We start from the raw sequence: 57,671 nt of genomic DNA, 5'->3' as shown, positions 1-57,671 counted from the left end.
TATCCTCTGCCGGCGGCGGCAACGCCAAAGGCGGAAACCCTGCCAAGGGCGGCAACAACAAAGGCCAAGGCAACAAAGGAAACGCGGGAAAAGGCAAAAAGGGGGCCAAAAAGTCTAAATGAGCAAAGTCGTCGTATCAGGAAAAACCGTTGAAGAAGCTGTAAGACAAGGGCTCACCCAGCTCGGGGTAAGCCGCGACCGCGTATCGGTCCAGATCCTAACGCAGCCGTCAAAAGGATTCCTGGGACTGATTGGTGTCAAGGATGCGAAGGTGGAGCTGGCGCTGCTGCCCGAGCCTGAATCCGAACCCATGCCAGTCGAGACGGCAACTTCATTGCCATTAGAGCCGGCTGTGCCGGAGGCCGAACCAACAAACGCCGATCCAGATCCTTATGAAGAAGCCGTGCGATTCATTCAGGATGTCGGCAAAAGCATGGGCTTGGACGTCAACGTCGACGTGCAGCATGCGAAGGATGCCACGACGCTTCATATATTCGGGCCCGATTTGGGCCTGATCATCGGCAGAAGGGGACAAACCCTCGACGCTTTGCAGTATTTGGTCAACATCGTGGCCAACCGCTATTCGGGAAGTTACATCCGCATTGTGCTCGATGCCGAAAATTTCCGCGAACGGCGCAAAAAAACGCTGGAGGAATTGGCTGACCGGCTTGCGGGCCGCGTCATCCGTTCTGGCAAGGAAGTCGTCCTGGAGCCGATGTCTCCGCAGGAGCGGAAAGTGATCCACGCCAAACTGCAGGATCATCCGCAGGTGAAGACATTCAGCAAAGGGGAAGAACCGAACCGGCGTATCGTCATCACATTAAAGTAACGGGAGTTTCAAGGAATCCCGGGGACTTATAGATTGTCCTAAGACGTGCATGATGTGCAATGACTTTATTCAGCTGATGCAGCTGATGAAGTCATTGCTTTTTTCGTAGATAAGGAGCTCTATCCAGGGTCTTTATGACTCGCGATTCGGGTAGAGTAGAGGTAAGGGCAAACGATCCGTGCGAACAATATAAAGGAAGAGGTGAGTAACGTTGCTAAGCGATACAATTGCAGCGATTTCGACGGCGGTAGGGGAAGCGGGCATCGCGGTCATTCGCGTAAGCGGTCCTGATTCCATTGCCGAGGTAGACAACATTTTTCGCAGCAAAACGAAGCTGACGGAGGCGGAAAGCCATACCGTCCATTATGGGCATATTGTGGATCCGGAACACGGAGAACGGGTGGAAGAGGTGCTTGTTACGGTCATGCGGGCTCCGCGTTCTTTTACGACGGAAGACGTGGTGGAGATCAGCACGCATGGCGGCGTCATTTCGGTGAAAAGGGTGATGGATCTGCTGCTACAGCAGGACATTCGTTTGGCCGAACCGGGCGAATTCACCAAACGCGCCTTCCTTAACGGACGCATCGACCTGTCGCAAGCGGAGGCGGTTATTGACCTGATCCGTTCGAAATCGGACCGGGCGTTTTCCGTGGCGCTGAAGCAAGTGGAGGGGCAACTTTCGGACCAAATCCAGAAGCTCCGCCATACGCTAGTGGAGACGCTGGCCCATATCGAGGTCAACATCGATTATCCGGAGCATGACGTCGAGTCGTTGACGGCTGAATTCATCAAGGAAAAGAGCACGGAGGTCATGCAGGGCATTACGAAGCTGCTGAAGACAGCCGAACAAGGGAAAATCCTCCGCGAAGGGATCACGACGGCGATCGTCGGACGCCCGAACGTGGGGAAATCTTCGCTGCTGAATGCGTTGGCCCATACGAATCGCGCCATTGTGACGGATATTCCGGGGACAACGCGGGACGTCATCGAGGAGTTTGTCACGATCAACAACATTCCGCTGAAGCTATTGGACACGGCCGGCATTCGCGAAACGATGGACGTCGTCGAACGGATCGGGGTGGAGCGCTCCAAACATGCCGTTACCGAAGCCGATCTCATTTTGCTGGTCCTGAACGGCAGCGAGCCGCTGCATGAGGACGAACTGGAATTAATGGAACAAATCCGCGGTAGACAATCCATCGTCATTATGAATAAAATGGACTTACCTCAACAGCTGGATAAAGACGTGCTTTTGCGTTATTATCCGGAGGATTTGATCGTTCCGATGTCCGTCAAAACCCAGGAAGGCGTCGATGCGCTGGAAGCGGCCATTTCGCAGCTCTTTTTCAGCGGCAGCATCGAAACCGCGGACCTCACGTATGTTAGCAATGTACGCCATATCGCCCTGCTGAAAAAAGCCTATAAATCGCTTCAGGACGCATACGATGCGGCCGAGCAGCTGATCCCGATCGACATGATCCAGATCGATGTCCGGCTGGCATGGGAGCAGCTTGGCGAAATTATCGGGGATACGGCGTCCGAATCGCTTTTGGATCAAATTTTCTCGCAATTCTGCTTAGGCAAATAAGGATGAATAACATCCTGAACATATATCGGATTTTTCTCACTCTGCATTTTCAAATTTAAAGGAGGTTTTCATATGAGTTTTGATGGTGGCAGCTTTGATGTCATTGTCATCGGCGCCGGCCATGCCGGCTGCGAAGCGGCTCTCGCCGCGGCCCGTATGGGTTGCAGCACGCTGATGATCACGATCAATCTGGACATGGTTGCGTTCATGCCGTGCAATCCGTCGATCGGCGGACCGGCCAAAGGCCATGTCGTTCGCGAAATCGATGCCCTTGGCGGCGAAATGGGCCGCAACATCGACAAAACATTCATTCAAATGCGCATGCTGAATACAGGGAAAGGACCGGCCGTGCACGCGCTGCGCGCTCAGGCGGATAAATTCCTGTATCAACACACGATGAAAGAAACGATGGAAAAGGAACCGAATTTGACGATGCGCCAAGGCATGGTCGAAGAGCTGATTGTGGAGAACGGCGTATGCGTTGGCGTCATTACGAAAACCGGTACCGCTTATCGCGCCAAATCGGTCGTATTGACGACCGGCACGTACCTGCGCGGAAAAGTCATTATGGGTGAAATGACGTACGAAAGCGGCCCGAACAACCAACAGCCTTCGATCAAATTGGCCGAAAACCTGCGCGATCTTGGCTTTGAGCTTGTCCGCTTTAAAACAGGCACGCCTCCGCGCGTGCACAAGTCGACGATCGACTTTTCCAAAACGGAAATTCAACCAGGGGACGAAAAACCGAAGTTTTTCTCATATGAAACGGAAAGCTCCGACAACGAACAGCTTCCTTGCTGGTTGACCTACACGTCGCTCGAAACGCATCAGATCATCAATGCCAACCTGCACCGGGCGCCGATGTTCTCCGGCATTATCGAAGGAACGGGACCGCGTTATTGCCCGTCCATCGAGGATAAAATCGTTCGTTTTAGCGACAAGCCGAAACATCAGATTTTCCTTGAGCCGGAAGGCAAGAATACGTCTGAATATTATGTCCAAGGACTGTCCACCAGTATGCCGGAGGATGTGCAGCTCGCGATGCTGCGTTCGATCCCGGGACTGGAAAAAGTGGAAATGATGCGCAATGGTTATGCGATCGAATACGATGCGGTGGTTCCGACCCAACTGTGGCCATCGCTTGAAACGAAATTGATTCCGGGACTGTTTACGGCCGGACAAATCAATGGTACTTCCGGTTATGAAGAAGCTGCGGGGCAAGGAATCATGGCGGGCATCAATGCAGCACGCCGCGTGCAAGGCAAGGATCCTGTCATTTTGGACCGCTCGCAAGGTTACATCGGCGTGTTGATTGACGATCTCGTCACGAAAGGCACCAATGAACCTTACCGTCTGCTCACTTCGCGTGCGGAATACCGCTTGCTTTTGCGCCACGACAACGCGGATTTGCGCTTGACGCCGCTGGGACATGAAATTGGCCTCATCTCCGAAGAAAGATACGCCAAGTTCCTGGATAAGAAACAAAAGGTGGAACAAGAAATCGAACGTTTGAAGGCGACCAAGGTCGGACCTTCGCATGTCAATGCGATGCTCGAACGGGTAGGTTCGGCGCCGATCCAGGATGGAAGCAATTTGCTGACCATTTTGCGCCGTCCGGAAGTCAGCCATGACGATATCGAAGAAATCTCGCCTTCTCCGTTTGGCCTTACGGAAGAAATGAAGGAGCAGGTAGAGATTCAAATCAAATATGCCGGATATATCGAAAAACAATTGATTCATGTGGAACGCCTGAAAAAGATGGATAAGAAGAAAATTCCGGAAACGATCGATTACAACGAAATTGAGGGTATCGCCATCGAAGCGCGGCAGAAGCTGTCCAGCATCCGTCCGCTTTCCATCGGCCAGGCTTCCCGCATATCCGGGGTTACGCCTGCGGACATTTCGATCCTGCTGGTTTATCTGGAGCACTATAACCGGGTAACGGCTGCAAGAGGTTAACTATGGATCCAATACAAGAAGCTTTTACGTTACGCCTTCAGGAAAAAGGGATCGAGGTAACCTCGACCCAACTGGAACAGTTTGAAACTTATTATAGAGAGCTTGTTGAGTGGAACGAAAAAATGAATCTGACCGGTATTACCGATCGGGAACAGGTTTATACGAAGCATTTTTATGATTCGATCTCTCTTGCTTTTTATATCGATATGAACGATGTTCGTACGATGGCCGATATCGGCTCCGGCGCTGGTTTCCCCGGCATTCCGCTCAAAATTTGTTATCCGCATGTGCAGCTGACGATTATCGATTCACTGAACAAACGGATCAACTTTTTGAAACATGTCGTGCAGGAAACGGGCCTTGAGCAGGTGCAGCTTTTGCATGGAAGGGCCGAAGACTGGGCACGCAAACCGGAACATCGGGATCGGTACGACCTCGTCACCGCGCGTGCCGTCGCCAAGCTCGCCGCGCTTAACGAATTCTGCCTTCCTTATACGAAGGTGGGCGGCGTGTTTGCGGCGATGAAGGGGAGCAGCCCGGATGAGGAAATCCGGGAGGCATCGCGCAGTTTCAAGGAGCTTAAAGGCAAGCTGCAGCGGGTAGAGCGTCTTACGCTTCCGATTGAAGAAGCCGAACGGCATATTGTCGTGATCGGTAAAACGGCGGCGACGCCGGGGAAATATCCGCGTAAAGCGGGTACGGCTTTGAAGACTCCTTTGTGAGCCGATAGCATCAAGTATAATGACAACATCATGAATGATTTTCCGAGGAATGTTTCACGTGGAACATTCCTCTTTTTTATGCCGGAATAGGGAAGTTTGGATGACGCCCTTGTCCGGCTGCCTGAAGGCAAAGGCGGTGAACGACAGGTCTCCTCCCGTGATGTGCAGCATGTTTGCATATGCTCACTTCTGTATTTGAGACCTCATTGTTGTTCCACCCCATTGGGGAGTACGGGCAAAGACCAGGAGCCGCTATAATGCCGATTCAGGCCTCCTAGAAGATGTGGCTTTCCAGGGAGGATGTGCATGGCTTGATGAATGCCCCGGGTTTGTCTTAACTTCTTTTCAAGTCCATTTCTGAGGGGGCATCTTGTCCGCAAGAGTGCGTATGAAGTAGAGTTTCCGTCGCGGACACGTATCCTAAAATAGGTGCGCCGTCGCTGAAACATCAAAGGACTTCCAATGATGATTTCATAATATCACCCAATCGAGCGGAGAGGGGCGTACATGTAAAAGGCAATCATTTTGTGTACAGGTTCGGCGTAAAATAGGGTGGCATAGAAAGAGATTCGCGCATTGTTCAAAAGGTAAACCATAAGGGAAGCAAACGATGTTTCCCTAAGTTAATAAGCAATTCGTCAAATGATGTTTGAACAGAGAAAAAGAGAAGATGGTTTGAGGGAGGGAATGCTCGAAATCTCCGAAATCTCCGAATAGCGAGGCGGTTGATTTCGATATCATCATCTTTCTTTTTCCACTCTATCTTGTTCGATAACTGTTTTGTGCGGCTATCAAACCAAACCCAAAATTGTGTTTTTATAAAACCTTTAGACTTCGGATGTTCCCATACTCTCGATTTTGATTGGCAGCCGGGATAGGAATCAAGTTAGCGGTTAGATTTGAGTTGGATCGGGGTTGTAACTAAAGGGAAAGAGAGTGACGTTTGTTGCACAACCCGGGAGGTTCCCCACAGATCAAAGAACTAAGCCAAAGCAAATCGAGGCGGATGGGAGGCGATCCAAGCCGGGAACGCTCGCAAACACTTTGCGTTTTTATCCACGGATTGACAGCATTCAACCGTAAAAAATAACTGATCGGCAGGAAAAAAAGAGGACTTTGGAGAATAGGATTATATGAAAAAAAGTGGTAGAATAGAGAGAGTTACCATAGTTGAAAGTTTGGGTTCAAGCAGCCCATAACATTCCTCGTCTCATACCCGAAATTCGCAGAATCAATCGGTCGTTTCCGACTGCTTCAAGCAGGGGGCAGCCATTGCCCACGATTCCGGCGGAGGCCGGTCGAGGAAAGTTATCCCCGTACCGAAACGGTAGGAAACAGGGTGTACATAACGGGGGTTGCATTCGTACGCCCGGCTCTTGTTTTAATTCTATTTCGTGTGAATGGATCATGCAATCACCGATGCAGCTTGAGAACGGTCCCGTGGCATACGCTGAATGGCTGGGAAATAAACCAAGTTGATTTGTTTTAGTCATGTTGACCAAGCGCTTTGCCAAGTGCTATTACGAAATTAGGTGGTAATATACGGAATGAAAGAACAATTTTCTAAATTGTTTGGTTTGACGGAGCGAAACCATAGTGATGAAGTGAAACAAATTCCGGTCGGGGAGATCGTCAGCAGCCCATACCAGCCCCGTACGATTTTCGACGACGAGAAGATTGACGAGCTGTGCCAAACGATCAAAACCCATGGCGTCATTCAGCCGATCGTTGTTCGTGTCCGCAATTCCAAATATGAGATCATAGCCGGTGAACGGCGTTGGCGTGCTGTAACGAAACTCGGGATGGAAACGATCCCAGCGATTATTCGCGAATTTAATGATTCCCAGGCAGCTTCGATCGCGTTGATCGAGAACCTGCAGCGGGAAGGATTGACGGCTATTGAAGAAGCGGTAGCTTATCAGAAGCTGATCGACATTCATCAATTGACGCAGGAAAGCCTGGCGCAGCGCCTGGGCAAAAGCCAATCAACCATCGCCAACAAAATTCGGCTGCTTCATTTGCCTGAGGAAGTAAAGATGGCTCTGATGGAGCGCAAAATTTCTGAACGGCATGCGCGGGCATTGTTATCCTTGGATACGGAGGAGCTCCAGCTGAAGCTGCTTGCCGAAATTATTGCCAAAGAGTTGAACGTGAAGCAGACGGAAGCCAGGGTGGCTTTTTATAAAGAAGCTTCAAAAGTCAAAAAATCCAAGCGCATTTCCTTCACGAAAGACGTGCGCCTTGCGTTAAATACGATCCGCCAGTCGATCGATATGGTTACCGATTCCGGTCTGGCCATTAAAACAACGGAAAATGACCACGAGGATCATTACGAAATCGTGATACAGATCCCCAAACGTTAATCGGGGCGGGGATGACTGCAAGCGGCTGGTCAGGCCGCTTTTTTGGAGCAATGGGTTGTTTTGGGTCTCAGGCGTAGATCATTATCGTTAGCCGGGACAGGCCGTGGGGAAGGGTTGTTTACAACACGCGTACCCCGTAGGGGAGACATCGTTTCGATTCCAATGAATCTGAACATCCCATGGCCGATTTATCCAGAGCAAACAGGTTCTTATGATTAATCTACATGAGGAAGCTCTAAAGTTGTTGGATTGAGCATCATGCCAATTTAGGTTTGCGGGTTGACTGCCCGGTGTTAGAGCAAACGGCTTCTCGTCCAGAAGCGGTTTGCATTTTGCTGTATTGCCAATCGATTTGGGGGAGTTGGAGGGCCATCTGCCGAAGACTCTTCAGGAAGCGATACGTGACTTGCGTTATAGGGTCCTAATCGAATTTTATAGGCGCATCATCCGTGTTATGCATGCATTGAAGCAGATCAAGTTGAAGAAACCGATACTTGTGGTTCAGGCTCAGGTTTTTCCTTTTTGCAAGAAAATGTACTCGTGCAGGGCGAAGCCGTTTCAGCTAGTACCTGAAAGGGGAGCGGACATTCGAACGTCGGTTCCGAATCGCGTTTTCTTTCAGGAGGTATGCAGCCGATTGTTTTGCTGTGTAACATAATCCCGTGACCTACAAGAAGAGTTTTCATACACAATGAGGTGAAATTGAGTGTCCAAAATCATTGCCATAGCAAATCAAAAGGGCGGGGTAGGGAAAACCACAACCTCCGTCAATCTCGGAGCAGGCTTGGCTTCGCTCGGCAAACGAGTGCTGCTTGTAGACATTGACCCGCAAGGCAATACAACGAGTGGCGTTGGCGTAAATAAAGCCGATGTGGCCAACTGCATCTATGACGTCATTATCAATGAAGTTCATCCTAAGGAAGCGATTCTTGAGACACAGGTTGAAGGGCTGCATATCATTCCGGCGACCATTCAACTGGCAGGCGCGGAAATCGAATTGGTTCCTACCATATCCAGGGAACTTCGTTTGAAAAAATCGCTGCATCTCGTGAAGGCAAACTATGATTACATCCTAATCGATTGCCCTCCGTCGTTGGGGATTTTGACGATTAACTCGCTGACGGCAGCCGACTCCGTCATTATCCCGATTCAATGCGAATATTACGCCCTCGAAGGGTTAAGCCAACTGCTCAACTCCGTTCGGCTTGTTCAAAAGCACTTGAATACGTCGCTGCAGATCGAAGGCGTGCTTCTGACGATGCTGGATGCCCGCACGAATCTCGGCATACAGGTCATAGAAGAAGTGAAGAAGTATTTTCAAGAAAAAGTATATAAAACGATTATTCCTCGAAACGTCCGCTTAAGCGAAGCGCCTTCCCATGGTCAATCGATTATGACTTACGATCCTCGTTCCAAAGGTGCAGAAGTATATTTAGAGTTGGCAAAGGAAGTGATTTCTTATGAGTAAACGGTTAGGCAAAGGACTCGATGCCCTCATTCCTTCCCTTTCGATCAACGACGATGACAAAATTGTGGAGATCCCGCTTAGCCAACTGCGTGCAAACCCTTATCAGCCGCGCAAAGACTTTAACGAAGAGTCGATCCAGGAACTGGCGGAGTCGATCAGGCAGCATGGCGTCATTCAGCCGATCATTGTCCGGAGCGTATTAAAAGGCTATGAAATCATTGCCGGGGAGCGGCGTTTTCGGGCATCGCAAATATGCGGGAAACCAACCATTCCTGCGGTTGTCCGGACGTTTAGCGATCAGCAGGTCATGGAAATCGCGCTCATCGAAAATCTGCAGCGTGAAAACTTGAATGCCATGGAGGTAGCGGTGGCTTATCAAGGATTGATGGATCAGTATTCCTTGACGCAGGAGGAACTCTCGCTGAAGGTGGGGAAATCCAGATCCCATATCGCCAACTTTTTGCGGCTGCTTTCGCTTCCCGAAGAGGTCAAAGATTATGTTTCACGTGGAACATTATCGATGGGGCATGCGCGTGCCATTGTCGGATTGAAAGATTCGGATCTCATCAAACAGCTGGCGAAACAATGCGTGGCCAACGAATGGAGCGTTCGCGATCTGGAGGAAGCCGTTAAAAATCTGGATCGTAAGGCGGCCGATAAAAACAAGGTCAAGGTGAAAAAACGCGATCCTTATATTGATAGCCTGGAAGAAACACTGCGCGAAAGATTCCGGACGACGGTCAAAATCAAGCAAAACAAAGACAAAGGCAAAATCGAGTTGAACTATTACAGCAAGCAGGATCTGGAACGGCTGCTGGAGCTTTTGCAATAAAAGTGAATTTGTGATTGCGCCAAGATGACATGTCCGGCTTTATTCCTGTATAGGGAAATGGATATGTCTTTCTCTTTTTATAAGGATCGGCAAAGCGAATGTTTAAGAAAGACGCTCTGAGTTTCACCGCTAACCGTATTTTCATTATTACCGTGGTAATGGTGGGGATAGAAATTCTCGCAACCTAAAGTCCGCATAAATGAAGGGGAGGTGGATGTAGTATCATGAAACCGTTTATATATTTGGATCATGCAGCCACTTCCTGGCCGAAGCCTCCCGAGGTGTTGCAGGCAATGCAGAAGGCGATGGAGGAGGCGGCGGCCAATCCGGGGCGAGGCAGTCATCAGATGGCGGTAAAAGCGAGCAGGGTCCTGTTCGAAGGCCGCAAGATATTGTCTCAACTGTTTCAGGTTCGTAACCAAAATGACATCATATTTACGTATAATACAACGGAAGCGTTAAATTTGGCGATTAAAGGCTTGCTGAAATCCGGGGACCGGGTCGTGGCGACGATGGTTGAACATAATTCCGTAAGACGCCCGCTCGAATATTTGAAACGGGTGATGGGCATTCAGGTGGAATATATTCCGGTGAACGGTCAAGGACAACTGGATATGGCCAAACTGAAAGCTGCGCTGGAAAGCCGCCCTAAATTGGTCATTAGCACGCATAGTTCCAATTTGCTTGGCAGCATTTTGCCGGTTGCCGAGATCGGGGCGCTTGCCCGTCGTTTTGGAGCGGTCTATTTAGTGGATGCGGCTCAAAGCGCAGGCTGCCTGGATATTGACGTATCCGCCATGAATATCGATCTGCTGGCCTTTCCCGGGCATAAGGGGTTGCTGGGACCGCAAGGAACGGGAGGGTTATACATATCCCCGTCGGTTGATTTGGAGCCGCTTTTACACGGAGGGACCGGAAGCCAATCGGAGGAAAAAGAGCAGCCTGCGGTCCGCCCGGATCGCTATGAGGCAGGGACGCCGAATACGGCCGGCATTGCAGGGCTAAAGGCCGGCGTCGCAGAGGTGATCAAGCAGACGCCGCAGCAGATTTATCGGCATGAATGGGAGCTTGCGCAGCGGATTATCGAAGGGATTCGGGGCATTCGCCATCTTCGGGTATTGGGACCCGAAGCGGGGCAGCCGAGAACCGGAATCGTGTCCTTCGTTTCCTCGGAAAAGGATTCCAGCGAGATCGCCTTCCGATTGGACCGGGAATACGGAATCGCCGTAAGAGCTGGGATGCACTGTACGCCGCTGGCGCATGAGGCCGTCGAGACGCTGCAGACGGGGGCTGTCCGGATCAGCGTTGGCGTCACCACGACGCGGCAGGAGGCCGATGCGGTGATTGATGCCGTTAAGGAAATATGCGGCCAGCGGCCATAGGTTTGGTTCGAAAAATAGGCGCAAGGAACGGTATGGAAAAACGATTGTGATCAAGAATGAGGAAAAGGAATGAAATCAGCAATGTCGGACTTGAATAGTTTAATTTTAGAACAGTTGCAGTGGTTTATCGGCGGAGGCATGCTCCTCATTTTGATCCTGCTCGTAATGGTATTGACGCAAGGCGCGAAGCTTAGAAAAATGCGCCGGAAATACGACCTGATGATGGCAGGCAGCGGTGTGGAAAATTTGGAGACGCTGCTCATCGACCTGAAAGTGCAAATGGATTCGATCGAGGACGAACATGAGCAGCAGCGCAAAACGCTGGAAACCGTCCTGGCCAAACTGCAGCAGGTCAAAGGGAAGATCGGCATCAAACGGTACAATGCATTTAGCGGTCAAGGCAGCGATTTGAGCTTTTCGATTGCAATTGTGGACGAAAAGAAAAATGGAGTTGTCATCTCGGCCCTTTACAGCCGTGACAGCTCCTATGTATATGCCAAACCGCTTGCGGCAGGCGAATCGTCGTATGCCCTGTCTCCCGAAGAGGTAGAGGCCATCAGTCTAGCCTCGCAACAAGCGTAGAACGGGATTTCCATTCCTGGATCGCCGAATGCAGACTGGACGCAATAATTTCCGATAAACGAACGACCAAACTTAATCGCGTGTTTTGCAGCACGAAATATTCCATGAAGCCGCCGACATTAACGATACCCGTCAAATGGATATCGCCAACCGGCGGTAATTCTTTATGTACGCCTGCGCCGGGCTTGAGGGGGCCGCTGGCGACTTGGATGCAGCCGACGCTCGAGGATTGCCCGAGGCAAGCATCGATGCCGATCACGAATGGACGGTCGTGAAGGGCATAGATGGTCGAAAGCGTTTCTTGCAAATTGACGGCATGGACGGGCTCGTCCAGCGTGCCGTAAAGATGGAACCATGGGCTTTTGTAGCGGGCGAGGGCCGTGCCGACCAAAGGGCCCAAGCAATCCCCGGTAGAGCGGTCCGTGCCGATGCAGACGACCACGACAGGTTGTTGCTCTTCGGCCTGGGACAAATAAAACAAAAGACGATGAATGATAGCGGAATGGATTTCAGGATCGGTATGTGGTATTTTTAAGCATGAGAGCTGCTGGTTCTGGGATGGTTTGGGCAGCTGAGTCATAGAATCTTCCTTTCAAATGCGATTGGTAGTATCTAGTATATGGACGGCTGCATGTTTTTATACTTCCTCGGGACAAGCAATTTATTAGAACGAAAAGGCGGGCAATAATGCAATGGAGTCATGGATGTTGATGGCCTTTGATTCGACGCAGCAGGCTCTTCGGGCGGAAATGCTGCTGGAATATGCCGATATTGAAATCGATTTATGCCCAACGCCGAAGACGATTACGGCGGGCTGCGCGTTATCAATCCAATTTCCGAAGGAGGAGCTGGCTTCGGTACAGCAGATCATTGTACAGGAGCAAGTGGAGATCAGAGGAATCTACTATAAAGACAATCATGATAGATATATAAGCATCGAGGGATAGGAGATCGATCAAGATGATGAATCCACAATGGCTCGAAACGGCAAACAGCGAAATGGAAGGAGCTGTGGATAAAACGTTGAAGTTCAGCGATAAGTTTTTGGACTGGATTACGAATGTGGATATGTGGACAAATGTGATGTTTTCAAGCATCCGCATTGTCGTGTTATTTATCGTGACCCGGATCGCCATCCGAGTCGTTTCCAAAATTATCGACCGGTCGCTGGAACGCCACCAGCAGAGCCGGATCAATGTCAATCCGCGCCGTTTTGCCACGGTCGGGGAGCTTCTGAAAAATATAACGGCCGTCACCTGCAATTTCGTCATGGTGCTGCTCATCTTGTCCGAGTTCAATTTCAAGCTTGGTCCGTTGTTGGCGGGAGCAGGGGTGCTGGGCCTTGCCATCGGTTTCGGCGCCCAGAGCTTGGTGAAGGACGTCATTACGGGCTTTTTCATTATATTGGAGGATCAGTTTGCGGTGGGGGACGTCATTCAGACGGGAACCTACAAAGGCACGGTTGAAGTCATCGGCCTGCGTTCCACCCGCCTTGTGAGCATGAACGGGGAAACTCATATTTTGCCTAACGGGATGATTACGAGCGTGACGAATTTTTCCTTGTCCAATGCGCTCGCGATGGTCGATTTGCCGGTCAAAAACGAACGTTCGCTGGAGGACACCGTGGGCTTGATTAAGCAAGCGCTGACGGGCGTTCAGGAGGAAAACCCGAATCTTATGGCGGTGCCCGACGTTCTCGGCATTCAGTCCTTGAGCACCAGCGAGTACGTGATTCGCATTGTGGCGCAGTGCCTGCCTAATACAAGGGCGGAAGTGGAGCGGGCCATTTTGGAGCATATCAAGCAAGCGTTGGAAGCCGAAGAGCAGCAAAAGCAAGCGTTAAGCGAGATGGCGGCTTCGGAAGAATAAAAAGGGGAGGCATGGTCAAATGGAACGGAAAGTGTTTCAACTCGGCGATATCGTGCAAATGAAAAAAAATCACCCTTGCGGCAGCAACGAAATGGAAATCATTCGCATGGGGATGGACATTCGGATCAAGTGCGTCGGATGCCAGCACAGCGTTCTGATTCCCCGCGCCAAGTTCGAAAAAAACATGAAAAAAGTGCTCCGCTCCAAAAATGCAGGCGAGGAAACGCAGGAGTCGAACGAAAAGTAATCTTTTGTAAAACAGCTATTGCATATTTTGTCCTCTTGTGATAGAATAAGTTTTGCTGCGGAAAGGTACCCAAGAGGTCTAAGGGGGCTGACTCGAAATCAGTTAGGCGTCGCAAGGCGTGCGAGGGTTCGAATCCCTCTCTTTCCGCCACATTCCCTTTTTCATCAAATATACTTCATAGATTAACGTAATTGGACAAAACCTTTGGCCCGTCATCGCCAGAGGTTTTTTACGTTGTATGGGGTTGTGCAGGCGAAATGCTGACACTTCAATAAAACACCAAAGGAGAACCCGAAGGTTCTCCTGTTTGGCAGACGGCTACTCAATGGATTTTGGAATTCGTTCTACAACAAAACGTCATTGAAACTTCGGATAAAGCCGCGGAGCAATCTCCATTGCTCCAGACAAAATGTCTTTGGCACGTCCCCTCGCTTCTTTTAGTTATGCTGTTTCAGACTTCCAGTGATTTGTTACGCAGCTCAGGCCCAACGGAACCACACCTCTCTCGTAACCGTCTGATTGTATCATCTGCATTTCGGCAGCGGATTATGCATCCGCGTCTAAAAAATTTTTAGTGGACCCGGGCTTTGGTTTTCTTTTTCCACTTCCGGTCTTTGTTGGTCGTTTCCGGAAACGTCTCGCCGCGCTCCATCGTGATCATCTTCGGATTCTGGATTTCGGTATGGAAGCTGGCTTCACCGACCTCCATATATACCCCAGGGTTCGGCGCCTTGTCGCCAGGCTCGAATTCGGTTTTTTCACCCATGGCACAAACCTCCTTATCGAAATGAAAATGGACTGCTTCTGTAGTGTTTACACATCGGGGGGATTCATGTGCCCGTTAATTTTGCCAATTCAGGCATGCTTGCATTCAGGCGGGCGTTTTGATATATTAATATGGTGCGAGTTTAGACTCGCTCCTTGCTCCTGACGCGATCAGGGGCCGAAGTCCATAAGGAGGTGAAAAATATGCGCAAATATGAAGTGATGTACATTATTCGTCCGGACATTGAACAAGAAGCCGTTCAAGCTGCAGTCGAAAAATTCCAAGGCATCATCTCCAACGGTGGGGAAATCACGAAGCACGAAGTGATGGGCAAACGCCGTCTTGCGTATGAGATCAAGAAATTCCGTGATGGCACTTTCGTTCTGGTAAACTTCACTGCAACTCCTGAAGTTGTTGCCGAACTCGAGCGTATCATGAAAATTTCCGACGAAGTAATTCGTTATCTCATTACTCTTGACGTTGCTTAATCCAAGCTTTGGCTTGAAGTGATCCATTCGATCGAAGGAGGGGATAGGATTGTTGAACCGTGTAATTTTAATTGGCCGATTGACCAAGGATCCTGAGCTTCGCTACACGCCCGCAGGGGTTGCGGTAACGCAGTTCACGCTGGCGGTAGACAGACCGTTTACGTCGCAAGGCGGAGAGCGGGAAGCGGATTTTATTCCAGTGGTGACTTGGAGACAGCTCGCTGAGACCTGCGCGAACTACTTGCGGAAAGGCCGTTTGACGGCCGTGGAAGGTCGCATCCAGGTGCGGAACTACGAAAATAACGAAGGTAGACGCGTATACGTCACCGAAGTCATTGCCGATAACGTACGTTTCCTGGAATCGAACCGCGAAGGCGGCAGCGGCGGCGGCCAAGGACCGCGTGAAGACTCCTCTCTCGGAGGCGGAAGCCGCGGGAATAACAATTACTCCCGGAGCAATTCCAATCAAGATCCTTTTTTCGATGACGGAAAACCGATAGACATATCGGATGATGATTTGCCATTTTAAATACGGAAAGGACTGAAACAGCATGGCTTTTAAACAAAGAGAAGGCGGAGACAACGATAAAAGACCGGCTCGCCGCGGCGGCCGTAACAAACGTCGTAAAGTGTGCTACTTCACTGTGAACAAAATTACTCACATTGATTATAAAGACACGGATCTGCTGAAAAAATTCATTAGCGAACGCGGAAAAATTTTGCCTCGCCGTGTAACCGGCACGAGCGCAAAATACCAACGCATGCTGACGATTGCGATCAAACGCTCCCGTCAAATCGCATTGCTGCCATACACAACGGAATAATTCCGTTTCGGCTATAGAAGGGCCAGTATTCTGGGTTTACCAGGATGCTGGCCTTTTTGGTTTTATTTTACCCCTGAATACCGCATAACAATCTACATAAAAAGCCACTCTCAGGTGCGGAGCATTGGAAACTTGTGCAAATTATCAAATTTCCCGGGCAATGACGATTGGCCCCAAGGCTTTGCAAGCGGGGTTCTTCAAAAGGCAAAAACGCATGCTAATTAGCTCAAAAGATGCCCAATCGCCAGATGAGGCAGAGAAGAAGGAGAACTGCCCGCCCTATGTTATAATAATGATGATCATCGCATGTTCAAATCGACTCGTCTGCAGGAGGGAAGCTTCATGGGAATCGGCAGAATATACAGAAACTATTTTAAGAACAATATGTTCATGAAGATCCTTCTGATCTTCACTTTCATCGCCATTGTGACGATTGTAATATTGTCATACCTGATGATTTCCTCCTTGTCGCAGTCGATCGTAAATAAAGAACTGGATAACCAAAAAGCCGCCATGGAAAGCGTAAGCAGGTACATCGACAATCGGCACCATGCGATAGAGAATATTGCAAGGGACATGTACCGAAACGAAACCTTGTTTTCCAATATCTCATTTTTAATGGAAAACCCTTATGCCGAATACGTGCAGCACCGTATGGATCAGTTTAATGTTCAATCGAACGGGGATTCGACGGACGCGCTTCAATATTTTCAAAATATCATGGACGAAAACGGCGATATCCGAAACCTGATGCTGTACGGGTCGGAACATCAGTATCTCTCTATTTTTAAATCGAACAAACAGTTTAAGCAGCTCTCCACCAATTTCGCCAATTCCTATATTCCCGAGGTTATGGCCATGGAAACGAAAGGCATCGCGGCTCCGAACGTTTGGATTCGCAAAGCGGCTGATCAATGGGATAAGGAATTATATGCGATTAGAGTGCCCATCAACAACAAGCAGCTGAAAAATGCCGGCCAATTTTTGGTTTACCTTGATTCCAACAGCATTTTGAATGCGCTTGAAACCTATAAAAACGGCTACAAAGGAAGCATCGTCGTCCTTTCTTCGTCGGGAGACGTCCTTTTTGATTCGGAAGGAAAATATTACGGCAAAACCTACCCTTACGTGGACGTCACGGATTCGCTTTTTGATGATCCGCAGGCGGGACTGACCCGAAGCGGGGAAAGCATGTATATTAACAAGCTGATCTCCGCCGAAGGGGGATACGTGGTCATTGGCGCCGTTCCGAAAAATGAAATCGCATCAAGCTATTCGGGCGTGCGGCAGACGATCATTACGATCAGCGCGATTTGCATCTTGTTCGCGGTTCTTTTCCCGGCGTTGTTCATCATCAATTTTGCCAATCGGACCAACCGGATCATCAAATTTACGCGGAAGGTAAAAAACGGCGATTTTGCCGCCAGAATCGACGATCCGCGCGAGGACGAGCTGGGGCAAATCTCGCGGAGCTTCAACGATATGCTGGATGAGCTGAATGCGTACATCGAACGGGTATACAAGGCGGAAATCAAACAGAAACAGACGGAGCTTGTCGCGCTTCAGGCCCGAGTCAACCCTCACTTTTTGTATAACACGTTGGAGGTTATCCGGATGAGGGCGATTTCCCAGGGAGCGAAAGACGTCGGGGAAATGATCTATAGCTTGTCCGTCCTATTCAAAAGCCTGGTGCAGCAAAAAAGGAATTACACGCTTAAAGACGAGCTGGAAACCTGCCGCCTGTATCTCGAGCTGTTTAGAATACGGTACAAGGACAAGTTTGATTATACGATCACTTATGGCCCGGAGCTCGCCGATAAAGCGGTCATGAAGCTATCGCTTCAACCGATCATAGAGAACTATATCATTCACGGCATTCGAACGGAGAGGTACGATAACCGCTTGTCGGTCGAGATCAGGGAAGAAGGCGATATGCTCATCGCCGAAGTGCGCGACAACGGAAAAGGAATCGAGCCGGATCGCTTGAACGAAATTCGGGAGGAGCTGGAGAAACCGGAGGAAAGCGGCAAAATGTTCGGACTCCGAAGCGTTCATAGCCGTCTCCGTTTTCTGTACGGGCCTGCATACGGAATCGAGATTCAAAGTCGGCCGGATGAGGGCACGGTCATTACCGTGCGTTATCCAAGCCGGGAAGGAACGGATGCTGAACATGTATAAAGTATTTATTGTGGATGACGAACCGTTTATCATTGAAGGATTGTACGATATTTTGGACTGGGCGTCTTTCGGCCTGGAAATCGTCGGGCACGCGGAAAACGGACGGCAGGCGCTGGAGGCGCTGGCTTCGATTCCCGCAGACCTGCTGATAACCGACATATCCATGCCGGTGATGGATGGCCTCAGCCTTATCGCTGAAGCCCGGAAGCTTCATCAGGAGTTAAAGGTGATCATCCTCAGCGGGTTTAATGAATTCGACTACCTGAAAGAGGGTATGAAACTGGGCATTGAAAACTACCTGCTGAAGCCGATCAACGTAGAGGAACTGGAGTCCACGCTGCGCAATACGGTGGAAAAGATGAACAGCATGAAATCCGACGAGCTGTACGATGCCTTCGATATGCAGATTTTGAAGGACAATACGCTTTACCGGTGGTTGACGGGACAAATCGGCGAGGCGGAATTTCGGGAACGGGCCGATTTGCTGGGGCTTGATTTGATGAAGCCGTATTTAATCGTTGCCGTCATTCGGACCAACGGGGATATGACCGAGCGCTTGAACCGGATCGGCGAGCGTTGGAGCAAATCGGAAGGGATTACGTCTTTCCGAGATGTGGACGGCGACCTGGTTTGGGTCGGGTGCATGCAGCATTGGACCGAAGGGAAAAAGAACTTTATGGAACGGCTTGAGCGTCTTTCCGACGAATATGCGCCATTAAGCGTCCCTGTCCGAATCGGGGTAGGCAGCGTGGTGCAGCTTCCGGAGGAAGCTTCGCTCAGCTATAGGCAGGCTAAAAAATCGCTGGAGTATTTTATGGTGTATCCCGACCGCTCCGTTTTGGATTACGGGAATCTTGAAGGAAGAAGCGATGGCGGCGATGGCCGGTTGTCCATCCACTGGGAGGAATACGGCAAGCTTATTTTGGCCAGGGATCTTGAGGGGTTGGAGCGGAGAATCAAAGCGGATTTACTGCAAATGCAGGGGATGGAGGGCATTCGGCCGGAAGACCTCCGCAACGCCGGTTTGGAGCTCGTCATCCGGTTCAAGATGGAGCTGGAGCAGATCAAGCATACGGACGAGTCGGATATCTTTAAACAAGCGCTGACGGACGTCCGGAACAGCGGCACATTCGACGAACTGGCCGCTTCGCTTCAATCGGTGGCCAAAGCAACGGTGTCTTCGCTGCTGCAGGACGTCAAGAACCCGGTGGTCAGCCAGGTGCTCAGTTATATTCACGGGCATTATGCCGATGAACTTTCGCTGAAAACGCTTGGCGCGCAATACCATATCCATCCGGTCTATCTGGGACAGCTTTTCCATAAGGAAACCGGGGAGTCGTTTGCGGAATACATCAACAAATACCGGATCGAAAAAGCGAAGGAGCAGCTGAAAAACACCAACCTGAAGGTGCACGAAATCGCTAGGAACGTAGGCTATTGGGAAACGGGGTACTTCTATAAACAATTCAGGAAATACGTCGGGATTTCCCCGACGGATTATAAAAGCTTGGGGTGATCCAAGCCGCATACTCTGGATGAAAATGGACTTTGCATCAAAATTCGGGTCCGTTTTCATTCAGAGTATTTTTGTTTGTTTTCAGGAAAATTAAGAGCGTTATCATCAGCGTCGGAGCGGGAATTAAAAGCGGTTTCAGCCGAATTGACAGAATCATGCAAAATTCGAATCTTTTCTTTAATTTGTACCCTGATTTATTAGATTTATCTTCTTTTTGAAACTGCTTTCATTCGGTAAGGTTAACTTAGTTAGTACAGACAAGCCAGAGCGCTTAAATAGAGAAACGCATCTGGCGCCCGCCCGCGAGCCGGGCCGGGAAGAGATGCTTGAAGCATTCAAAAGGGAGGATTTACACATGAGCAAGAGTAAAAAAAGCTTCTCGTTCGCACTGGCCATGTTGACGGCCTTGACGCTTGTCCTCAGTGCCTGTGGGGGAGGAAGCAACAGCGCCGAAAGCGATTCCGCCTCCGGAGGAAAAGATTCCGAAAAACCGGTCAACCTGATCTGGTACACCATCGGAACGCCGCAAAAAGACGTGGACAAGGTCATGGCGGAAGTGAGCAAATATACCAAAGAAAAAATCAATGCAACCGTTACGATGAAAATGGTCGACTGGGGCGATTACGCGCAAAAAATGCAGGTTAACGTAGCATCCGGCGAACCGATGGATATCGTGTTCACGGCGGCGGGCGGATTCGATTACGTGCAAAACGCAAGAAAAGGCGCGTTCATGGAACTCGACGACCTGCTTGAAAAATACGGACAAGGCATCAAGAAAACGATCGATCCTGCTTTCCTGGAAGGCTCCAAGGTCGACGGCCACAATTACGGCATTCCTGCCAATAAAGAGCTTCCTCAACAAGAAGTATGGCGCTTTAACAAAAAGCTGTTAGACAAATACAACTTCGACATCACGAAAGTAAAATCGCTCGACAGCATCGAGCCGCTTCTGAAGACGATCAAGGAAAAAGAACCTGGCGTAACGCCGTTCGCCATGGACAAAAACTACGTTCCTTACGTTCCTTACGATTACGTCATTCAGAACCTGCCAATGGCGGTCAAACTGGACACGACCGATTATAAAATCGTGGACATTTTGGAAACGCCTGAAATGAAGCAAGCGCTGACTACGATGCACAAGTATTACCAAGCCGGTTATATCGCGCCTGAAGCCGCAACGACAGGTTCGACGAGCGACTTGATGACATCCGGCAACTGGTTCATGGACCGCGCGCAAACCCAGCCGCTGGCCGACAACAGCTGGTCCGCAAGCTACGGATATCCTGTCGTTTCGTCGCCGGCAAGCGATCCGATCATTACGAACACTTCCGTTCAAGGTTCGATCATGGCGATTTCGGCCAACTCCGAACATCCTGAAAAAGCGATGGAATTCCTGAACCTGCTGAACACGGATCCAGTGCTTCGCAACATGGTCGACTCCGGCATCGAAGGCGTTCATTACAAGAAGGTTGACGACAAGCACATGGAAAACCTTCCGGAATCGAAAAACTACGACATGCCGTCTTACTCTTTGGGCAACAACATGCTGCTTTACCTGAATCCGAATGATCCGGACGACAAATGGGATCAATTCAAGAAGTTCAACGCATCGGGTAAAAATTCTCCAATTCTGAGCTTCAACTTTGACAGCACGAAAGTCGCAACCGAAATGGCTGCCGTTCAAAACGTGAAAGAACAATTCTGGGCATCCCTGATGACCGGTACCGTAGATCCTGAAACCTACCTGCCGAAAGCAATCGCTGCCTTCAAGCAAGCCGGTCTTGACAAAGTCATGGCCGAAGCCCAAAAACAGCTCGACGAATGGAGAGCCGCAAATAACAAGTAACAATTGAACGACATTTTTGGGATCGGGCGGGTGATGATTTCGCCCGATCCTTTTTCATTTTTCAACATTCAGGAGGGAACACGATGGCTGCATTTTTTAAAAACCTCTTAAAGAACAAAGTCATGCTGTTTATGGTGCTGCCCGGTGCGATATGGTTTTTCTTCTTTTCCTATCTGCCGCTTGTCGGTACGATCGTCGCTTTCAAGCAATACCGTTTCAGCCGCGACGGCTTTTGGGCCAGCATCTTCAACAGCAAATGGGTAGGCTGGGACAACTTCAAGTTCCTGTTCAGCACAAACGATGCTTACACCATTACGCGCAATACGTTATTGTACAACATCGCATTTATTATTATAGGACTCGTGCTTTCCGTCGCGATGGCCGTTTTGCTGTCCGAGCTCGTCGGCAAAACGATGGCCAAAATTTATCAAACCGGCATGTTCCTCCCGTATTTTCTTTCCTGGGTCATCGTCGGCTATTTTGCGTTCAGCTTCCTGAGCATGGACCGCGGCATGCTGAACCAGATTCTAGGCTGGTTTGGCGCAGAGCCCGTTCAATGGTATTCGGATCCTAAATATTGGCCATATATATTGATCTTCGTCAGTTTGTGGAAGTCGGTCGGATATAACAGCGTCGTGTACCTGGCTTCGATTATGGGCATCGATAAATCCCTTTACGAAGCGGCCATGATCGACGGCGCCAGCAAATGGCAGCAAATCCGCAATATCACGATTCCGATGCTTTCGCCAATCATCATCATTATGACGCTGCTTGCGGTAGGCCGCATTTTCTATGCCGACTTCGGTCTGTTCTATCAAGTTCCGAGAGACTCCGGCACGCTTTACTCGGTGACGAACGTAATCGACACGTACGTATACCGCGGTCTGAAAACGACAGGGGAAATCGGCATGAGTACGGCTGCAGGGCTTTACCAATCGGTCGTCGGTTTTGTTCTTGTCATCGTCTCCAACTTTGTCGTGCGCAAAATCGACAAAGACAGCGCCCTGTTCTAAAAGATTTGAAAGGAGTGTCAGAATTATGGCGAAGGTCATCAGAAAAAAACGGGATTTTCATCATGTGTCCCCCGGTTGGAACGTCGTTCTCAACATCATCGCGGGATTGTTCGCCTTCATATGCGTCTTTCCTTTTTTGTTCGTCGTCATCATCTCTTTAACGGATGAAAAAACGCTGGCAACGGACGGCTACCGCCTGCTTCCGGCCAAATGGAGTCTGGAAGCCTACCGGTTCGTATTTCAAAGCGGGGATACGCTGCTCCGTTCTTACGGGGTAACGATCCTTGTCACTGTCGTAGGCACGATCGTCAGCTTGATCCTGATTTCGCTTTACGCTTATGCGATTTCGCGGAAAAGCTTCCGCTACCGCAGATTTTTCTCCATATTTGCCATTTTGACGATGCTGTTCAACGGCGGCATGATTCCGACTTACATGGTCGTATCGCAGTTGTTGGGTCTGAAAGACAGCCTATGGGCCCTTATCTTGCCGCTGGCTATGAATGCTTTTTATATCATGATTCTTCGGACGTTTTACAGCACCAGCGTTCCCGAGGCGATTATCGAGTCGGGACGGATCGACGGTGCGGGCGATTTCTATATCTTCTTGCGCATCGTGCTGCCTTTGTCCCTGCCCGGCCTCGCAACGATCGGTTTGTTCAGCACGCTTGGCTACTGGAACGACTGGTTTAACGCTCTCTTGTACATCGACAATCCGAATTTGGTGCCGCTGCAGTCGATGCTCATGCGGATCGAATCCAGCATTCAATTCATTCAGCAAAACTCGGCGAACACTTCGCTTAGCATGGCGGCGCTGCAGTCCATTCCGCAGGATACGTCCCGGATGGCGATGGTCGTACTGGCCACATTGCCGATCATTTTTGCATATCCGTTCTTCCAGCGTTATTTTGTTCAAGGCTTGACCGTGGGTGCCGTAAAAGAATAACAACATCACTAGAAACGGATAGGGAGAGTGGAGATGTTGCTTTATAAGGACAAAACGAAATCGGTTGAGGAAAGGGCAGGGCATTTGCTAGGCCTGATGACTTTGGAAGAAAAGGTGGGCCAGCTGGTGCAGCCGTTCGGCTGGCAAACCTATGAATACAAAGACGGCGCCGTGACTTTGACGGAAACGTTCAAAGAGCAGGTGAAAAACGGCGGCGTAGGCTCCCTCTACGGGGTGCTGCGCGCCGATCCGTGGACCGGCGTCACATTGGAAAACGGACTGTCGGCCAAAGAAGGCGCCGAGGCCGTCAACCGGATCCAGCGGTACGCCGTGGAACATTCGCGTCTCGGCATTCCGATCCTGATCGGGGAGGAATGCTCGCATGGGCATATGGCGATCGACGGCACGGTATTCCCGGTGCCGCTGCTGCTGGGCAGCACATGGAACGTGGAGCTGTACCGCGAAATGTGCCGCGCGGTAGCCGCGGAAACCCGCGCCCAAGGGGGAGCGGTAACTTATTCGCCGGTGCTCGACGTGGTGCGTGATCCGCGTTGGGGACGAACGGAGGAATGTTTCTCCGAAGACCCGTACCTGATCGGCGAATTTGCGGCCGCGGCGGTCCAGGGGCTTCAAGGGGAGCGTCTGGACAGCGACGGCAGCGTAGCGGCCACGCTGAAGCATTTTGCCGGATACGGCAGCTCCGAAGGCGGACGCAATGCCGGCCCGGTGCATATGGGCTGGCGCGAGCTGCTGGAAGTCGACCTGTATCCGTTTAAAAAGGCTGTCGAAGCCGGAGCGGCTTCGATCATGCCCGCTTACAACGAAATTGACGGCGTGCCGTGCACGGTCAATACCGAGCTGCTGGAAGAAGTGCTGCGGAAGCAATGGGGATTCGACGGCATGGTCATTACCGATTGCGGGGCGATCGACATGCTGGCTGCGGGACATGACGTGGCGGAAGATGGTCTGGACGCATCCGTGCAGGCGATCGAGGCGGGCATCGACATGGAAATGTCCGGCGAAATGTTTGGGCGTTACTTGCTTGAGGCTCTTCATCAAGGTCGGCTGAACGTCGAAGTATTGGACCGCGCGGTGCTTCGGGTGCTGACCCTGAAGTTCAAGCTTGGTTTGTTCGACAATCCTTATGTGGATCCGGATCGGGCCGCGCGCGTCATCGGCAGCGAAAAGCACGTAAGTTTGGCGCGCAAGCTTGCCGAAGAAGGCATCGTGCTGCTCAAAAACGAAAACGGAGCGCTGCCGCTTGATGACCGCTGCGGGAAAATCGCGGTTATCGGGCCGAATGCCGATGCCGGATACAACCAGTTGGGCGATTACACGTCGCCGCAGCCGCCGGAAAAAGTGGCGACGGTTTTGAAGGGAATCCGGGCAAGGCTAGCGAAAGAGTCTGAGCGCGTGCTGTACGCACCCGGATGCCGGATCAAAGGCGAAGACCGGGAGGGCTTTGAATACGCGCTCGCTTGCGCGAAGCAAGCGGATACCGTCGTGATGGTGGTTGGCGGTTCCAGCGCCCGCGATTTCGGGGAAGGGACCATCGACCTGAAAACGGGGGCTTCGAAGGTTTCGGACAACTCATGGAACGACATGGACTGCGGCGAAGGGATCGATCGCATGACGCTCGGCCTTGCCGGCGTGCAGCTGGAGCTGATGCAGGAGATCCATAAGCTCGGCAAACGCTTCATCGTCGTTTACATCAACGGGCGTCCGATCGCCGAGCCGTGGATCGACGAGCATGCCGACGCCATTCTGGAAGCATGGTACCCCGGACAGGAAGGGGGGCATGCGGTGGCAGGCATTTTGTTCGGCGACGTCAATCCGTCCGGCCGACTGACCGTGTCCGTGCCGAAACATGTCGGACAGCTTCCGGTTTATTACAACGGCAAACGGTCGCGCGGCAAACGGTATTTGGAGGAAGACTCGAAAGCGCGGTATCCGTTCGGATACGGACTCAGCTACACGACCTTTGGTTATGACCGCCTGAACATCACGAAGGATTCCATCGGAGCGAACGAATCGGCGATCGTATCGGTGGATGTGACCAACACCGGCAGCATGGCCGGAGCTGAGGTTGTTCAGCTTTACATCTCGGATGTCGTCAGCAAAGCCAGCCGGCCGCTGATGGAACTGAAAGGGTTCGCCAAGGTTGAGCTTGCGCCGGGAGAAACCAAAACGGTTTCTTTTGAAATAGGAAAAGAGCAACTGCAGTACATTGGGCGGGATCTGGAACCCGTTGTTGAACCGGGCCTGTTCCAAGTCCACATCGGAAGGAACGTAAACGATACGCTGAGTACGTCTTTGACTGTACGGGAGGATGGATGATGGAACGGATCAGACGTTTTATTCGCGAACTGTCGGAAAACCAGTGGCTCGAGCAAATGGAGTACCGCCACTGGGAAATTACTCGTTCTTATTATAAGCTGCCAGGCGAATACGAGAATTCGGCCCCTTATCCGGAAGGGCAGGGATTGAACTCGTTTCCGAGCAAGCAGGGGACGACCTACTTTTTTAAAACCAAGCTGCAACTACCGGCCGAATGGACGCAAGAGCCATTTGGCCTTGTGTTCAAGTCGGGCGGAGAAGGATTGCTCCGCGTCAATGGAGCTTCCTATCAAGGGCTGGACCGGAACCATACGTACGTTACGCTGGATCCGCGCGTCATCGGTGAATCTCCGGAGCTGGAAATCGAGCTGTTCGATCCGGTGCCGGAGCCCGTGGATCCGCTGAACCAACAGGCCGTGATACAACCCCCGATCACTTCGATCATAAGCCAACTCGTCAAACCGAATCGGGCGGTACAAAGCTTGATGTATACCGTTACGATCGTTCGGGATTCCACCGCGCTGCTGCCGCAGGAGGACTTCCGGCGGGTAAGGCTGATGGAAGCGTTGTACCGGGCCATGGACCGGTACGTGAACCTGGATGCGGCTGCGATCCGCGAAGGCAGCGGGATTGCCGACATCGAAACCGAGTTAAGACGGGAAGTCCGGGACATCGGCGGAAACGCCGAAGGACTGGAGCATATGATCGGCCAGTCGCACATCGATATCGCCTGGCTGTGGCCCGTGCGGGAAACGGTGCGCAAGGCCAGCCGGACGTTTTCGACCGTGGACAGGCTGATGGAAGAATATCCGGAGTACCGGTATGCGCAAAGCCAACCGCTTCTGTTCGCCTTTTTGAAGGACAACGATCCTGAGCTGTTCGAGCGGGTGAAGGCCCGCGTAGCGGAAGGGCGTTGGGAACTCGTCGGGGGCATGTGGGTCGAGCCCGACCTGAATCTGCCGAGCGGCGAATCCCTGATCCGCCAAATGTTATACGGACAGCGGTTCTATCAGGAGGAATTCGGCAAGACGTCGAATATCGAATGGCTGCCCGATACGTTTGGGTATTGCGCCTCGCTGCCGCAAATTTTAAAGCACGGAAAAGTGGACTATTTCATGACGACCAAGCTGGGCTGGAATGACACCAACCTGTTTCCGTATGACCTGTTCCATTGGGTGGGCATCGACGGAACGCCGATTTTGTCATACCTCAACCATGGCGTCAATGAACATACGCTGCCGAAAGACATCCACGATCATTGGCAGTCTTACCGGGAAAAATCCAGGCATAACGAGCAGATGCTGCTCTACGGACACGGAGACGGCGGAGGCGGCGTGACCCGCGAAATGCTGGAATATATCGACCGCTCCGAACTGATGGTTGGACAACCGGCAAGCCGCTATAGCACCGCGGCGCGGTTTTTTGAGGGCATTGCCGAAGCGAATCCCGTGCTGCCGACGTGGCGTGGCGACTTGTACCTCGAACTTCATCGGGGAACCTATACGACCCATGCCCGCAACAAACGAAACAACCGGAAAGCGGAAGCGTTATACCGGGAAGCGGAAATATGGAATTCGTTGGGGCAGCCGGACATGGCCGCATCGAAGCGGGAAGCCGCATTGCAGCAGCTGCATGAAGGCTGGAAGCTGATTCTGTTGAACCAGTTCCATGACATCATTCCGGGCTCGGCCATTACGGAAACGTACGAAACCTCCGATAAAGAATACGGAGAAATTTTTAATAAAGGGAAGTCGGGGCTGCAGGAAGGCGTTCAGGCAATCGCTGCGGCGATCGACACGACCGGGCAGGATGGAATCCCGTATGCCGTGTTCAACAGCCTGGGCTGGAGCCGAAGCGCGACGATCCGCATTGAAACGCAGCAAGGCGCGTTGGAGGCTTATGACGAACAGGGCGCAAGGCTCGAAACCGACCGGGTCGAGGGCGGCATATCCGTTTACGTGCCGGATATTCCCGCATTCGGCTATAAAACCGTTTGGCTGAAGGCGCCGCCGGAAGCATTATTCTCTTCAGAAACGGAAGACGCTGCAGCGTTCGGGGATACATGGGAAACTTCCTATTACCTTGCCCGTTTTAACGAGCGCGGCGAGATGATCGGGCTGTTCGACAAAAAAGCCGGGCGGGAGATCGTCAAGTCGGGCGAGAGAGCGAACCGGTTCCACTTTTTCCATGACCGACCGACGTTATGGGACGCATGGGACATCGATACGCGGTACGAGCAGCAGCCGGCGGGAGAAGCGGAGCTGCTGGAGAAACGGCTGGTACTCTCGGGACGCACCAAGGATGTGCTCCGCTTCCGTTGGCGGATCGGCCAATCCGAAATCACGCAGGACGTCATCTTTTATCATCATGATCCACGGATCGACTTTCAAACGCATGTCAGCTGGCATGAAGCGCACAAGCTGCTGAAAGTGGGCTTTCCGATCGACGTGGTGACGGAAAAGGCGACCTATGAAATTCCGTTCGGATCGCTGGAACGGGCGACACACCGCAATACCAGCTGGGAGCAGGCCCAGTACGAGGTATGCGGGCACCGTTTCGTGGACGTATCCGAGCATGGTTATGGCGTCAGCCTGTTGAACGACTGCAAATACGGCTATGACGTTCAGGACAGCACGATCCGTTTGTCGCTGCTGCGCGCGCCGAAATGGCCGGATGCAACCGCCGATCTCGGCGAGCACGACTTTACGTATTCGCTGCTTCCGCACAGCGGCGACTGGAGAGACGCCCATACGGTCCGCCATGCGGCGGAACTGAACCAAGAGCTCCCCGTGCTGCCGCTGCAAGCAGGCAAGAAAGGGACGCGCCCTGCCGCGCAGTCCCTCATATCTTTGGATAGCCGGCATGTCGTGCTGGATACGGTAAAACCGGCGGAAGACGGAAACGGCGCGATTCTGCGGTTCTATGAATCTTCCGGCGGCCGGGAGCAGATCGAATTGCAATGGCCGTATGCTTTTGAGGAGGCCTATCTTTCGAATGCGCTGGAGGAGCCCGTTCAGAGGCTGGAACCGGACGAAGGACGTCTGACCTTGTCTTTTGCTCCGTTCGAGATTAAAACGGTACTCCTCCGATAACCGATTCCGATAGGATATACCGTGTTTTTCAATCCGGGTTCCCGCAGGGACTATGCATGGTCTTGCGCGTCTTCACCCGCGGGAATGCCGGTTTTATGACTTTTTTCGTTAGCCATCAAACCGTGCTTCATATTTCATTTTTGCTTACAAAGGAGCGTTCTTCAATTGGAACAATTCAGACTTCCCAAAATACCGATGCCTAAGCTTGAGCTGCCGCAGGCTATTCAAGACGTAATCCAAGAAGCCGAAGAGAAGCTGGCCCACCGGCCCAAGCTGCTTCAGCTGTTCAAAAATTGTTTCCCGAATACGCTGGAAACGACGACGAAACTGATGGACGATGGAACGACCTTCGTGATCACGGGCGACATTCCCGCCTCCTGGCTTCGGGATTCCGTCGAGCAAGTGATTCACTACGTGCCGTTTGCCAAAAATGACGCCGATCTGCAGCGCATCATCGGAGGATTGATCAAACGCCATATCCACTACGTTCAAATCGATCCTTACGCGAATGCCTTCAACGAATCGGCGAACGACTGGCATTGGAATACCACCGATAAGACCGAAATGTCGCCTTGGGTGTGGGAACGCAAATTTGAAATCGATTCCCTGTGCTTTGTCATCCGTCTAGCCTACCTGTATTGGAAAGAGACGGAGCTTACCGATATTTTCGATGCCAACTTCAAAGCGGCGTTGCGTAAAATCGTCGACGTATTCAAAACCGAGCAGCGCCATTTTGAGCTGTCGCCGTACCGTTTCACGCGGAACAACGGCATTTTGACCGATTCGCTGCGCAACAACGGAATGGGGATGCCGGTGAACTACACGGGCATGATCTGGTCCGGATTCCGCTCCAGCGACGATGCCTGCGATTTCCATTACAACATTCCGGGCAACATGTTCGCGGTGGTCGCATTGCGCCAAATGCAGGAATTTGCCGAATGGGTATTCCGCGACATGGATCTCCTTGAAGAGCTCAAGGAGCTTGAAATCGAAGTCAATCACGGCATTCAGCTGTACGGCATTTACCGCCATCCGGAATTCGGGCCGATTTACGCCTATGAGACCGACGGCTTCGGCAACTACTGCCTGATGGACGACGCGGGCACGCCGGGACTGATGTCCATTCCTTACCTGGGCTACACGACGGCCGACGATCCGATTTACCAAAATACGAGACGGTTTGCCCTCAGCAAGGAAAACCCGTTCTATTTCGAAGGCAAGGCGGCCAAAGGCATCGGCAGCCCGCACACGCCGGAAAATTATATCTGGCACATGGCCTTGTCCATGCAGGGATTGACGGCGCAGACGGCCGAGGAAAAACTGGAAATGATCGCAATGCTGGAAGCAACCGACGCGGACACGGGCTTTATGCATGAAGGTTTCCATGCCGACGACCCGACCATCTTCACGCGGAAATGGTTCGCTTGGTCGAACAGCCTGTTCTCGCAGTTGGTTTATAAAGCGATGAAGGAAGGATTGCTATGAGCCAAAACCGAATCATCATTTTTTGCGATCCCGATTTCCCGGCGGCGGGCCTGATCCCGCAGGCCGGGGCGTTCGGGAAAACGGAGGGCGTAAAAGTCGTCGGCGCCGCAGAGCTTGCCGATGCCCTGCGCGGGCTTGAAAACGGCTGTTTCGTCAATTTGCACGCCCCTTATTTTCCAAAATCCGCGTGGACGGAAATATCGGCTTTCCTTCATCGGGGGGGAAGTTTGATCAGCGCGGGAGGGGCGCCTTTTAAGCGTCCGGTTTCTTTGGAGAACGGATCCTGGGTTCCCCAAACGGAACAGACGGCGTACCATCAAGAGCTGTACATTCATGAAGCTTTGCGGGTGGATACGGCGAAGGTCGCCTCGCTTGCGGCCTCGGACAGCATTCCGCTTCTTGCGGGACAAGAAGGGCTTTTCGAATTGGACGATGTGTGGAACCTCGTGCCGCATACGACCAAAAGCAGCGACCTGCCTCACCAGATGGGATCGGCGGGCCCGATGAGCACGCAGATTTATCCGCTGCTGAAAGGGGTCAGCGCCGAAGGGCGCGAAATCGCCGCGCCGGTCGTGCTGTGGGAAAACTCCCGCGTCACGTTTGCCGGTTCGCGCTGGATGTTTGTTTTCCTGCCGCTGAAGGCGGCATTCTGGGACAATGGCGGCGCAGAGCGGTTATTGGCATGGGCGCGTTTTTGCGCCAAAGGGGTCACCGAGCTCTCGCTGAAGCCGAATTATGCTTCCTATGAAACGGGCGAACACGCCGTGCTGACGCTTCAGACGCAAATTTTGCAGCGCGGTGACGAGCGGGCCGAGGCTCCCGAAACATGGAGCTTTGCGCTGGAAGTCCGCCATGAGGGAGACGGCGGCGAGGTTTGGAACCACCAATTCGAAGCCCAAGTGAGCAAAGAGCAAAATTTTGTCCGCATTCCGGTTCCGCTGGACGTTCAGAGCGGATTGTACCGGATTCGCTGCCGCGCGGAAGGTCCCGACGGCGAAGTGCGGATATTGCGCCAAGGCTTCTGGGGACGCGACGACCGTTTGCTGGCCGAAGGGGAGCCGATCAGCCGCAGCCGCGACTATTTCGTCAAGGACGGACGGCCTTTGCCTGTCGTGGGTATGACGTACATGACCTCCGACGTGGCCCGCAAGTTTCTGTTCCTGCCGAACGTAGACGTTTGGGAGCGGGATATGGCCCAAATGGCCAAAGCCGGCATCAACTGGATCCGTACCGGCGTATGGACGGCATACCGGAATATCATGCAGGTCGACGGACACGCGTCGGAAGAGGTTCTGCGCGCGATCGACGCCTTTTTCCTGACGGCCAAACGCCACGGTCTGCAGGTAACCTTTACGTTTTTCTCCTTCACGCCGGAGACTTGGGAAGGGGTCAATCCTTATCTGGATCCGCAAAGCGTGGAGGCTCAGAAGAGATTCATCCGCAGCATCGTCAGCCGCCATACGGCGACGACCCATGTGGATTGGGATTTGATCAACGAGCCTTCGATGTTCGACCCGCCGCGGATTTTCTCGGAAGGCCCGCGTTCCGCAAGGGATCCGTTCGAGCGCCAGGCGTTCGTGAAGTGGCTGAAACAGCGTCACGGCGATATAAGAAGCCTTCAGGAGGCCTGGAACATGTCGCCGGACCAGCTGCCCGATTTCGAGTCGGCGGTCATTCCCGAAGCGGAGGACATCAACTTCGACGTACAGGATATGCATAAGGCGAAAAAAGGAACCAGATGGCTGGATTACTGCCTCTTCTCGATGGATATGCACAACGTTTGGGCAGAGCAGCTTGTAGGCACCATCAAAGAACTGTGCCCGAACCACCTCGTGACGGTCGGTCAGGACGAGGCGCTTGGCGCTCAGCGGCCTTCTCCGTTTTTCTATGAAAAGGCCGTTGATTATACGACCGTGCACTCCTGGTGGCTGAACGATTATTTGGTTTGGGACGGCATTTTCGCCAAAACGCCCGACAAGCCGAACCTGATTCAGGAGACCGGCATCATGTACGTAGAGACGCCGGACGGACGCGCCAAACGCTCCGAAGCGGAGCTGCGCAACATTCTGGAGCGCAAATACGCGTACGCCTTCTCGACGGGGGGAGCCGGAGCGATTCACTGGATTTGGAACACGAACTTCTATATGGACAACGCTAACGAGTCGCATATCGGCGCCCTGCGGGCGGACGGCACGGAAAAGCCGGAGGCCGACGTCTCTTATGATTTTGGCCGGTTCATTGCGGAAACGCGTGACTTGTTCACGGACCGCGAGCTTGAAGATATCGCCGTCGTCTTCCCGTATTCGAACGATTTTTCGAACCGGGCTTTGGCGTTCCAATCGACGACCCGCCTGACGCGACTGATGTCCTATGATCTCAAAATTCCGTTCCGAGGGGCATCCGAATATCACTTGGACGCGCTGCGGCGGCAAACGCCGAAGCTGATCATGGTACCAAGCCCGCATAATATGGACAGCGGCGCTCTGGAAGAATTGATCGCCCTCGTCAAGGAATCGGGCGTAACGCTTCTCGTGACCGGACCGCTCGGCCTCGATGCCTACTGGCGGCCTAGCGACCGCATGGACGAGGTGCTTGGCAAACGCAAGCTCGCCAACGTCCGCAGGGAGGAAATGCTGGGTCTGGGCGGCCGTCCGATGGCCGTTTCTTTCGGCCACCGGCGAATTGCGGAGGTCGTCAAGGAAAGCCCGGCTGATGCGGATGGAATCCAAGGATCCATGGACCATGTCGTCGACATGCCGCTCGGCAAGGGACGCCTGATCTGGAGCAGCCTTCCGCTGGAGCTGAACGGCCGCGACGAGCCGATCGTGGAGCTGTACCAGTATGCGGCCGAAGCCGCAGGCGTGGGGCAGGACATGCATTGGATTGCCGGCGGCGAGCTTCCGGGGGTATACGGACGGAAATTAAGCTTTAAGGAAGGGAACCTGTACGTGTTCGTCTCCGAGTTCGGCTGGGATGCTTCCGTCAAGGTTCAGGATCCGCGCACCGGGGCAGCTTATAGCTTTACGCTGGAAAGCGACCGGAGCGTATTGTTTGCCACGGACCGGGAAGGCCGCATTACGGCGGTGTACCGTCCGGACGAAGTTCCCATCCGCACGGAAGGCGTTCAAGCATAAAGGCTTTGGGATGAGATAGGCCTTGCTCCAAAGTCGGCAGACGAGGATGGACCGAGTTTGCTGCAGGGCCGCGGAGGCTTTCGGGTATGGAACAGCTGTCCTCATATGGTGGACAGTTGTTCTTTATCCCGTTTGGACGGCTTAAGGCGCAATCATCGTGTGTCGTTTTGAAACGACGCACCTGGGGATGAATGTGACCGTAATAAGATTTTGCGGAAAAATCGCAGGTTTCCCTATACGATGAGGACATATTTAAGTATAATATGTGACGTGGCAAGACGATGGAATATTTTTGACTTGAACGAAAAAAGGGAATCATTCCCTGATTTGTGATATAGAGCATAACCTGTCATTGTTCGTGTGGAATGGACAGTCGAAAGGCTTCCGTACGGTTCGAAAGAAGCCGGCAATGCAAGCGATCATTATAAAACGAAACGTATATTGGACAAGCACATGATCTCATTACGGGGATTCCTCGGCCGGTCGGCCGCATGAAGCGGCAGGCCCGGACTTACAGAAAAGGGGATTGACTTTCATGACTTCACAACCAAAACGAACCGCGCATATCATTTCGCACACCCACTGGGACCGGGAATGGTATTTGCCTTATGAAAAACACCACATGCGCTTGATCCGCCTGATGGACGTGCTGATGGATACGCTGGAAAAGGACACGGAATACAAGAGCTTCTACCTGGACGGACAAACGATCATTTTGGAGGACTACCTGCAGGTGCGTCCGGAGCAGAAGGAGCGCCTCGAAAAATATATCCGCGAAGGGCGCATTTTCATCGGCCCGTGGTATATCCTGCAGGATGCGTTCCTGACGAGCGGCGAGGCGAATATCCGCAACATGCAGGTCGGCCATAAGGATGCCGCGCGTTACGGGCAAATTTCCAAAATCGGTTATTTCCCGGACACGTTCGGCCTTGTCGGACAAACGCCGCAGCTCATGCGCCAATCCGGCATCGACAATGCGGTGTTCGGCCGCGGCGTGAAACCGACGGGCTTCAACAACACGGTGTCCGATTCCGATTACGAATCCTCGTTCTCCGAGCTGATCTGGGAAGGCCCGGACGGCTCCCGCGTGCTGGGCATCCTGTTTGCCAACTGGTACAGCAACGGCAACGAGGTTCCGGTCGATCCGGAAGAAGCCAAGGCATTCTGGGACAGAAAGCTGGCAGACGCCGAGAAGTATGCTTCGACTCCGGAACTTCTGTACATGAACGGTTGCGACCACCAGCCGATCCAAACCGACCTGGCGGAGGCGCTGGAGACGGCCCGGAAGCTTTATCCGGATACGGAGTTCGTGCACTCCAATTTCCCGAAATATCTCGAAGCCGTGAAAAAAGCCAAAGAAGGCGAGCTTTCCGTCGTTCGCGGCGAACTTCGCAGCCAACGCACCGACGGTTGGGGGACGCTCGTCAATACGGCTTCCTCGCGCGTGTATCTGAAGCAAACGAACCAGCTCGGACAGACGCTTCTGGAAAAGGTGGCGGAGCCGCTGGCATCGTATGCCCGTCTTGCCGGACAGGAATATCCGCATGACATGCTGACGTATGCTTGGAAAACGTTGATGCAAAACCATCCGCATGACAGCATTTGCGGCTGCAGCGTGGATGAAGTGCATCGCGAAATGGTAACCCGTTTTGCGAAAAGCCGCGACGTCGCGGAATCGATCATCGACGAGAGCAAGCAGGCGGTCGCCGATGCTGTGAATACTTCGGTATTCGGCAGCTATGGGGAAGATGCTGTTCCGTTTGTCGTGTTCAACACGACCGGATGGAAACGCAGCGGCACCGTGTCCGTCGATCTGGACGTCAAACGCGTATACTTCCGTGAAGGACACTCCTTCGAAGACATGAGAAGCCAAATGAAGGACTTTGACCTTGGCTTGCGCGCGGTCGTGGATGCCGACGGCAACCCGGCAGCTTTTACGCTCGAGGATCTGGGCCTTCGTTTCGGTTATGACCTGCCGGACGATAAGTTCCGTCAACCTTATATGGCCCGCGCCGTCCGCGTGACGTTTGAGGCAAGCCAAATCCCTGCGCTCGGCCTGAAAGCTTATGCGCTCGTTTCCGGAGAAGCGGCGCCAGGGCTTCAGGTGCAGAAGGATTCCCTGGTCAAAGGCGGCAACGTCATCGAAAACGGCATCCTGCGGGTGGAAGCGGCGCCGAACGGCAGCCTGTCGATCACGGACAAGCGCACCGGCCGCGTGTTTAACGATCTGATGATCTACGAGGACACCGGCGATATCGGCAACGAGTACATGTACAAACAGCCGGAAGGGGAAGAGGCCCTGACGACGAAAGATCTCGCGGCTTCCATCCGCGTCGTCGAAGACACGCCTTACCGGGCCGTCCTCGAAATCGTGCATGATTGGGAGATTCCGGCGTCCGCCGAGGAGCTTCTCGACCGGGAGCAGGTGGAACTGGTTTATTACCCTGTGCGCAAAGCGCAGCGCGTGAAAGAAACCGTTCCGATGAAAATCCGCACGTTTGTCAGCCTGGAGCGGGAGGGACAAGGCGTTCACATCGAAGCCAGCTTCAACAACCAGGCGAAGGACCATCGCGTGCGCATGCTGATGCCTACCAATATCGAGGCTTCCAAATACCAGGTCGACTCGATGTTCGAAGTGGCGGTACGCGATATCCATCCTGCGAAGGAATGGGAGAACCCAAGCAATACGCAGCACCAGCAGGCCTTCGTCGACGTCAGCGGCGAGGGGGCCGGACTGACGGTCGCAAACCGCGGCTTGAACGAATACGAGGTTTTGCGCGACGGCCGCAACACGATTGCCGTTACGCTGCTGCGCTCGGTGGGCGAGCTTGGAGACTGGGGGCATTTCCCTACGCCTGAAGCCCAATGCCTTGGCGAGCATACCGTCCATCTCGAAATCATCCCTCATAGCGGCGATGGAGTCGAAGCGGGAGCTTACCAGGAAGCGTACCGGTTCCAAATCCCTTGGACTGCCGCGCAAACCGGGCAGCATGAAGGCGCCATCGACGCCGTCCATGCGCCGTACGCATGGGAAGCGGACAACGGCTTGGCATTTTCGGCCTGGAAGGTCAGCGAGCATACCGGCGACGATATCCTGCGCTGGTACAACATGAAGCGCGAGACGGCAGACTTGAAGCTCGAGCTGACGCAAGGCACGGCTTCCATGTACAAGACGACGATTTTGGAAGAGGACAGCAGCGACAAGCTGGCGACGGCTTCTGCCCGCGCAGAGCTTACCGCAGGTCCTTGCGAGATCGTCACCGTCGGAATCAAGCGTTCATAGATCGGCAAAGCAAGAGGGTCAGGGACATCCCTGGTCCTCTTTTTTATGATCCTGTATCTGTGATTTGTTCATGAAAACTATAGCGTCATTGATCCATAATTATATTATATTTCCAATATTTAAACCTTCTTGGATCTCTTCTTAAGTCCCATTCCCTGTCTATTCATCTTTGAAAACTCGAATTTCCACCCCTGTACACCCTTCGACTTTAACGTTAAAAAAACGACATGAGACGACCCGGATTTTTATCGAAAAACCCTTATTTTACAGGGTTTTTTCACATTTAAAAAAATTGATAAATGCGCACAAAAAAGATATTGACTAGGCATAAGTTTGCACGTATTATTTACATTAAATTTACGAGGAAAAATTACCCATTGTAATTTAATCCTTCCATTCTTGCTGTTTTCAATTGACCGATGGTCATTTAATGCATTAATGCTTTATTGCAAGTATGCAGGCGAAAGGCGGCAAGAAGCAGATTCATCGTCCGAAAAGGAGTGATCGCACCGTTTGTTTGCAGTACCCGTTTTTGGAGTTTCACTAAATCTAAGGGGGATTTTATTTTGAAGAGAAAGCTTTCGATATTTCTATTGACGCTTGCGATGTTTGGCGGATTGTTGGCTGGATGCGGGGGCGGCGATGAGAAAGCGGCAGATCCTGCGCCGACAGAGCAAGGAACGCAAAATAAAACCGACGACTCGAAAAAGACCGATGATACGGCCAAAACAGACGATACCGCAAAAACGGATGACGACAAAAAGGACGATGCTGCGGCAACCGATCAAAACGACGGCCTGTTCCCGGCTTCCGATCCGGCTTCCAGCCCGGCAGCGGCCATGAACCGGAAAGACACGCTGATCGTGGGCATGACAGCGCCAAAGGGAATTTTTAACCCGTTCTACGGAGAAACCGCTTATGACCAATACGTCATTAAGACCTTGTTCAGCAGTTTTTTGGAAGTACAGAAAGACGGAACCTATGCAAATTCGCTTGCGGACAAGGTTGACGTATCGCCGGACGGCCTGAAGTATACGTACCATCTAAAACCTGGCGTTAAGTATAGCGACGGAACGCCGGTAACGGTTAAAGATTACGTGTTTGCGCTTAAAGTGTTTCTTGACAGCAGCTATGACGGCCCGTCCGACCTGCTCAGCCTGAAGATCAAAGGCGGACAGGAGTACCACGACGGCAAAGCGAAGGATATTTCGGGGGTAAAAGTGATTGACGACAATACCGTCGAAGTGACCGTTCTGGAACCGCAGGCGATGACGAAAAACGACTTGGGTACGGTTTACCTGGTACCTGAAGCATACTACGGGAAGGGATACAAGCAAGGCAACACCGAGTCGATCAAAGCGCTCAACAATAAGCCGATCGGCAGCGGCCAATACGTGCTGACCAAATACGCTCCGGGCCAGGAGGTTGACCTTACGGCGAATCCGAATTATTTCAAGGGCGCGCCGAAAATCAAAAACGTCGTCTTCAAAACAACGACCGAGGAAACGAAAATGGCCATGCTGCAATCCGGAGAAACCGATATGGACATGGTCACCGTCAGCGAAGATAACGTGGAGGAGCTTATCTCTTACGGCTTCCTGGACGTGAACATCTTCCCGACGAACGGTTACGGATACATCCAATTCAATCATAAACTAAAGAAATTCCAAGACCTGAAAGTGCGTCAAGCGCTCGTATACGGCCTGAACCGTGCAGAGATCGTCGAAGGCGTCTACGGCAAGTACGCCGACGTCATCAATATTCCGCAGTCCAAGGTATCCTGGGCGTATACCGATGAAAACATCGAAAAATATGAATTCAACCTCGATAAAGCAAAACAATTGCTGGACGAAGCCGGATGGAAGGTCGGATCGGACGGCATCCGCGAAAAGGACGGGGAAAAATTGAAGATCAATTTCTCCGCGACGGCCGACAACTCGGTTGTAAATGCCATCATTCCGATCATGACCCAAAACTATAAGGAGCTTGGCATCGCTTTGACGTCCGAAACGCTTGATTTTAATGCCATCATGGACAAAAAGGATAAAGGCGACTACGAAATGTTCTTTGCGGCATGGGGACTCACGCCCGACCCGGATACGACGATCTTTATTACGAACGGGGCCCAGAACGAAATGGGCTATTCCAATAAAAAAGTCGACGAGCTGATGCTTAAGGCGAAGGTCGAGCTGGACCAAAACAAACGCAAAGAGCTCTATAAAGAGCTGTATCAAGAGCTGAACCGCGACCTGCCGATGATCTTCATGTATCAGCGTAGAGACATGTGGCCGATCAATGCCAGAGTCAAAGGCTTCGATCTTTCCCCGTACAAAGATTTCTCTTACGGCCTTTATAACGTGGAGTTGCCGCAATAAACGATGGAATGCATGATGCTCGGCTCCCGGCTTTCCGGGAGCCGGGCATATCCACATAAAGCCGGGAGGAATCGTTATGAAGCAGTACATTATCCGGAGGCTGCTGCAGATGATCCCGACCCTCATCGGGATATCCATCATCGTCTTTGCCATCTCTTCCCTAGTACCCGGAGATTACATTACGGCCCAGAACAACCCGAACATGACCCAGGAAAAGGCGCAGCAGCTTAGGGAAATCTACGGACTTGACAAGCCGGCGGTACAGCGTTACTTCATTTGGATCGGCAACATGCTGACAGGGAACATGGGCGATTCCCTGGTTCACAAGGAGCCCGTCACTTCCGTCATGAACAATTACGTATGGAACTCGTTTATCATCGCCTTTTTCAGTTTGCTGCTCGCATGGATCATCGCGATCTTTGCCGGCGTATTTTCGGCCAAATTCCAATATTCCTTTTTCGATAAGATCGTAACCCTGCTCGTGTTTCTATTCATGTCTCTTCCATCGTTCTTTTTGGGGCTTTTGCTCATAAAAACGCTTTCATTGGAATTGAAGCTGTTCCCTGTAGGCGGCATGACGACCGCGGGGCTTAACGCCGAGGGATGGGCATATATTTTGGACGTTCTAAAACACGCGGTTTTGCCGATCATTGTGTTGACGATGCTCAGTACGGGCAGCCTGACGCGTTATTTCAGAACCAGCATGCTTGAAGTCATCCATATGGATTATATTCGGACGGCACGGGCCAAAGGGCTCCACGAACGGGTCGTGATCTTCAAGCACGCCCTTCGCAATGCCATGCTGCCTGCGATCACGCTGTTGGGCTTTGAGCTTCCATCCCTGTTCGGCGGTGCGATTATCCTTGAAAAGATCTTCATATGGCCGGGGGTGGGGCAGGTATATCTCGAATCCATCAGTATGCGGGACTATCCTTTCATGCTTGGCTTCACGATTTTCATCGCACTGCTGACCCTGCTCGGAAACCTGTTGTCGGACGTGTTATACGGGGTCGCGGATCCAAGAATTCGGCTAAAGTGAGGGGGGAGAATCCATGTCCGTTATTGATGTAGCCAAAACAGACCCTACCGCCGGCAAAGCCATAAAAGCGCCCGCCTCTCCCTGGAGCATGGCCCTGCGGCGTTTTACCAGGAACAAACTGGCTCTGATCGGCTTTATCATACTCGTCATCATGTTTGTCGTTTGCTTTTTCGGCCCGCTTTTTTCGCCTTACGAGCTTGAAGATTACAAAATTTCGATGAAAAACAAACCGCCAAGCGCGGAACATTGGCTCGGCACAGACAATCTCGGCCGCGACATCCTGCTTCGCGTCATGCTTGCGGGGAGAATATCGCTTTTGGTCGGACTCATATCTACGACCATTTCGGTCATCGTCGGCGCAACGATGGGTTCCATCGCCGGCTTTTACGGCAGGGTGGCCGATACCGTCATTATGCGGATTACGGATATTTTCATGGCCATGCCGACCTTGCCGATCCTGATTATTTTGGGCGCGGTTTTGTCCGATTTAAAAGTCGATCCGAAATACCGTATATTTTTTCTTATGCTGATCATCGGCATTCTGGGTTGGACAACGATGGCGCGTTTGGTTCGCGGGCAAATTCTTTCCCTGCGCGAAATGGAGTACATGCAGGCCGTCGATGCACTGGGAATCCGGGACCGCCGCAAAATATTCAGGCACTTGCTGCCCAACACCGTTCCGATTATCATCGTTGCGGCCACGCTTAGCGTAGCCGGGGCGATTTTGTACGAATCCGTGCTGAGCTACCTCGGCATCGGCGTCGTTCCGCCGACACCGTCATGGGGCAATATGATATCGGCTGCCAACAACATGATCGATTTTCGAAAGAGGCCATGGCTGTGGATTCCTCCGGGCATGTGCATTCTTATCACGGTTGTAGCGATTAACTTAATAGGTGACGGGTTAAGGGATGCCTTAGATCCGAAAACGAAAAAATAGGGGATTCGAATATGGCGAAAAATCTGGTTGAATTTCGAAACTTGCAAACTCATTTCCGCACTTCCGCGGGCGTGGTCAAAGCGGTCGACGATGTCAGCTTTACGATTCGCGAGGGGGAAACCTTATGCGTCGTCGGCGAATCGGGCTGCGGCAAAAGCGTGACCGCCATGTCGATGATGCGCCTCGTGGAATCGCCTCCAGGGAACATCGTCGGCGGTGAAATCGTTTTTGAAGGCAAAAACCTGCTGAAACTGAACAACAACGAAATGAGAAGAATCCGCGGCAATGAAATCTCAATCATATTTCAGGAGCCGATGTCATCCTTAAACCCGGTCCTTACGATCGGCGAACAGATCACCGAACCGCTGATGCTCCATCTGATGATGGACCGAAAGGCCGCCAAAAAACGGGCTATCGAGCTGATCCGTCTGGTCGGCATCCCAAGGGCGGAGGAAATCTTCCATTCCTATCCGCATGAGCTTAGCGGCGGCATGCGCCAGCGCATCATGATTGCCATTGCTCTGAGCTGCAACCCGAAGCTGCTGATCGCAGACGAACCGACGACGGCGCTGGACGTGACGATCCAGGCCCAAATTCTCGATCTGATGCGGGATATCAAGAAAAAACTGAATACGTCCATTATGCTGATTACCCATGATTTGGGCGTCGTCGCGGAGATGGCCGATTTCGTTGTTGTCATGTACGCAGGCAAAGTCATTGAGGAAGCGCCGGTCGTCGAATTGTTCAAAAACCCGAAACATCCGTATACCCAAGGGCTTTTGAAAGCCAAGCCGGTCATCAACCAGACGAAGGAGAGGTTGTACACGATCCCGGGTCAAGTCCCCAATCCGATCGAGCTCGGAAGCAATTGCCACTTTCATGACCGCTGTGCCTTTTGCATGGACATCTGCAAAACGAAAGAACCGCCCCTCCGCGCCCATGAATCGGGCCACAAAACGGCATGCTGGCTCTATGAGGAAGAGGGGAGAGGGTAAGCGATGGGCGAAGCGTTGATCGAAGTCAAAAACCTGAAAAAATACTTTCCGATCACCGGCGGCGTATTTCAGCGCACCGTCGGGTACGTCAAAGCGGTTGACGACGTGTCCTTCGACATCCGCCGCGGTGAGTCTTTCGGGCTGGTAGGCGAATCCGGATGCGGGAAAAGCACCATTGGCCGCACGATTCTCCGCCTGCACGAAAAAACCGCCGGCGAGGTTAGGTTTAAAGGCCAGGATCTGTTCGGACTGCCCAAAAACAAGCTGAGGGAGCTGCGTCCGGAACTGCAAATCGTATTCCAGGACCCGTTCAGCTCTTTGAATCCCAGGATCAAAGTAGGGGAAGCCATCGGGGAGGCGCTGCTTGAGCACGGCCTGATCGAGAGGAAAAAGCTGAAGGAAAAGGTCGTCGAAACGCTGGAGATCTGCGGGCTGGCAAGCTATCATTACGACCGTTTTCCCCATGAGTTCTCGGGCGGGCAACGGCAGCGGATCGGGATTGCGCGGGCGCTCATCCTGAACCCCGACTTTATCGTCGCGGACGAACCCGTCTCGGCACTGGACGTATCGATCCAGGCGCAGATCATCAACCTGCTTAGCGATTTGCAAAAGGAGCGGCAGTTGACCTATCTCTTCATCTCCCATGATTTGAGCGTCGTCGAGCATTTATGCGACCGGATCGGCGTGATGTATTTGGGCTCCATGGCGGAAATGGCGGACAAAAAGGCGCTTTTTTCAAACCCGCTGCACCCGTATACGAAAGCCCTGCTCTCGGCAATCCCGATCCCCGACCCGACGCTAAAGCGGGAGCGGATCGTTTTGCAAGGCGACATCCCAAGTCCGGCCAATCCGCCCTCGGGATGCAAATTCCATACGCGCTGCCCGTTGGCGTCCGATATTTGCAAAAAGGATATCCCGGCGTTCCGCGAGGCCGAACCGGGCCACTTCGTGGCATGCCATTTTGCTTGACCCATTGAACTTATCGAGTCTTTCTTTCCAAGAAGAGATTCGGTAAGTTTTTTGGTATTTTTAGGAGCATAAGGAAAACCAATCTGTTATGTAAATACTGATATGGCAAACCCTAAGAACAGTTGAAAATCGTAAGCAATTCCATGAAATACAATAATTACATTTCGATGTATTTATGCATAATTATTCCATTGACAGATGAATCTGTTTCCAGTAAATTTGATCGTATTATATCGAATATTTACCATGTCAGGTAACCTGACAACTAAATTGAAATCCGGACGGCGTTCAACCGTTGTAAGCGAATTCAATTTTTCCATCACTTCCGAACAGGCCATTTCTTACTTAGGCATCCTCTGCTCTTTAACATTAAAATCCGAAAAGAAATGGTTTCTATTTTCACGATAAACCCATTGTTGCCGCTTGTTTTGCGTCATTAAAAAAATTAATCCGATGTGCCTAAAAAAATATTGACGTGAGTTTAATTTACACGTATCATTACATTAAATTTATGTAGGAAGTTTTACCCAGCACAAATCGATACCCTTTTTGCTGATTTCAATTGACCGATGGTCATTTAAAGCATTAATGCTTTATTGCGTTATTAGGTATCCGTAATTATGTCCGGGTTGTTCACAATTTTTATCTCTCTCCCGGAGCGGATTCGGTGCCGCAATCTCCTAACATTTGGATATATTAATTTTTTAATATATTGCTTCACCTGTTGCCGTCACCCTGGCTTTTTACATGGCTATAACACTAGAGGGGGAAATGCGTTAGGCGTAATTCGGGGCAGTAGAACGAATTTAACACAGGTGTAAAAGTCCCTGATAGCCGGCGGACAAGCTTCGCTTGGACTATTAGTCGGGCTTTTGGGATGTTCCATGCAGCAATTGCAGGTATCCATCATTTTATTTTCAAAGGGGAGGAATATGGTAATGGCAAGTAAGAAAAAGTGGTTGTCCTTATTGGTATCATTGTCTGTTGTCAGCGCTCTGTTCGTAGGTTGCGGCGATTCCAAAACCGCCGATGCGCCTAAAGACGAGCCGAAGAAAGAAGAGCCGGCAAAAAGCGAAGGTGACAAAAAAGAAGAACCGGCGGCCGGCACGCCTAAAGACGGCGGCACGCTGACTTTCGGAAGCACATCCGACATCGTTAGCGTTAACCCGATCTACGTGCAGGACACGGCTTCGGGCGACGCTGAGCAATTTTTGTTCGCTAAAATTTTCGACATCGACCGTTCCGGTAAAGTGGCCGTTGAGCCTTGGTCCTTGGCTGCAGAGCCAATGAAGATTTCCGAAAACGGCTTGGAATACACCGTTAAACTGAAAGACAACGCAAAGTGGAGCGACGGTCAGCCGATCACTGCCGACGACGCTGTTTTCACGATCGAAACGGTTCGCAACCCTAAAGCGGGCGCTCCTGGAATCACGGGATTCGACAAAGTGAGCAAAGTCGAAAAAGTTGACGATCACACGTTCAAAGTGACGCTGAAAGAAGTGTACGCTCCATTCCAATACGTACTTGCAATGGAAATCATTCCGAAGCACGTCCTGAAAGACGTGAAGCCGGAAGAAATGCAAAAATACGTATACGGCACCGATCCTGCCAAAACCGTTACAAGCGGCCCTTGGAAATGGACGGAGTGGAAACAAAAAGAATATTTGACGTTTGAAGCGAATCCGGATTACTGGGGTCCTAAGCCTCACATCCAAAAAGTCGTTTACAAAATCTATGCTGACCAAAACACGGAAGTCCAAGCCCTCATCAAAGGCGACATCGACCTGGCGAACGGCGTTCCTGTAACTCAGCTGGAAGTCCTGAAATCCAAAGACAACCTGACCGTCGATCCGACTCCAGGTCCTCAATACGAATACATCGGCCTGAACCACAAAGCCGACAATTTCAAAGATAAATACGTTCCATGGTCCAGCCCGAAAACAAGACAAGCGATCGCATACGCCCTCAACCGTCAAGGCATGATCGACAACGTTCTGAAAGGCATCGGTTCCGTCATGGACGCTCCGTTCCTTCCAGGTTCTTGGGCAGATCCGAAAGAAGCCGCTACCCACTATGACTACAATCCTGAAAAAGCAAAACAATTGCTTGCTGAAGACGGATGGAAGCCAGGCAAAGACGGCATTCTCGAGAAAGACGGACATCGCTTCTCCTTCGAACTGCAATACAACGCCGGCAACAGCCGTCGTGAAGGCGTAGCAACGGTAATCCAGCAAAACCTGGCGGACGTAGGCATTGAAGTGAAGCCTAAAGCGCTTGACTTCTCCGCTTGGGTTGACCAAAACCTGAACCCTGGTAAATTCGAAGCCGTTCTGATCGGCTGGTCCCTGAACAATCCGGATCCGGACCAAGAAACGATCTTCGGTTCCAAGTTTACGCCGCCAACCGGCCAAAACAACGTATGGTACAACAACCCTGAATTGGATAAGCTCTGGCAGCAAGGCACTTCGACTGTAGACCAAGCAAAACGTGCCGAAATCTACAAAGAAGCTGCGAAAATCCTGTCGACTGACCTGCCTTACATCTTTATGTACCAATATGGTGCACCAACAGCAATGTCCAAGAAGATTAAATTTGCAGAAGAAGACAAACCAGAAGCAACGCTTGCTTACGGCTACTTCTTCCACGCAATCAACTGGTGGATCGACGACGCAAAATAATAAATTGGATCACAATTTAGGGGCGCAAACGTGCTAGAGGGGAAGACATCTTCCCCTCGCCCTTTTTTGCGTTTTCGGATGGTTGCGGTGTCGCGTACGTTTAATTTTAGGAGGATCAATTATGACTGAATATCTCATCCGCCGCTTGCTGCAATCCATATTGGTATTGTTTTTGGTTTCGGTGGCTGCATTTGGCTTGATGCATGCTGCACCGGGCGGTCCGACCCAAATGATGATTTCCCCGGGACTTTCGCCTGAGACCGCAGCGATTCAAAAGCATAACCTGGGTCTGGACAAACCAGTACCTACACAGTACGTCATTTGGCTTAAAAACATGTTAAAAGGCGATATGGGATATACGTTTAAAAACAATGTTCCTGTTGGCGACGTGATTTGGCCTGCCGTAAAAAACACGCTTGTCTTGATGTCTTTTTCTTGGGTTATAAGTTTGATCATCGCCATTCCGTGGGGGATTTACAACAGTACCCGCGAATACGGCTTGTCTGATCAGACGGCCAACTTCGTCACTTATATCGGTTTTGCGATGCCGGCCTTCTGGTTCGGTATCATCCTGCAGGAGTTTTTCTCGTTGAAAATGGATTGGTTGCCGCTCTCGGACATGTATTCCATGGATAAGCAAGGGAATGTCGGCGACTTGTTTATGCACTTGATTTTGCCTTCAACCGTGCTGATTCTCGTCAATTTGGCCGGTTATGTCAAATACTCCCGTTCAAGCATGCTGGAGGTACTGGAGCAGGATTATATCCGTACCGCTCGCGCGAAAGGCGTTTCTGAGCGTAAAGTTATTTTCCGCCATGCGCTCCGCAATGCATTAATTCCGATCATTACAGTATTAGGTATGGACCTGGCAAACCTCGTAGCGGGGGCCGCCCTTACGGAAAACGTATTTAACTGGCCGGGAATGGGGCGTTTGTTCGTCGATATGGCAAGGTCCCGCGAATATTCGGTACTGATGGCCATTACGATGATTACCGCCGTGGCGGTGGTGCTTGGCAACCTGATAGCTGATATTCTTTATAAATTGGTAGACCCACGAGTTCAAATCGGACGCAAAGGAGGAAAAGCTTAATGAGTGACATGAATGCCGCAACCGCTCCGAACGTACAGCCGACGGCACCGGAAAACGCACCGCTTCCTCCTAGTAAAAAACCGCCAGGACCGTGGAGGCTCGTGTGGCAGAAGTTTTCGCATAACCCGTACGCAATGACCGGTCTTGTCGTTTTATTGATTTTTGTACTTGTAGCCATTTTCGCCAAACAGGTCGCCCCGTTTGATCCGGCGAAAGTCGACATGATGAATTCCAACTTGAAGCCGGGATCCGGCAAGCATTTGCTTGGAACGGACGAGCTGGGCCGGGATATTTTCTCCCGCCTTGTTTACAGCAGCCGCATCTCGCTTATGGTCGGTTTTTCCGTCGCCATTATCGCCGTGTTTTTAGGCTCGTTAATCGGCGCGATTTCCGGTTATTTCGGCGGTTGGGTCGACACGATTTTCATGCGTCTGATCGACGTGATGATTTCGCTGCCGGGATTGTTCATCAACATTCTGGTTATGGCTATTTTCGGAACGAAAATGCTTTATCTCATATTAATATTGGCGCTGACAAGCTGGACCGGGGTTGCCCGCCTCGTGCGGGGACAATTCCTGCAGCTGCGCGAAATGCAGTATGTCGAAGCGGCCAGAGCCACCGGGGTTTCCAGCTGGGGCATCATTTTCCGGCATTTGCTGCGCAATGCAAGCTTCCCGATTATCGTTAACGCCACGCTGATGGTCGGCGGAGCGATCTTGTCCGAATCCGGTTTGTCGTATTTGGGCCTCGGTATCCAAATGCCGCAAACAAGCTGGGGGATTATGCTGAGCAACTCGCAGGAGTTCATGCTGATTAATCCGATGCTGGCCGTTTATCCGGGCCTGTGTATCCTGATTGTCGTGCTGGCCGTTAACTTCATTGGCGACGGGATCCGTGACGCCCTTGATCCAAGACAGAAAAAATCCCGGAGGAGGTTAGCAAAATGGCGGAAAAACTTCTCGAAGTCCGGAATCTGACCACAGGCTTTTTGACGGAAAAAGGTTTAGTGAAAGCAACGGACCGCATCTCATTGACGATCGAAAAAGGGAAGACGCTTTGTCTCGTCGGCGAGTCCGGCAGCGGCAAAAGCGTTACCTCGATGTCGATTATGCGTCTGATCGATTATGCCAACGGCATCATCCTGGAAGGAAGCATCAATTTTAAAGGTGAAGACCTGGCCAAGAAAAAACAAGAGGAACTGAGAAGCATCCGCGGGAATAAAATCTCGATGATTTTCCAGGATCCGATGTCGGCATTGAATCCCGTGTTTACGGTTGGGGAGCAAATCGCCGAAAGCTTGCGCCTTCACCAAAATAAATCCAAGGACGAAGCATGGAAGGAAGCCATCGAGCTGCTTCGCATGGTCGGCATTCCATCGCCGGAAATCCGCGCCAAGCAGTATCCGAACCAGCTCTCCGGCGGGATGTGTCAGCGCGTCGTCATTGCAATCGCACTGGCTTCCAAACCGGAGCTTCTGATCGCCGACGAACCGACAACCGCGCTGGACGTGACGGTTCAGGCGCAAATTTTGGACCTGCTGCAGGATTTGAAAGAAAAGCTCGGCACATCGATCCTGCTCATTACCCACGATATGGGCGTAGCTGCCGAAATGGCCGACCATATCGCGGTTATGTACGCAGGCGCCATCGTAGAGCAGGGAACGGTAGAGGAAATCTTCTCGAATCCGTCCCATCCGTATACGGTTGGCCTCCTGCAATCCATTCCGGGATTCGAAGGCGAACGCGGCGGCGAATTGTACACGATCAAAGGCACGATTCCGGCGCTGGGCAACCTTCCGCAAGGCTGCCGCTTTAATCCGCGCTGCCCGCATGTCATGGATAAATGCCGCCAAGTCGAGCCTGGAGACATCCAGGTCGGTGACGAGCATTACGCAAAATGCTGGCTGTTCGAAGAAAACGGCAAGGCAGCCGTAGCCGGGAAAGGGGATAACATCCATGGCTAAAAATTTGGTGGAAGTCAATAACGTCAAAAAATATTTCCCGATCCATAAAGGGCTGCTGAACCGCGTCGTCGGCAACGTCAAAGCGGTGGACGATGTATCGCTTACGATCCGCGAAGGCGAAACCTTCGGGCTCGTAGGGGAGTCCGGCTGCGGCAAATCGACGCTCGGACGGGTTATCCTCCGCCTGCAAAGCGCGACGGAAGGTTCGGTTAAAATCAACGGCCGCGACGTTCATGCGCTGAGCAACCGCGAACTGAACAAAATGCGCGAAGAAATGCAGATCATTTTCCAGGATCCGTTCGGATCGCTGAATCCCCGTTTCCTCGTTAAGGACGTCATCGGCGAACCATTGAAGATTCATACGAAAATGTCCGCCAAAGAAATCGATGCGCGCGTCGTGGAACTGATGGAAATGGTCGGTCTGGATCCAACGCGCCGCAACCGTTATCCGCATGAATTTTCCGGCGGCCAGCGCCAGCGGATCGGGATTGCCCGGGCCATTGCGCTCAAGCCGAAATTCATCGTCGCGGACGAAGCGGTATCCGCGCTCGACGTGTCGGTGCAATCGCAGGTGATCAACCTGCTCATGAAGCTGCAGAAGGAAATGGGACTGACCTTCCTGTTCATCGCGCACGGCTTGAACGTCGTTCGCCACATTTCCGACCGCGTCGGCGTCATGTATTTGGGTAAAATGGTGGAAGTCGGCGAAACGGAAAGCTTGTACGCCGAGCCGCTGCATCCGTATACGGCTGCTCTGCTGTCGGCTATACCGAAGCCGTCGCCAACCAAAAAACGCAGCCGGATCGTGCTGCAGGGCGACGTGCCATCCCCGGCCAACCCGCCGTCAGGATGCCGTTTCCATACCCGTTGTCCGTTTGCCCAAGAAAAATGCAGCCAGGTCGAGCCGAAGCTGCAGGAAGTGAAGCCGGGCCGCGAGGTGGCTTGCCACTTCCCGATCGGCGTCGAAGGCGGCTCCGACATGAGCAAATTAAATCGTTAATCGAAACACTGTCTGACAAAACGGCTAATCAAGGAAGGATTGGGGTCCTCCTGAGCGTTCATTGAATACGACATGTTCATCAGCAGCCTTGTGCCGGATAACCGGTACAAGGCTGCTTTTTTGCCTTTCCGGCAGCGACATACCCGCCGAATACTATGTATTGCGGCCCTGCTCATTCCGTTAGTCTTTTTCGGTTACCGGTTGTTCACGGCAAAACTGCACATTTTTAACGGCAAAGGAACCTTTTTTTCATGAATCGACACCGTTCTGCGGTTTCTTTTTGCAAAAATACCGTTTACAATGTTAATGTCGTTTATCTTTGCCTAAACGGATCGCCCTTTCATCGAAATGCGTCATTCATCCGGGATCCGTTTAAATAGGAAAGGAGGCTGGAAGGTTCCCGTTTTTGTTTGAGTTAGGACTTTTTATTCTAATCAAAGAAGGAATCATTGAATGAAAAAGAGAACAAAAATATATATATCCATTGCCGTGGTCATTCTTCTGGTTGCGGGGAGCTCGTATGTGTTCCGCAAGCAGCTCGCGGTGATGGCCTTTGATTTATTTCTGTCCAAACAAGTGGAGAGCTCGCTCCAGAAATCGTATCAGCCGCTGGAGTCGAGGGACAACGGGCCGACCAAACCGGCCGAACCGGTCGTGTATCAGAATAAGCCTTTTTCGGTCCTGCTGCTCGGTTCCGACCAGCGCAAGGACGAACCGGCGCGTTCGGATACGCTGATTTATGCCGTCGTGCGCCCGAAGGATTCGAAAGCGCTGCTGATCTCCATCCCAAGGGATACGTACACCGAGATCATCGGCAAAGGGAAAAAGGATAAGATTACGCATGCATACGCGTTCGGCGGACAGCAAATGTCCAAGGATACCGTCGAGGCGTTCCTCGATCACGAGGTGGACTATTACGCTACGATCAATTTCCAAGGTTTGAAGGATGCCGTCAATGCGCTTGGCGGGGTGGAGTTGCCGATCAAGAAGGACATCGTGAACAAAGGCCGCGACCATGAGAAATTCACCATAAAAGCCAACAAGCCGATCTATGACGGCGAGGAAGCTTTGAACTACGTGCGCTACCGGGAGGACAGCGATTTTAATCGCACGAAGCGGCAGCAGGTGTTTTTGGATGCGGTAGCGAACCGGATGCTGCGCCTGAATCAAATTTCCAAAATTCCCGAGCTGCTCGACATTATGGGCGACAACTTCCAGACGGATATGCAGCCCAAATTCATCATCGATCTGGCCAAACAAATTTTGACCGGATCGGAAGCCCAATTTACAAGCTATACGATCATGGGCGAAGGCATGAAGATCAACGGAATATATTACGACAAGCCGATCCCAAAAGACGTGGACAAGGCGAAAGCACTCATCGACAGTTGGGAAAATCCCGACACGCCTTCCGACCAGCTGATGCTGCCGGACGATGACACGACGCAAGGGGACGGCACGGCAAAATGAGAACAGCCTCTTCAGGGCGTTCCCTCGCAAGATAAAATGCAGCAAAGGTCATGTACCCTTTTGAATAAAATCGGCAGCCACAGGTGCGGCTGCTGATTTTGTGTCCTCCTGAAACGATCGCAGGGTTACACCGTAAGAAGACGAGGGAAGCTGGAAGAAGCTGCAGAGGAGGATGATCCGACATGAACATCGCGTTTTTTCTGCTGCCTAAACAGGAAGTGGTTACGGTAACGACAGACTCGACGTTGAGGCAAACCCTCGAAAAAATGGAATACCACAGGTACACGGCGGTGCCGATTCTGGGCAAGGACGGAACATACGCCGGAACGGTGACCGAAGGCGACCTGCTGTGGCATATGAAAAACTCGGGCGGGAAAATCAATTTCGAGAATGCGTCCAAGTATCTGCTGAAGGACGTACCGCTTAAAATGAACAATAAACCGGTGTCGATCGACGCGAATATGGAAGACTTGATCAATTTGGCCAAAGTGCAGAACTTCGTGCCGGTCGTGGACGACATGAACCGCTTTATCGGGATCGTCCGCAGAAGCCAGATTATCGAATACTGCGAACGATTTGTGTCCAAAGAATCAGTCAATTCGATATAAGTTCTCGTTTTAGGGAATCATATTTTCGTTTTACCGCGCTCGAGACGTTCGAATTTTGCAAAAGCTGCGATTACCTTAGGGCCAAAAGGCATAGAATGAGAAAAAGACCTGCTTTTGATGAAGACGATTCGGGCAGGTCTTTTTGACAATATCAGAAAGCGGCATGAGCGGAGTTTTTTGATTTACGGCATCACATGGCGGCGGGGTTTACCGTTCGTTTGGGACGCAAGGGACTGAGGGACCGTTTTTCGTGGGCGGGACTCTTTTATGCTATAATGGAGAATAAAGCTTTTTCAGGGAGTGTGAGCTTCAGAATATGCCTAAAGATTTGGATGTAGCCAAGCGCGCCAAGGTGATCGAATGGCTTAAAACCGAAGTAGTGGACCACGTATCGAGGCTGTTCAAGGCATTGTGGGAAGGCAGCACGACCCGGGTTGGCGACAGTCTTGCAAGTTTGATCATGAGCTCTTACATATTGGCCCGCAGGCTGGGGATGTCATACCGTGACCTGGATGATCTTTTGATCGATAAATTAAAGAAACACAAACAGGAAGGCCACCAGCTAGAGGACTGGTACCAGGATATTTCCGCGCTCGAAGAACATATGCGTAAGAGGTGAAGACATTGAAAATGCGCTGGACATCGGTAGTATGGAGCGTCGTATATCTGCTTCTGCTGCTTTCCTTGCTTTCTCCTTTGTCCATCGTGACGGTATTTTTTTTGATTTTGCCGGCCACGATTCTGTTTGCAACGCTAAATACGAGATTTTTTTTGCTTCATGTACTCCCGGTATGGCTGATCGCCTTCATCGTTCATCCGGTGAATTTGCTCTTGGCCGTATATTTTGTCATACCTGCGCTCGTCATGGGCTGGGCTTACAAGAAAAAAAGGCCCGCGCTGCGAACGCTGATGTCCGGAGCCGGCACGATTTTGGCCGAAATGCTGATACTGCTGCTGATCGGCACCGTATTTTTGCACTTCGACTTGTCCAGCTATGTGCATGATATCGTAAAAATGACGATGTCGCCGCTGAAGGACGTCGGCGGAAACAATCCGCTGGTGACCGACATGATGTGGACGCCCGAACAAATGCAGCTGGTAAGCGACGCCACCATGCAAATGATTCCTTTTGCCATGATCGTCAGCTCCTTTATGATGGCCGTCATCACGCATGCGCTGGCACGGCCGATCATCGAAAGCACGGCGTTCCATGTTCCTAAGCTGAAGCCTGCGCGGGAATGGATGCTGCCGCGGTCCTTGATTTGGTATTATTTGATCGGAGTCATCATTGAAGTGTTCGCCCGCCGCGCAGACAGTCCGTTTCTGACGATGATTGCAGCGAATCTGGTGCCGCTCCTGCACATCTGTTTCATGATTCAAGCCATCGGTTTTTTCTATTACTTGGGGCATACGAAAAAATGGCACCCGATCGTGCCGCTGCTTATTGCGATTCCGATCCTTCTGTTTCCGCCGATGCGGATCATCGGGATTTTGGACTTGGCATTTCCGCTGCGTCAATTTATGACTAAATCAAAACGTTAGGGTGGGAGTCATGCCTAAATTTCTACAACAGCGCTGGCACGGCTATTATACCGTATGGGCGTTTATGCTGATGCTGCTTTTGGTCATTATCGTGACCCGGTACAATTGGCCGCTCGGAATCATAAGCCTCATTCTTGTGGCGGCGTTATGCTACCTGTTGCTGAAGGCGGAAATGCGGTACAGAAAAAACCTGCTGGAATACATCAACGGCTTGTCCTTTCGCGTCAAAAGGGTCGAGGGCGAAGCGATCAGCGCCCTGCCGTTCGGGATCGTGCTATACGGCGAGGATAAGACGGTCGAATGGAACAACCGTTACGTGTGCAAAATTTTCGGCCAAAAAACGTTGGTCGGCGATTCGCTGCAGGAGCTGTTTCCCTCGCTGACGCCGATGCTGAACGACAAGAAGGAAGGCCACAAGGACGGGCATCGGGACGGTGCCAAGGACGGAAAGCAGATCCACACCGAGATCAAAATCGGGGAATCGCATTTTCATTTGATGCTGAATCCGGAAGAACGTTTGATCTACTTGTACGACATTACCGATATGGTGGTGCTGCGCGAGAAATACGAGGCCGAAAAGCTGGCGATCGGCATCATCATGATGGATAACCTCGATGAAGCCGCCCAAGGGATGGATGACCAGCAGCGAACCTCTTTGATCGCGCGGGTGACGACGGAAATTACGGAATGGGCGAGACAATACGGGGTATACCTGCGGCGGTTGTCATCGGACCGGTATTTGATGATGCTGAATTATCAATCGTTGCAGGAGCTGGAAAAAAGCCGGTTTGTGATTCTGGACGAAGTCAGGGAAATGACGGCGGAACTGAAGGTGCCGATGACGCTCTCCATCGGGCTCGGCTTCGGTGCGGAAAGCATCAACGAGTTAGGGGAACTGGCGCAATCCTCGCTGGATATGGCGCTTGGGCGCGGGGGCGACCAGGCGGCGGTCAAGGCGGGGCAGCGGCTGTCCTTTTATGGCGGCAAGTCCAATGCCGTCGAGAAGCGCACCCGGGTACGGGCCAGGGTTATCGCCCATGCGCTGCGCGATTTGATGCAGGAAAGCGACAAGGTTATTATTATGGGACACAAAATGCCGGACATGGACGTCATCGGCGCTTCCATCGGCGTGCTTAAGGCTGCCCAAATGTACAACGTCGAGGCTTACGTCGTCCTGCCGGGAAGAAATCCGTCCATTGACCGGATGATGGATCAGGTTCAAAAGGACGAAAAGCTGTTCGAGCGTTTCATTTCGCCGGAGCAGGCGCTGGCTCTTCTGAGCCCGCACAGCTTGCTCGTCATCGTGGATACCCATAAGGCTTCCATGACGATGGAGCCGAAGCTCGTGCAAAATGCAAGCCGGATCGTCGTCGTGGACCATCACCGCAGGGGCGAGGAGTTCATCAACGATGCGGTGCTGGTCTACATGGAGCCGTACGCGTCGTCCGCATCGGAGCTGGTGACCGAGCTGTTGCAATATATCCACGAAAAAATCCAGCTCACGCCGATGGAGGCCACGATGCTGCTGGCCGGCATCACGGTCGACACGAAGCATTTTGCACTCCATACCGGATCGCGCACGTTCGAGGCGGCAGGGTTCCTGCGCCGCAGCGGCGCCGACACGATCCAAATTCAGCGGATGCTGAAAGAAGATTTACAGGAATATCTGGCAAAGTCAGAAATCATCAAGCATGCTAAAATGGTATATGATCATATCGCTCTTGCCGTGACCGAACCGGGGACCGTCATTCCGCAGCTGCTCATCGCCCAAGCTGCGGATACGCTGCTCAATATGACGGATGTGGTCGCATCGTTCGTGATCAGCGAACGGCCTGACGGCTTGATCAGCATCAGTGCGCGTTCGCTTGGCCGGATGAACGTCCAGGTCGTGATGGAAAGGCTTGGCGGCGGCGGTCATTTGACCAATGCGGCCGTCCAATTGAAGGGAACCGTGGAAGAGGCCGAGCAGAAGCTGCTTGAGGTTCTTTCGCAAATTGAGGAGAAAGAGGGGTTGTTCGAATGAAAGTCATTTTTCTGCAAGACGTTAAGGGTCAAGGTAAAAAAGGCCAAATCAAGGACGTATCCGAGGGATACGCAAGCAATTTCCTGCTGCCGCGCGGATTGGCGCGCCCGGCGACGGAAGGTAACATGAAGACGCTCGAAAACCAGAATGCGGCCGAGCAAAGACGCAAGGAGCAGGAAAAAATCGAAGCGCAGGAGCTTGGCAAAAAGCTTGAAGAGATGACCGTGCAGCTGAAGGCCAAAGCCGGCGAAGGCGGCCGCCTGTTCGGCGCCATTACGAGCAAGCAAATTGCCGAAGCGCTGGCTACGTCGGGCATCAAAGTCGACAAACGGAAAATTGAACTCGAAGAGCCGATCCGCCACCTGGGCGTTACGCAGATGACCGTCAAGCTGCACCCTGAAGTGAAAGTGACGCTGAAGGTTCAGGTTACGGAGGAATAAGATGGGCGGAGAGCTCTTTTTCGACCGGATTCCCCCGCAGAATCTGGAGGCGGAGCAGGCGGTTCTAGGGGCCATTCTGCTGCAGAGCGAAGCGATGATCACCGCGATGGAGCGGGTGCAGCCGGAGGATTTCTATGACGCGTCACATCAGCTGATTTATGAGGCGATGATCCAGCTCGGAGAAGAGAATCAGCCAATCGATCTGGTTACACTGACTTCACGGCTGCAGGACAAAGGCCAACTGGAGGATGTGGGCGGCGTCAGCTATTTGGCCAAGCTTGCCCATGCGGTGCCGACGGCAGCCAACGTGGAGTATTACGCGCAGATTATCGAAGAAAAATCGATGCTGCGCCGTTTGATCCGCACCGCTACGCAAATCGTAAGCGAAGGCTACAGCGGCGGAGAAGACGTGGCCGGCATGCTCAGCGACGCGGAGCGCCGGATTCTGGAGATCTCCAACCGCCGGACCGGCAGCGGCTTCGTCGCCATCCGCGACGTGCTGATGGAAGTGTTCGACCGCGTGGAGGTTTTGAACCAGCAAGGCGGCACCACGACCGGCATTCCGACCGGATTTGTCGATTTGGACAAGATGACGAACGGATTCCAACGTTCGGACCTTATCATTGTGGCGGCGCGTCCTTCCGTGGGGAAGACGGCGTTTGCCCTGAACATCGCCCAAAACGTTGCCGTCCGGGCCAAAGAAACCGTAGCGATATTCAGTTTGGAGATGTCCGCGCCGCAGCTGGTCAACCGTATGATTTGCGCCGAGGCTAATCTGGATGCCAACCTGATGCGTACAGGCGATTTCAAAACGGACGAGGATTGGGCCAAGCTGACGATGGGAATCGCATCGCTGGCCGAAGCCGAAATCTATATCGACGATACGCCCGGCATTACGGTGGCGGACATTCGTTCGAAATGCCGGCGGCTGAAGAAGGAAAAAGGCCTCGGCATGATCGTTATCGACTATTTGCAGCTCATCCAAGGACGCGGCAAACCCGGCGAAAACCGGCAGCAGGAGGTATCGGAAATATCCCGTACCCTGAAGCAAATCGCCCGCGAGCTGAGCGTGCCGGTTATCGCCTTGTCCCAGCTGAGCCGGGGCGTCGAGCAGCGTCAGGACAAACGTCCGATGATGTCCGACCTTCGGGAATCGGGTTCGATCGAGCAGGATGCCGATATCGTTGCCTTCCTTTACCGCGACGATTATTACAATCAGGAGACGGAAAAGAAGAACATCATCGAAATCATCATCGCCAAGCAGCGTAACGGTCCGGTCGGCACGGTGGAACTGGTCTTTTTGAAAAACTTCAATAAATTCGTCAATTACGAGCGGAACCATGCCGAGCCATTCGCCATGTAGCCGCTTGATTCTATACAACGGACTTCCGCATTTTGCGGGTCCGATGCAACACGATTGCACTTATGGATCCATATCATTTCCATTTCCGAACAATCGTACGTCTCCATGTGCGATTGTTCGTTTTTTATTTGACTTTGAAAATGGGGACTGTTACACTGATAATGCTGCTTTGCTTTGGGAATCGATCTATTATGGTTTGAGTCTGTTAACGGGTTTCAACCAGCCAAGCGGCTTATGAACATTGTTTATTCATGAAATGACACAAGCGGAAAACGTGCATAGAGTTGGGGTTTTTCGCGCACAATGCATAGGAATTATTAAAACGAGGTGCGCCATACGCACCAAGCGGGGGAATGAAAATGTCAACAGTAGTCGTTGTGGGAACACAATGGGGAGACGAAGGCAAAGGAAAAATCACGGACTTTCTCGC

At 51.9% G+C, this 57,671-nt stretch carries 46 protein-coding genes and 1 tRNA gene (2 of these 47 cut by a window edge); 45 read left to right on the top strand and 2 right to left on the bottom strand.

Translation table 11 applies throughout. The features are described 5' to 3' along the window. From AC27KL_RS24680 to AC27KL_RS24635, 10 genes are all read left to right on the top strand, one after another. On the top strand, nucleotides 1-122 hold the 3' end of the coding sequence (locus AC27KL_RS24680) for a YidC/Oxa1 family membrane protein insertase (protein ID WP_487171431.1). The gene continues 781 nt to the left of window position 1, outside the view; 122 of the gene's 903 nt are visible here — the last part of the coding sequence; the start codon falls outside the window, past its left edge; the stop codon is at nucleotides 120-122. After that, on the top strand, nucleotides 119-829 hold the full coding sequence (gene jag, locus AC27KL_RS24675; protein WP_487171430.1) for an RNA-binding cell elongation regulator Jag/EloR: 711 nt from the start codon (nucleotides 119-121) through the stop codon (nucleotides 827-829). Before AC27KL_RS24680 ends, jag begins: the two co-directional genes overlap by 4 nt. 211 nt (nucleotides 830-1,040) lie before the next feature. Continuing rightward, the gene (gene mnmE, locus AC27KL_RS24670) at nucleotides 1,041-2,417 is read left to right on the top strand and encodes a tRNA uridine-5-carboxymethylaminomethyl(34) synthesis GTPase MnmE (RefSeq protein ID WP_487171429.1); all 1,377 of its coding nucleotides are present in this window, start codon (nucleotides 1,041-1,043) and stop codon (nucleotides 2,415-2,417) included. Nucleotides 2,418-2,489: 72 nt separating this feature from the next. Beyond that, nucleotides 2,490-4,376: a tRNA uridine-5-carboxymethylaminomethyl(34) synthesis enzyme MnmG gene (gene mnmG / locus AC27KL_RS24665; RefSeq protein ID WP_339322840.1), complete on the top strand. Its 1,887-nt coding sequence runs from the start codon at nucleotides 2,490-2,492 to the stop codon at nucleotides 4,374-4,376. Nucleotides 4,377-4,378: 2 nt separating this feature from the next. Further along, entirely contained in the window at nucleotides 4,379-5,098 is a 720-nt protein-coding gene (gene rsmG, locus AC27KL_RS24660; protein WP_487171428.1) for a 16S rRNA (guanine(527)-N(7))-methyltransferase RsmG, read from the top strand. 1,547 nt (nucleotides 5,099-6,645) lie between these two features. After that, nucleotides 6,646-7,461 carry a nucleoid occlusion protein gene (noc, locus tag AC27KL_RS24655; protein WP_036710762.1) on the top strand — a complete coding sequence of 272 codons (816 nt, stop codon included), beginning with the start codon at nucleotides 6,646-6,648 and terminating at the stop codon, nucleotides 7,459-7,461. A 706-nt stretch (nucleotides 7,462-8,167) separates the two neighbouring features. Then, complete coding sequence (locus AC27KL_RS24650; RefSeq protein WP_212952013.1) at nucleotides 8,168-8,929, top strand: ParA family protein; 762 nt, start codon at nucleotides 8,168-8,170, stop codon at nucleotides 8,927-8,929. After that, nucleotides 8,922-9,761 carry a ParB/RepB/Spo0J family partition protein gene (locus AC27KL_RS24645; protein WP_212952015.1) on the top strand — a complete coding sequence of 280 codons (840 nt, stop codon included), beginning with the start codon at nucleotides 8,922-8,924 and terminating at the stop codon, nucleotides 9,759-9,761. The genes AC27KL_RS24650 and AC27KL_RS24645 overlap by 8 nt, the downstream gene beginning before the upstream one ends. A gap of 224 nt (nucleotides 9,762-9,985) precedes the next feature. After that, a complete protein-coding gene (locus tag AC27KL_RS24640) occupies nucleotides 9,986-11,143 on the top strand; it encodes an aminotransferase class V-fold PLP-dependent enzyme (RefSeq protein WP_487171427.1) in 1,158 nt (385 codons plus the stop codon). Between the two features lie 81 nt (nucleotides 11,144-11,224). Beyond that, nucleotides 11,225-11,725, top strand: coding sequence for a DUF4446 family protein (locus AC27KL_RS24635; protein WP_487171437.1), 501 nt, complete (start codon nucleotides 11,225-11,227; stop codon nucleotides 11,723-11,725). On the opposite strand, the gene yyaC is transcribed toward AC27KL_RS24635, so the two are convergent. Next, entirely contained in the window at nucleotides 11,700-12,305 is a 606-nt protein-coding gene (gene yyaC / locus AC27KL_RS24630; RefSeq protein ID WP_212952019.1) for a spore protease YyaC, read from the bottom strand. The genes AC27KL_RS24635 and yyaC overlap by 26 nt on opposite strands. 112 nt (nucleotides 12,306-12,417) lie before the next feature. On the opposite strand from yyaC, the gene AC27KL_RS24625 reads away from it, so the two are divergent. From AC27KL_RS24625 to AC27KL_RS24610, 4 genes are all read left to right on the top strand, one after another. Next, nucleotides 12,418-12,672 carry a putative Se/S carrier protein gene (locus AC27KL_RS24625; RefSeq protein ID WP_339322837.1) on the top strand — a complete coding sequence of 85 codons (255 nt, stop codon included), beginning with the start codon at nucleotides 12,418-12,420 and terminating at the stop codon, nucleotides 12,670-12,672. A 16-nt stretch (nucleotides 12,673-12,688) separates the two neighbouring features. Continuing rightward, the gene (locus tag AC27KL_RS24620; RefSeq protein ID WP_487171436.1) at nucleotides 12,689-13,594 is read left to right on the top strand and encodes a mechanosensitive ion channel family protein; all 906 of its coding nucleotides are present in this window, start codon (nucleotides 12,689-12,691) and stop codon (nucleotides 13,592-13,594) included. A gap of 19 nt (nucleotides 13,595-13,613) precedes the next feature. After that, nucleotides 13,614-13,841 (top strand): DUF951 domain-containing protein, encoded by a 228-nt coding sequence (locus tag AC27KL_RS24615; RefSeq protein WP_339322836.1) that lies wholly within the window; start codon nucleotides 13,614-13,616, stop codon nucleotides 13,839-13,841. 59 nt (nucleotides 13,842-13,900) lie between these two features. Next, nucleotides 13,901-13,991 (top strand) — tRNA-Ser (locus AC27KL_RS24610). A 421-nt stretch (nucleotides 13,992-14,412) separates the two neighbouring features. On the opposite strand, the gene AC27KL_RS24605 is transcribed toward AC27KL_RS24610, so the two are convergent. After that, a complete protein-coding gene (locus AC27KL_RS24605; RefSeq protein ID WP_036710736.1) occupies nucleotides 14,413-14,607 on the bottom strand; it encodes a YjzC family protein in 195 nt (64 codons plus the stop codon). 203 nt (nucleotides 14,608-14,810) lie between these two features. Between AC27KL_RS24605 and rpsF the strand changes: the two genes are divergently transcribed. The 31 genes from rpsF to AC27KL_RS24450 form a co-directional block, all read left to right on the top strand. After that, nucleotides 14,811-15,095 (top strand): 30S ribosomal protein S6, encoded by a 285-nt coding sequence (gene rpsF / locus AC27KL_RS24600; protein ID WP_036710734.1) that lies wholly within the window; start codon nucleotides 14,811-14,813, stop codon nucleotides 15,093-15,095. 49 nt (nucleotides 15,096-15,144) lie between these two features. Beyond that, entirely contained in the window at nucleotides 15,145-15,624 is a 480-nt protein-coding gene (ssb, locus tag AC27KL_RS24595) for a single-stranded DNA-binding protein (protein ID WP_339322835.1), read from the top strand. A 22-nt stretch (nucleotides 15,625-15,646) separates the two neighbouring features. Beyond that, complete coding sequence (rpsR, locus tag AC27KL_RS24590) at nucleotides 15,647-15,919, top strand: 30S ribosomal protein S18 (protein ID WP_036710728.1); 273 nt, start codon at nucleotides 15,647-15,649, stop codon at nucleotides 15,917-15,919. A 342-nt stretch (nucleotides 15,920-16,261) separates the two neighbouring features. After that, on the top strand, nucleotides 16,262-18,097 hold the full coding sequence (locus AC27KL_RS24585) for a sensor histidine kinase (RefSeq protein ID WP_339322834.1): 1,836 nt from the start codon (nucleotides 16,262-16,264) through the stop codon (nucleotides 18,095-18,097). Continuing rightward, nucleotides 18,090-19,613 (top strand): response regulator transcription factor, encoded by a 1,524-nt coding sequence (locus AC27KL_RS24580; protein WP_487171426.1) that lies wholly within the window; start codon nucleotides 18,090-18,092, stop codon nucleotides 19,611-19,613. Before AC27KL_RS24585 ends, AC27KL_RS24580 begins: the two co-directional genes overlap by 8 nt. Nucleotides 19,614-19,968: 355 nt before the next feature. Next, the gene (locus AC27KL_RS24575; protein ID WP_036710718.1) at nucleotides 19,969-21,459 is read left to right on the top strand and encodes an ABC transporter substrate-binding protein; all 1,491 of its coding nucleotides are present in this window, start codon (nucleotides 19,969-19,971) and stop codon (nucleotides 21,457-21,459) included. Nucleotides 21,460-21,542: 83 nt separating this feature from the next. Continuing rightward, nucleotides 21,543-22,472 (top strand): ABC transporter permease, encoded by a 930-nt coding sequence (locus AC27KL_RS24570; RefSeq protein WP_036710713.1) that lies wholly within the window; start codon nucleotides 21,543-21,545, stop codon nucleotides 22,470-22,472. Nucleotides 22,473-22,497: 25 nt separating this feature from the next. Next, a complete protein-coding gene (locus tag AC27KL_RS24565; protein WP_212952023.1) occupies nucleotides 22,498-23,415 on the top strand; it encodes a carbohydrate ABC transporter permease in 918 nt (305 codons plus the stop codon). A 33-nt stretch (nucleotides 23,416-23,448) separates the two neighbouring features. Then, entirely contained in the window at nucleotides 23,449-25,752 is a 2,304-nt protein-coding gene (locus AC27KL_RS24560) for a glycoside hydrolase family 3 N-terminal domain-containing protein (protein WP_487171425.1), read from the top strand. Beyond that, on the top strand, nucleotides 25,752-28,844 hold the full coding sequence (locus tag AC27KL_RS24555; RefSeq protein WP_487171424.1) for an alpha-mannosidase: 3,093 nt from the start codon (nucleotides 25,752-25,754) through the stop codon (nucleotides 28,842-28,844). The genes AC27KL_RS24560 and AC27KL_RS24555 overlap by 1 nt, the downstream gene beginning before the upstream one ends. Before the next feature lie 165 nt (nucleotides 28,845-29,009). Beyond that, nucleotides 29,010-30,329, top strand: coding sequence for a glycoside hydrolase family 125 protein (locus AC27KL_RS24550; protein ID WP_212952028.1), 1,320 nt, complete (start codon nucleotides 29,010-29,012; stop codon nucleotides 30,327-30,329). Continuing rightward, entirely contained in the window at nucleotides 30,326-33,463 is a 3,138-nt protein-coding gene (locus AC27KL_RS24545; protein WP_487171423.1) for a beta-galactosidase, read from the top strand. The genes AC27KL_RS24550 and AC27KL_RS24545 overlap by 4 nt, the downstream gene beginning before the upstream one ends. A 535-nt stretch (nucleotides 33,464-33,998) precedes the next feature. Continuing rightward, nucleotides 33,999-36,746 (top strand): alpha-mannosidase, encoded by a 2,748-nt coding sequence (locus AC27KL_RS24540; RefSeq protein WP_487171422.1) that lies wholly within the window; start codon nucleotides 33,999-34,001, stop codon nucleotides 36,744-36,746. A gap of 566 nt (nucleotides 36,747-37,312) precedes the next feature. Beyond that, on the top strand, nucleotides 37,313-39,121 hold the full coding sequence (locus AC27KL_RS24535) for an ABC transporter substrate-binding protein (protein WP_036710702.1): 1,809 nt from the start codon (nucleotides 37,313-37,315) through the stop codon (nucleotides 39,119-39,121). A 76-nt stretch (nucleotides 39,122-39,197) separates the two neighbouring features. Then, complete coding sequence (locus tag AC27KL_RS24530; protein WP_212952031.1) at nucleotides 39,198-40,160, top strand: ABC transporter permease; 963 nt, start codon at nucleotides 39,198-39,200, stop codon at nucleotides 40,158-40,160. A 13-nt stretch (nucleotides 40,161-40,173) separates the two neighbouring features. Then, complete coding sequence (opp4C, locus tag AC27KL_RS24525; RefSeq protein WP_212952032.1) at nucleotides 40,174-41,100, top strand: oligopeptide ABC transporter permease; 927 nt, start codon at nucleotides 40,174-40,176, stop codon at nucleotides 41,098-41,100. An 11-nt stretch (nucleotides 41,101-41,111) separates the two neighbouring features. After that, on the top strand, nucleotides 41,112-42,095 hold the full coding sequence (locus AC27KL_RS24520; RefSeq protein WP_487171421.1) for an ABC transporter ATP-binding protein: 984 nt from the start codon (nucleotides 41,112-41,114) through the stop codon (nucleotides 42,093-42,095). A 3-nt stretch (nucleotides 42,096-42,098) separates the two neighbouring features. Further along, entirely contained in the window at nucleotides 42,099-43,064 is a 966-nt protein-coding gene (locus AC27KL_RS24515; protein ID WP_487171420.1) for an ABC transporter ATP-binding protein, read from the top strand. A gap of 938 nt (nucleotides 43,065-44,002) precedes the next feature. Next, on the top strand, nucleotides 44,003-45,742 hold the full coding sequence (locus tag AC27KL_RS24510) for a peptide-binding protein (protein WP_487171419.1): 1,740 nt from the start codon (nucleotides 44,003-44,005) through the stop codon (nucleotides 45,740-45,742). A gap of 121 nt (nucleotides 45,743-45,863) precedes the next feature. After that, on the top strand, nucleotides 45,864-46,832 hold the full coding sequence (locus AC27KL_RS24505; RefSeq protein ID WP_487171418.1) for an ABC transporter permease: 969 nt from the start codon (nucleotides 45,864-45,866) through the stop codon (nucleotides 46,830-46,832). Then, the gene (locus AC27KL_RS24500) at nucleotides 46,832-47,809 is read left to right on the top strand and encodes an ABC transporter permease (RefSeq protein ID WP_487171417.1); all 978 of its coding nucleotides are present in this window, start codon (nucleotides 46,832-46,834) and stop codon (nucleotides 47,807-47,809) included. Before AC27KL_RS24505 ends, AC27KL_RS24500 begins: the two co-directional genes overlap by 1 nt. After that, nucleotides 47,776-48,795, top strand: coding sequence for an ABC transporter ATP-binding protein (locus tag AC27KL_RS24495; RefSeq protein ID WP_487171416.1), 1,020 nt, complete (start codon nucleotides 47,776-47,778; stop codon nucleotides 48,793-48,795). The genes AC27KL_RS24500 and AC27KL_RS24495 overlap by 34 nt, the downstream gene beginning before the upstream one ends. After that, the gene (locus AC27KL_RS24490) at nucleotides 48,788-49,795 is read left to right on the top strand and encodes an ABC transporter ATP-binding protein (protein WP_036710687.1); all 1,008 of its coding nucleotides are present in this window, start codon (nucleotides 48,788-48,790) and stop codon (nucleotides 49,793-49,795) included. The genes AC27KL_RS24495 and AC27KL_RS24490 overlap by 8 nt, the downstream gene beginning before the upstream one ends. Before the next feature lie 453 nt (nucleotides 49,796-50,248). Beyond that, nucleotides 50,249-51,265: an LCP family protein gene (locus AC27KL_RS24485; protein WP_487171415.1), complete on the top strand. Its 1,017-nt coding sequence runs from the start codon at nucleotides 50,249-50,251 to the stop codon at nucleotides 51,263-51,265. 182 nt (nucleotides 51,266-51,447) lie between these two features. Beyond that, nucleotides 51,448-51,873, top strand: a complete 426-nt coding sequence (locus AC27KL_RS24480) for a CBS domain-containing protein (RefSeq protein ID WP_036710681.1) — start codon at nucleotides 51,448-51,450, stop codon at nucleotides 51,871-51,873. Between the two features lie 316 nt (nucleotides 51,874-52,189). Next, nucleotides 52,190-52,492 carry a MazG-like family protein gene (locus tag AC27KL_RS24475; protein ID WP_036710678.1) on the top strand — a complete coding sequence of 101 codons (303 nt, stop codon included), beginning with the start codon at nucleotides 52,190-52,192 and terminating at the stop codon, nucleotides 52,490-52,492. 11 nt (nucleotides 52,493-52,503) lie between these two features. Further along, on the top strand, nucleotides 52,504-53,415 hold the full coding sequence (locus AC27KL_RS24470) for a DUF2232 domain-containing protein (RefSeq protein ID WP_487171435.1): 912 nt from the start codon (nucleotides 52,504-52,506) through the stop codon (nucleotides 53,413-53,415). A 10-nt stretch (nucleotides 53,416-53,425) separates the two neighbouring features. Next, nucleotides 53,426-55,438, top strand: a complete 2,013-nt coding sequence (locus tag AC27KL_RS24465) for a DHH family phosphoesterase (RefSeq protein WP_487171414.1) — start codon at nucleotides 53,426-53,428, stop codon at nucleotides 55,436-55,438. Next, on the top strand, nucleotides 55,435-55,878 hold the full coding sequence (gene rplI / locus AC27KL_RS24460) for a 50S ribosomal protein L9 (RefSeq protein ID WP_487171413.1): 444 nt from the start codon (nucleotides 55,435-55,437) through the stop codon (nucleotides 55,876-55,878). Before AC27KL_RS24465 ends, rplI begins: the two co-directional genes overlap by 4 nt. 1 nt (nucleotide 55,879) lies before the next feature. After that, on the top strand, nucleotides 55,880-57,241 hold the full coding sequence (gene dnaB / locus AC27KL_RS24455; RefSeq protein ID WP_339322814.1) for a replicative DNA helicase: 1,362 nt from the start codon (nucleotides 55,880-55,882) through the stop codon (nucleotides 57,239-57,241). A 359-nt stretch (nucleotides 57,242-57,600) separates the two neighbouring features. Next, nucleotides 57,601-57,671 carry the 5' end (the start) of an adenylosuccinate synthase gene (locus AC27KL_RS24450; protein WP_339322813.1) on the top strand. It continues 1,213 nt past the right edge of the window, so only the first 71 of its 1,284 coding nucleotides appear in the window; it begins with the start codon at nucleotides 57,601-57,603; its stop codon lies off the right edge, out of view.

The sequence above is a fragment of the Paenibacillus sp. YAE3 genome (assembly GCF_057546105.1).
The sequence above is the reverse complement of the archived record's forward strand: the minus strand, read 5'-3'. Positions and strand labels throughout refer to the sequence as shown.

Coding starts and splice junctions, on each gene's coding strand:
- AC27KL_RS24505 (WP_487171418.1), top strand. CDS start 45,864: ATGACTGAATATCTCATCCGCCGCTTGCTGCAATCCATATTGGTATTG.
- AC27KL_RS24645 (WP_212952015.1), top strand. CDS start 8,922: ATGAGTAAACGGTTAGGCAAAGGACTCGATGCCCTCATTCCTTCCCTT.
- noc (WP_036710762.1), top strand. CDS start 6,646: ATGAAAGAACAATTTTCTAAATTGTTTGGTTTGACGGAGCGAAACCAT.
- AC27KL_RS24565 (WP_212952023.1), top strand. CDS start 22,498: ATGGCGAAGGTCATCAGAAAAAAACGGGATTTTCATCATGTGTCCCCC.
- jag (WP_487171430.1), top strand. CDS start 119: ATGAGCAAAGTCGTCGTATCAGGAAAAACCGTTGAAGAAGCTGTAAGA.
- AC27KL_RS24615 (WP_339322836.1), top strand. CDS start 13,614: ATGGAACGGAAAGTGTTTCAACTCGGCGATATCGTGCAAATGAAAAAA.
- AC27KL_RS24475 (WP_036710678.1), top strand. CDS start 52,190: ATGCCTAAAGATTTGGATGTAGCCAAGCGCGCCAAGGTGATCGAATGG.
- AC27KL_RS24620 (WP_487171436.1), top strand. CDS start 12,689: ATGAATCCACAATGGCTCGAAACGGCAAACAGCGAAATGGAAGGAGCT.
- AC27KL_RS24480 (WP_036710681.1), top strand. CDS start 51,448: ATGAACATCGCGTTTTTTCTGCTGCCTAAACAGGAAGTGGTTACGGTA.
- AC27KL_RS24490 (WP_036710687.1), top strand. CDS start 48,788: ATGGCTAAAAATTTGGTGGAAGTCAATAACGTCAAAAAATATTTCCCG.
- mnmG (WP_339322840.1), top strand. CDS start 2,490: ATGAGTTTTGATGGTGGCAGCTTTGATGTCATTGTCATCGGCGCCGGC.
- AC27KL_RS24485 (WP_487171415.1), top strand. CDS start 50,249: ATGAAAAAGAGAACAAAAATATATATATCCATTGCCGTGGTCATTCTT.
- AC27KL_RS24585 (WP_339322834.1), top strand. CDS start 16,262: ATGGGAATCGGCAGAATATACAGAAACTATTTTAAGAACAATATGTTC.
- opp4C (WP_212952032.1), top strand. CDS start 40,174: ATGTCCGTTATTGATGTAGCCAAAACAGACCCTACCGCCGGCAAAGCC.
- rplI (WP_487171413.1), top strand. CDS start 55,435: ATGAAAGTCATTTTTCTGCAAGACGTTAAGGGTCAAGGTAAAAAAGGC.
- dnaB (WP_339322814.1), top strand. CDS start 55,880: ATGGGCGGAGAGCTCTTTTTCGACCGGATTCCCCCGCAGAATCTGGAG.
- AC27KL_RS24560 (WP_487171425.1), top strand. CDS start 23,449: ATGTTGCTTTATAAGGACAAAACGAAATCGGTTGAGGAAAGGGCAGGG.
- rsmG (WP_487171428.1), top strand. CDS start 4,379: ATGGATCCAATACAAGAAGCTTTTACGTTACGCCTTCAGGAAAAAGGG.
- AC27KL_RS24515 (WP_487171420.1), top strand. CDS start 42,099: ATGGGCGAAGCGTTGATCGAAGTCAAAAACCTGAAAAAATACTTTCCG.
- rpsF (WP_036710734.1), top strand. CDS start 14,811: ATGCGCAAATATGAAGTGATGTACATTATTCGTCCGGACATTGAACAA.
- AC27KL_RS24605 (WP_036710736.1), bottom strand. CDS start 14,607: ATGGGTGAAAAAACCGAATTCGAGCCTGGCGACAAGGCGCCGAACCCT.
- AC27KL_RS24495 (WP_487171416.1), top strand. CDS start 47,776: ATGGCGGAAAAACTTCTCGAAGTCCGGAATCTGACCACAGGCTTTTTG.
- AC27KL_RS24625 (WP_339322837.1), top strand. CDS start 12,418: ATGGAGTCATGGATGTTGATGGCCTTTGATTCGACGCAGCAGGCTCTT.
- yyaC (WP_212952019.1), bottom strand. CDS start 12,305: ATGACTCAGCTGCCCAAACCATCCCAGAACCAGCAGCTCTCATGCTTA.
- AC27KL_RS24500 (WP_487171417.1), top strand. CDS start 46,832: ATGAGTGACATGAATGCCGCAACCGCTCCGAACGTACAGCCGACGGCA.
- AC27KL_RS24510 (WP_487171419.1), top strand. CDS start 44,003: ATGGCAAGTAAGAAAAAGTGGTTGTCCTTATTGGTATCATTGTCTGTT.
- AC27KL_RS24640 (WP_487171427.1), top strand. CDS start 9,986: ATGAAACCGTTTATATATTTGGATCATGCAGCCACTTCCTGGCCGAAG.
- AC27KL_RS24545 (WP_487171423.1), top strand. CDS start 30,326: ATGAGCCAAAACCGAATCATCATTTTTTGCGATCCCGATTTCCCGGCG.
- AC27KL_RS24465 (WP_487171414.1), top strand. CDS start 53,426: ATGCCTAAATTTCTACAACAGCGCTGGCACGGCTATTATACCGTATGG.
- AC27KL_RS24540 (WP_487171422.1), top strand. CDS start 33,999: ATGACTTCACAACCAAAACGAACCGCGCATATCATTTCGCACACCCAC.
- AC27KL_RS24470 (WP_487171435.1), top strand. CDS start 52,504: ATGCGCTGGACATCGGTAGTATGGAGCGTCGTATATCTGCTTCTGCTG.
- AC27KL_RS24530 (WP_212952031.1), top strand. CDS start 39,198: ATGAAGCAGTACATTATCCGGAGGCTGCTGCAGATGATCCCGACCCTC.
- rpsR (WP_036710728.1), top strand. CDS start 15,647: ATGGCTTTTAAACAAAGAGAAGGCGGAGACAACGATAAAAGACCGGCT.
- AC27KL_RS24555 (WP_487171424.1), top strand. CDS start 25,752: ATGGAACGGATCAGACGTTTTATTCGCGAACTGTCGGAAAACCAGTGG.
- AC27KL_RS24570 (WP_036710713.1), top strand. CDS start 21,543: ATGGCTGCATTTTTTAAAAACCTCTTAAAGAACAAAGTCATGCTGTTT.
- AC27KL_RS24580 (WP_487171426.1), top strand. CDS start 18,090: ATGTATAAAGTATTTATTGTGGATGACGAACCGTTTATCATTGAAGGA.
- AC27KL_RS24575 (WP_036710718.1), top strand. CDS start 19,969: ATGAGCAAGAGTAAAAAAAGCTTCTCGTTCGCACTGGCCATGTTGACG.
- AC27KL_RS24635 (WP_487171437.1), top strand. CDS start 11,225: ATGTCGGACTTGAATAGTTTAATTTTAGAACAGTTGCAGTGGTTTATC.
- AC27KL_RS24520 (WP_487171421.1), top strand. CDS start 41,112: ATGGCGAAAAATCTGGTTGAATTTCGAAACTTGCAAACTCATTTCCGC.